At 70.8% G+C, this 57,671-nt stretch carries 52 protein-coding genes and 1 pseudogene (2 of these 53 cut by a window edge); 42 read left to right on the top strand and 11 right to left on the bottom strand.

Going from position 1 to position 57,671, the window contains the following annotated elements; genetic code table 11:
• The 19 genes from ACIBEA_RS14675 to ACIBEA_RS14765 form a co-directional block, all read left to right on the top strand.
• Positions 1-168, top strand: the final stretch of a protein-coding gene (locus ACIBEA_RS14675) for a hypothetical protein (protein ID WP_399260674.1). Its footprint begins 258 nt before the window's first position; only the last 168 of its 426 coding nucleotides appear in the window; its start codon lies off the left edge, out of view; the stop codon is at positions 166-168.
• Between the two features lie 62 nt (positions 169-230).
• A complete protein-coding gene (locus ACIBEA_RS14680; RefSeq protein WP_399260676.1) occupies positions 231-623 on the top strand; it encodes a hypothetical protein in 393 nt (130 codons plus the stop codon).
• 665 nt (positions 624-1,288) lie between these two features.
• Positions 1,289-2,554 carry an MFS transporter gene (locus tag ACIBEA_RS14685; protein ID WP_399260677.1) on the top strand — a complete coding sequence of 422 codons (1,266 nt, stop codon included), beginning with the start codon at positions 1,289-1,291 and terminating at the stop codon, positions 2,552-2,554.
• A gap of 30 nt (positions 2,555-2,584) precedes the next feature.
• Positions 2,585-3,082 (top strand): hypothetical protein, encoded by a 498-nt coding sequence (locus ACIBEA_RS14690; RefSeq protein WP_399260679.1) that lies wholly within the window; start codon positions 2,585-2,587, stop codon positions 3,080-3,082.
• A 114-nt stretch (positions 3,083-3,196) separates the two neighbouring features.
• On the top strand, positions 3,197-3,616 hold the full coding sequence (locus ACIBEA_RS14695; protein WP_399260681.1) for a hypothetical protein: 420 nt from the start codon (positions 3,197-3,199) through the stop codon (positions 3,614-3,616).
• 8 nt (positions 3,617-3,624) lie between these two features.
• Positions 3,625-3,945: a hypothetical protein gene (locus ACIBEA_RS14700; protein ID WP_399260683.1), complete on the top strand. Its 321-nt coding sequence runs from the start codon at positions 3,625-3,627 to the stop codon at positions 3,943-3,945.
• Positions 3,946-4,246: 301 nt separating this feature from the next.
• On the top strand, positions 4,247-4,753 hold the full coding sequence (locus ACIBEA_RS14705; RefSeq protein ID WP_399260685.1) for a helix-turn-helix domain-containing protein: 507 nt from the start codon (positions 4,247-4,249) through the stop codon (positions 4,751-4,753).
• A 63-nt stretch (positions 4,754-4,816) separates the two neighbouring features.
• Positions 4,817-5,578 (top strand): hypothetical protein, encoded by a 762-nt coding sequence (locus tag ACIBEA_RS14710; RefSeq protein ID WP_399260687.1) that lies wholly within the window; start codon positions 4,817-4,819, stop codon positions 5,576-5,578.
• A gap of 22 nt (positions 5,579-5,600) precedes the next feature.
• Complete coding sequence (locus ACIBEA_RS14715; protein ID WP_399260689.1) at positions 5,601-6,008, top strand: hypothetical protein; 408 nt, start codon at positions 5,601-5,603, stop codon at positions 6,006-6,008.
• Positions 6,009-6,280: 272 nt separating this feature from the next.
• Positions 6,281-6,652 carry a hypothetical protein gene (locus ACIBEA_RS14720; protein ID WP_399260691.1) on the top strand — a complete coding sequence of 124 codons (372 nt, stop codon included), beginning with the start codon at positions 6,281-6,283 and terminating at the stop codon, positions 6,650-6,652.
• Positions 6,649-7,458, top strand: coding sequence for a DUF317 domain-containing protein (locus ACIBEA_RS14725; protein WP_399260693.1), 810 nt, complete (start codon positions 6,649-6,651; stop codon positions 7,456-7,458). The genes ACIBEA_RS14720 and ACIBEA_RS14725 overlap by 4 nt, the downstream gene beginning before the upstream one ends.
• A 37-nt stretch (positions 7,459-7,495) precedes the next feature.
• Positions 7,496-7,873 carry a hypothetical protein gene (locus ACIBEA_RS14730; protein WP_399260695.1) on the top strand — a complete coding sequence of 126 codons (378 nt, stop codon included), beginning with the start codon at positions 7,496-7,498 and terminating at the stop codon, positions 7,871-7,873.
• Positions 7,870-8,688, top strand: coding sequence for a DUF317 domain-containing protein (locus ACIBEA_RS14735; RefSeq protein ID WP_399260697.1), 819 nt, complete (start codon positions 7,870-7,872; stop codon positions 8,686-8,688). The genes ACIBEA_RS14730 and ACIBEA_RS14735 overlap by 4 nt, the downstream gene beginning before the upstream one ends.
• A 44-nt stretch (positions 8,689-8,732) precedes the next feature.
• The gene (locus tag ACIBEA_RS14740) at positions 8,733-9,314 is read left to right on the top strand and encodes a hypothetical protein (RefSeq protein WP_399260699.1); all 582 of its coding nucleotides are present in this window, start codon (positions 8,733-8,735) and stop codon (positions 9,312-9,314) included.
• The gene (locus tag ACIBEA_RS14745) at positions 9,311-10,090 is read left to right on the top strand and encodes a DUF317 domain-containing protein (protein WP_399260701.1); all 780 of its coding nucleotides are present in this window, start codon (positions 9,311-9,313) and stop codon (positions 10,088-10,090) included. Before ACIBEA_RS14740 ends, ACIBEA_RS14745 begins: the two co-directional genes overlap by 4 nt.
• Positions 10,091-10,118: 28 nt before the next feature.
• On the top strand, positions 10,119-11,930 hold the full coding sequence (locus ACIBEA_RS14750) for a type IV secretory system conjugative DNA transfer family protein (protein WP_399260703.1): 1,812 nt from the start codon (positions 10,119-10,121) through the stop codon (positions 11,928-11,930).
• A 129-nt stretch (positions 11,931-12,059) separates the two neighbouring features.
• Complete coding sequence (locus ACIBEA_RS14755; RefSeq protein ID WP_399260705.1) at positions 12,060-12,992, top strand: alpha/beta fold hydrolase; 933 nt, start codon at positions 12,060-12,062, stop codon at positions 12,990-12,992.
• Positions 12,992-14,248, top strand: coding sequence for a DNA cytosine methyltransferase (locus tag ACIBEA_RS14760; protein WP_399260833.1), 1,257 nt, complete (start codon positions 12,992-12,994; stop codon positions 14,246-14,248). The genes ACIBEA_RS14755 and ACIBEA_RS14760 overlap by 1 nt, the downstream gene beginning before the upstream one ends.
• Positions 14,248-15,381, top strand: a complete 1,134-nt coding sequence (locus tag ACIBEA_RS14765) for a DnaB-like helicase N-terminal domain-containing protein (RefSeq protein WP_399260707.1) — start codon at positions 14,248-14,250, stop codon at positions 15,379-15,381. Before ACIBEA_RS14760 ends, ACIBEA_RS14765 begins: the two co-directional genes overlap by 1 nt.
• A gap of 461 nt (positions 15,382-15,842) precedes the next feature.
• On the opposite strand, the gene ACIBEA_RS14770 is transcribed toward ACIBEA_RS14765, so the two are convergent.
• Positions 15,843-16,721 carry a carbon-nitrogen hydrolase family protein gene (locus tag ACIBEA_RS14770; RefSeq protein WP_399260709.1) on the bottom strand — a complete coding sequence of 293 codons (879 nt, stop codon included), beginning with the start codon at positions 16,719-16,721 and terminating at the stop codon, positions 15,843-15,845.
• A 353-nt stretch (positions 16,722-17,074) separates the two neighbouring features.
• Between ACIBEA_RS14770 and ACIBEA_RS14775 the strand changes: the two genes are divergently transcribed.
• The 3 genes from ACIBEA_RS14775 to ACIBEA_RS14785 all read left to right on the top strand — a co-directional run bounded on the left by ACIBEA_RS14775 (position 17,075) and on the right by ACIBEA_RS14785 (position 19,326).
• The gene (locus ACIBEA_RS14775; RefSeq protein WP_399260835.1) at positions 17,075-17,710 is read left to right on the top strand and encodes a DUF317 domain-containing protein; all 636 of its coding nucleotides are present in this window, start codon (positions 17,075-17,077) and stop codon (positions 17,708-17,710) included.
• A gap of 201 nt (positions 17,711-17,911) precedes the next feature.
• Positions 17,912-18,724, top strand: a complete 813-nt coding sequence (locus tag ACIBEA_RS14780; RefSeq protein ID WP_399260711.1) for a class I SAM-dependent methyltransferase — start codon at positions 17,912-17,914, stop codon at positions 18,722-18,724.
• 8 nt (positions 18,725-18,732) lie between these two features.
• Positions 18,733-19,326: a GNAT family N-acetyltransferase gene (locus ACIBEA_RS14785; RefSeq protein ID WP_399260713.1), complete on the top strand. Its 594-nt coding sequence runs from the start codon at positions 18,733-18,735 to the stop codon at positions 19,324-19,326.
• On the opposite strand, the gene ACIBEA_RS14790 is transcribed toward ACIBEA_RS14785, so the two are convergent.
• The 3 genes from ACIBEA_RS14790 to ACIBEA_RS14800 all read right to left on the bottom strand — a co-directional run bounded on the left by ACIBEA_RS14790 (position 19,291) and on the right by ACIBEA_RS14800 (position 22,083).
• Positions 19,291-19,926 (bottom strand): hypothetical protein, encoded by a 636-nt coding sequence (locus ACIBEA_RS14790; protein WP_399260715.1) that lies wholly within the window; start codon positions 19,924-19,926, stop codon positions 19,291-19,293. The two genes, ACIBEA_RS14785 and ACIBEA_RS14790, sit on opposite strands and share 36 nt — an antisense overlap.
• Before the next feature lie 526 nt (positions 19,927-20,452).
• On the bottom strand, positions 20,453-21,364 hold the full coding sequence (locus ACIBEA_RS14795; RefSeq protein ID WP_399260717.1) for a DUF5655 domain-containing protein: 912 nt from the start codon (positions 21,362-21,364) through the stop codon (positions 20,453-20,455).
• 164 nt (positions 21,365-21,528) lie between these two features.
• Positions 21,529-22,083, bottom strand: coding sequence for a flavoprotein (locus ACIBEA_RS14800; protein WP_399260719.1), 555 nt, complete (start codon positions 22,081-22,083; stop codon positions 21,529-21,531).
• 342 nt (positions 22,084-22,425) lie between these two features.
• On the opposite strand from ACIBEA_RS14800, the pseudogene ACIBEA_RS14805 reads away from it, so the two are divergent.
• Positions 22,426-22,611: pseudogene (locus tag ACIBEA_RS14805) on the top strand (CorA family divalent cation transporter); the annotation flags it as partial.
• A 129-nt stretch (positions 22,612-22,740) separates the two neighbouring features.
• On the opposite strand, the gene ACIBEA_RS14810 reads toward ACIBEA_RS14805, so the two are convergent.
• The 5 genes from ACIBEA_RS14810 to ACIBEA_RS14830 form a co-directional block, all read right to left on the bottom strand.
• Positions 22,741-24,219 (bottom strand): non-reducing end alpha-L-arabinofuranosidase family hydrolase, encoded by a 1,479-nt coding sequence (locus ACIBEA_RS14810; protein ID WP_399260721.1) that lies wholly within the window; start codon positions 24,217-24,219, stop codon positions 22,741-22,743.
• Positions 24,219-24,959: a cupin domain-containing protein gene (locus ACIBEA_RS14815; RefSeq protein ID WP_399260837.1), complete on the bottom strand. Its 741-nt coding sequence runs from the start codon at positions 24,957-24,959 to the stop codon at positions 24,219-24,221. Before ACIBEA_RS14815 ends, ACIBEA_RS14810 begins: the two co-directional genes overlap by 1 nt.
• 188 nt (positions 24,960-25,147) lie before the next feature.
• Positions 25,148-25,984, bottom strand: a complete 837-nt coding sequence (locus ACIBEA_RS14820; protein ID WP_399260723.1) for a carbohydrate ABC transporter permease — start codon at positions 25,982-25,984, stop codon at positions 25,148-25,150.
• On the bottom strand, positions 25,981-26,970 hold the full coding sequence (locus tag ACIBEA_RS14825; protein ID WP_399260725.1) for a carbohydrate ABC transporter permease: 990 nt from the start codon (positions 26,968-26,970) through the stop codon (positions 25,981-25,983). The genes ACIBEA_RS14820 and ACIBEA_RS14825 overlap by 4 nt, the downstream gene beginning before the upstream one ends.
• A complete protein-coding gene (locus tag ACIBEA_RS14830; RefSeq protein ID WP_399260727.1) occupies positions 26,963-28,255 on the bottom strand; it encodes an extracellular solute-binding protein in 1,293 nt (430 codons plus the stop codon). The genes ACIBEA_RS14825 and ACIBEA_RS14830 overlap by 8 nt, the downstream gene beginning before the upstream one ends.
• 231 nt (positions 28,256-28,486) lie before the next feature.
• On the opposite strand from ACIBEA_RS14830, the gene ACIBEA_RS14835 reads away from it, so the two are divergent.
• From ACIBEA_RS14835 to ACIBEA_RS14860, 6 genes are all read left to right on the top strand, one after another.
• On the top strand, positions 28,487-29,500 hold the full coding sequence (locus ACIBEA_RS14835; RefSeq protein WP_399260729.1) for a LacI family DNA-binding transcriptional regulator: 1,014 nt from the start codon (positions 28,487-28,489) through the stop codon (positions 29,498-29,500).
• Positions 29,501-29,509: 9 nt separating this feature from the next.
• A complete protein-coding gene (locus ACIBEA_RS14840) occupies positions 29,510-31,735 on the top strand; it encodes a glycoside hydrolase family 3 N-terminal domain-containing protein (RefSeq protein ID WP_399260731.1) in 2,226 nt (741 codons plus the stop codon).
• Complete coding sequence (locus tag ACIBEA_RS14845; RefSeq protein WP_399260733.1) at positions 31,732-33,345, top strand: family 43 glycosylhydrolase; 1,614 nt, start codon at positions 31,732-31,734, stop codon at positions 33,343-33,345. The genes ACIBEA_RS14840 and ACIBEA_RS14845 overlap by 4 nt, the downstream gene beginning before the upstream one ends.
• 161 nt (positions 33,346-33,506) lie before the next feature.
• A complete protein-coding gene (locus ACIBEA_RS14850; RefSeq protein WP_399260735.1) occupies positions 33,507-36,230 on the top strand; it encodes a beta-L-arabinofuranosidase domain-containing protein in 2,724 nt (907 codons plus the stop codon).
• A gap of 108 nt (positions 36,231-36,338) precedes the next feature.
• Positions 36,339-37,310 (top strand): glycoside hydrolase family 6 protein, encoded by a 972-nt coding sequence (locus ACIBEA_RS14855; RefSeq protein ID WP_399260737.1) that lies wholly within the window; start codon positions 36,339-36,341, stop codon positions 37,308-37,310.
• Positions 37,311-37,666: 356 nt separating this feature from the next.
• A complete protein-coding gene (locus ACIBEA_RS14860) occupies positions 37,667-39,109 on the top strand; it encodes an endo-1,4-beta-xylanase (protein ID WP_399260739.1) in 1,443 nt (480 codons plus the stop codon).
• 274 nt (positions 39,110-39,383) lie between these two features.
• Here the strand turns inward: ACIBEA_RS14860 and ACIBEA_RS14865 are convergent, their stop codons facing one another.
• Positions 39,384-40,019, bottom strand: a complete 636-nt coding sequence (locus tag ACIBEA_RS14865) for a hypothetical protein (RefSeq protein ID WP_399260741.1) — start codon at positions 40,017-40,019, stop codon at positions 39,384-39,386.
• 820 nt (positions 40,020-40,839) lie between these two features.
• Between ACIBEA_RS14865 and ACIBEA_RS14870 the strand changes: the two genes are divergently transcribed.
• From ACIBEA_RS14870 to ACIBEA_RS14905, 8 genes are all read left to right on the top strand, one after another.
• Positions 40,840-42,030, top strand: a complete 1,191-nt coding sequence (locus ACIBEA_RS14870; RefSeq protein ID WP_399260743.1) for an ATP-binding protein — start codon at positions 40,840-40,842, stop codon at positions 42,028-42,030.
• Positions 42,027-42,869: a roadblock/LC7 domain-containing protein gene (locus ACIBEA_RS14875; RefSeq protein WP_399260745.1), complete on the top strand. Its 843-nt coding sequence runs from the start codon at positions 42,027-42,029 to the stop codon at positions 42,867-42,869. The genes ACIBEA_RS14870 and ACIBEA_RS14875 overlap by 4 nt, the downstream gene beginning before the upstream one ends.
• Entirely contained in the window at positions 42,862-43,257 is a 396-nt protein-coding gene (locus ACIBEA_RS14880) for a DUF742 domain-containing protein (protein WP_399260747.1), read from the top strand. Before ACIBEA_RS14875 ends, ACIBEA_RS14880 begins: the two co-directional genes overlap by 8 nt.
• Before the next feature lie 3 nt (positions 43,258-43,260).
• Positions 43,261-43,821, top strand: coding sequence for an ATP/GTP-binding protein (locus ACIBEA_RS14885; protein ID WP_354383823.1), 561 nt, complete (start codon positions 43,261-43,263; stop codon positions 43,819-43,821).
• A gap of 10 nt (positions 43,822-43,831) precedes the next feature.
• Positions 43,832-45,232 carry a cytochrome P450 gene (locus ACIBEA_RS14890; protein ID WP_399260749.1) on the top strand — a complete coding sequence of 467 codons (1,401 nt, stop codon included), beginning with the start codon at positions 43,832-43,834 and terminating at the stop codon, positions 45,230-45,232.
• Positions 45,233-45,344: 112 nt separating this feature from the next.
• Positions 45,345-46,592, top strand: coding sequence for a cytochrome P450 (locus ACIBEA_RS14895; RefSeq protein ID WP_399260751.1), 1,248 nt, complete (start codon positions 45,345-45,347; stop codon positions 46,590-46,592).
• The gene (locus ACIBEA_RS14900) at positions 46,589-47,428 is read left to right on the top strand and encodes an enoyl-CoA hydratase/isomerase family protein (RefSeq protein WP_399260753.1); all 840 of its coding nucleotides are present in this window, start codon (positions 46,589-46,591) and stop codon (positions 47,426-47,428) included. Before ACIBEA_RS14895 ends, ACIBEA_RS14900 begins: the two co-directional genes overlap by 4 nt.
• Before the next feature lie 72 nt (positions 47,429-47,500).
• Entirely contained in the window at positions 47,501-48,028 is a 528-nt protein-coding gene (locus ACIBEA_RS14905) for an SMI1/KNR4 family protein (RefSeq protein ID WP_399260755.1), read from the top strand.
• Positions 48,029-48,072: 44 nt separating this feature from the next.
• Here the strand turns inward: ACIBEA_RS14905 and ACIBEA_RS14910 are convergent, their stop codons facing one another.
• On the bottom strand, positions 48,073-50,367 hold the full coding sequence (locus tag ACIBEA_RS14910) for a helix-turn-helix domain-containing protein (RefSeq protein ID WP_399260757.1): 2,295 nt from the start codon (positions 50,365-50,367) through the stop codon (positions 48,073-48,075).
• Positions 50,368-50,745: 378 nt separating this feature from the next.
• Between ACIBEA_RS14910 and ACIBEA_RS14915 the strand changes: the two genes are divergently transcribed.
• The 5 genes from ACIBEA_RS14915 to ACIBEA_RS14935 form a co-directional block, all read left to right on the top strand.
• Positions 50,746-51,492, top strand: coding sequence for a MerR family transcriptional regulator (locus ACIBEA_RS14915; RefSeq protein WP_399260759.1), 747 nt, complete (start codon positions 50,746-50,748; stop codon positions 51,490-51,492).
• Positions 51,493-51,698: 206 nt separating this feature from the next.
• Entirely contained in the window at positions 51,699-53,204 is a 1,506-nt protein-coding gene (locus ACIBEA_RS14920; RefSeq protein ID WP_399260761.1) for a SagB family peptide dehydrogenase, read from the top strand.
• Positions 53,201-54,010 (top strand): HlyD family efflux transporter periplasmic adaptor subunit, encoded by an 810-nt coding sequence (locus ACIBEA_RS14925; protein ID WP_399260762.1) that lies wholly within the window; start codon positions 53,201-53,203, stop codon positions 54,008-54,010. The genes ACIBEA_RS14920 and ACIBEA_RS14925 overlap by 4 nt, the downstream gene beginning before the upstream one ends.
• Before the next feature lie 17 nt (positions 54,011-54,027).
• Positions 54,028-56,214, top strand: coding sequence for an NHLP family bacteriocin export ABC transporter peptidase/permease/ATPase subunit (locus ACIBEA_RS14930; protein ID WP_399260765.1), 2,187 nt, complete (start codon positions 54,028-54,030; stop codon positions 56,212-56,214).
• A protein-coding gene (locus ACIBEA_RS14935) for an ATP-binding cassette domain-containing protein (RefSeq protein ID WP_399260767.1) crosses the window boundary here: on the top strand, positions 56,211-57,671 show its 5' portion. The gene runs 1,608 nt beyond the window's last position; the window shows 1,461 of its 3,069 coding nt (coding positions 1-1,461); its start codon is at positions 56,211-56,213; its stop codon lies off the right edge, out of view. The genes ACIBEA_RS14930 and ACIBEA_RS14935 overlap by 4 nt, the downstream gene beginning before the upstream one ends.

Genomic DNA, 57,671 nt, shown 5'->3' on the forward strand with positions numbered 1-57,671 from the left:
GGGCCCCGCGGTCTCCTCGTCGGCTGGGACGTGGACCCGCTCACCCCGTTCAACGACGACCCCGAACGCTGGCGCCCCCGCCCTGCCAGTCGCAGCCAGACACCCACCACGACTGTCCGCAAAGCCGAACCCCTCGCGCCGGCGGCGAAGTCGGCGACCCGCCGGTGAGCACCCGACCTCTCCGAAAGGCACCCGACCCGGCCACCGGCGAAGACCCAGGGCCCGACGACGTGCAGGGGGAGCAGCCGCCGATGGCGGCCGTACCCGGCAGCAGCGACTTGCGGCGCACTGCCCGTCTGGAAGCGGCCGACTACCTGGCGACGCTGAACTTGCCGGAGCCGGGACAGAGCCTGCTGCCCTGGACCCAGGCGCTCGCAAAGGCCGAGACCGCCGCTCAGTTCCACGTCGTCACTGACACGGTCATCGGCTCCGAGGGCGGTGCGCTTCTGGCCCTGCGTGACTTCCTGCGCGCTGCCGGTGCGTGGTGCGACGGCCATGGTCAACGCGCCCTCGGAGACCGCTACCGCCGCACGAGCGAACTCCTCGACGTCGCCGACCGGCTCGCGTTCCAGCTGGGCGTCGACCACCTCGCCGCCGCGCACCCAGGACCGGCCCCGGCCTGACCTTCGCATGCCACAGCCCAGCTCGGACCTGCGACCGAGGACTTCACCCACACCTTGCACTGAAAGGACCGCCCCCTGCCTGCGGACCCGCCCCACCTGTACATCGGCTGGCACGAAGAGCACGGGTTCGTCGCCGCCTCCGGCCGACCCCTGACCGACCATCTCAAGAACTGGGTTCTGGACCGCGTCCAGTTCGAACCCGTTCCGGGAACCACCCTGCACCGGCTCACCGATCCGGGGCAGGACGGCCGCCGCCGCGCCCGGCAAGCCGTAGCAGCAATACGCACCTTGGGCCTGCGTGTGCAGGCCGACTTCACCCTCGACCCAGAACTCACACCGGACCCGCCGCACCAGCAGCGGACCGCCAACCTTCAAGAACACCGCTCGCGAATCGCGCAGGCAGCCAACTCCCGCTCCCCACAGCGCGGCACCCCGCACACCACGCTGCCGTACGCGCCCGCGGCATCGACACCCGCGGTCCCTCGGCCGGCCCCCGCCACGTCAGCGACCGGGCGCGGCAGGTAAGCGAGGCGCGCGAGCCCTTCGCCTTCGCTCCCGGCGAGCCCCACTCCGACTGACCCTCTGCGGCGCCGACAGGTCCGCCCAGCCTGCGGCGCCGCACCACCACCGTTCCCGTATGCCTCCGACGGAAAGCCCTTCCCCTGTTGTCCCTGACCGATCATCCGTCCGTCCCGCAGCCGCGCGCCACCTACGGTGCGGTACTGGGCAGTCGGCACGTTGCCCGTCTGCTCGGTGGCACCCTCATCGGGCGCCTGCCCAACGGCATGGTTCCCGTCGGACTTGCCCTGTGGATCACGGGCGTTGGCGGTTCCCTGGCCTTTGCCGGGATGCTCAGCGCCCTGTACGGACTGGCGTCCGGGCTGAGCCAGCCCGTCAAGGGCAGGCTGATGGACCGCTTCGGTCAGACCCGCGTCTCCGGACCGGCAGTGATCCTCAATTCCTCCAGCCTGCTGGCCCTTCCGGTGATCGGCGCGAGCGGGCATCCAGCAGTCGTCACCGCGGCAGTGAGTGTGGCCGGCCTGTGCACACCGCCGCTGGAAGCCGGTCTGCGTGCCCTGTGGGCGGCTGTCCTGGCCGATCCGGGCCGGCGGCGCATCGCTGTCAGCCTCGACACCGGCACCCAGGGGCTGCTCTACATCGTCGGCCCCCTGCTGGTGACCGCCCTCGCCGCCGCCCGCGGTCCCGGGCTCGCGCTCGTCACCACGGCCGTACTCGGGCTGCTGGGCACCGTGATCGTCCTCACCGCGCCGCCGTCCCGACGCTGGCGCCCCGCGACAACTGACGGCGGCGAAACGCGCGGACGCCTGCTGTCCCCCGGGCTGTTGATGCTGTACTTGGCCCTCGCCGGTACCGGCTGCGCCATCGGCTCCATGAACGTGTGGTCCGTCGCGATGGCGGCTAGCCACCACATGGAGCTGCTGTCCGGCGCGATCCCCGCCGCGTTCTCCACGGGCAGCTTCCTCGGCGGCCTGCTCTACGGGCGCCGTGTCTGGCCCGGCTCGAGTGCGGCGCAGCTCCTCGTCGGTGCCGCGTGCTTCCTCACCGGATGGCTGCCGCTGCTCACCCTGCCCGGCCCGCGCGCTGCCATCGCAGCCGTCGCCGTCCCGGGGCTGTTCCTCACGGTGGTCGTCAGCTGTGCCTTCATGACCGTGGACACGCTCGCCCCGCCGACGCGCACCACCGAGGCGTACGCGTGGCTGATCCTCTCCGTCGGCGTCGGCCAGGCCGCGGGCACTGCGCTCGCCGGCGCTCTCGCAGCGCACCCGCTCGCCGGCGCCGCGCTTCCTGCCGTCGGCGCCGCCGTGTCGCTGTCGTTCCTCACGGCTGCCCGCCGACGTCTCACCCCCGCCGGCGCGTCGCGCCAGCGGGGCCGGCACCGGCGCACCCGGGCCCGTGCCGCCCACAACTGACCTCATCCTCGCAAGGAGAAACACCTCTTCATGGCCGTACGCACTACTTGGACAGTCACCCACGCCTGCGGGCACGACGTCGATCACAATCTCTCCGACCGCCCCGCCGACCGGCGTGCGGGATTCGCCCGATGGCTTTCCGGCCGCGACTGCACCGACTGCTGGAGGGCGAGCCGCACCGGCGACAACCTCAGCCGCGAGGAGTGGCTCGCAGCCCGGCGGGCTGCAGAGCAGGCCGCCGCGAAGGAGTGGGCCGAGCAGTTCGACATGCCGCCGCTCGACGGTCCCGAGCGCGCCCTGGAATGGGGCGAGCGCAGTAGGCACCAGCTGGTCACCACCGCCTATACCGCTCTCGTTGTCGAAGGGTCCTGGGACGACGCCGCCTGGGCGGCCCTGGAGGAGAAGATCCGGTCCGTGACCCGGGCCGGCTGGTGGATCGACCAGCGTGACGCCGACGGTGTGGACGTTCCCGAACTCCTCGACGCCGCAGGTGACGACGACCGCGGTACCGAGAATCCGTTCCGGTGACGAATCGCGCGACAGCTATCACGGCATCCGTGAATTCGTAAATCCCGGATTCTGCGGACCATTGAAGTCATCCCCACCGCCGTCTCTGCCGCGTTCACGTGGAAGGAATCCTCCGTGCCCGAAGCCGCTCCCCGTCCCACTGCTCCGGCCGACACCCTCACCCCTGACCGGGACATCACCCACCGGCACTTCGCCCCGGGCGACCGCGTCGTGGTCCTCAAGGGGATCGCGGGCGACGAGCTCTGGGGGGACTCCATGACCGTCGTCACCCCGTCCTGGCACACCCCCACCAACGAGGACGGCTGGCGGCTACGTGACCCCAACGGCGGTCAGCACACGTTCGTCACCGCGCACCCCCGCTATCTCGTCCATCTCAACCGCCGCTGCGCCGACTGCCTCATCTACCTGCGTGCCCTGGAAAAGCTCATGGTGCGCAAGGCCAACACGGACAGCACCGCCGTCGACTGCGGCTGGTACACCCTGACCGCCCTCGACCAGCTCGTCCACGTTGCGGACACCTCTGGCCGCAGGTAGCCAGCGCCATGCCCCTGACCGCCCGCATCGTCCATATCAGCCGCGATCCGCACTCCGAGGAAGTCCTCGCCCGCGGAGGCGACGCCGAAGCCGAGTCCCTCCTTGAGCGCAGCGGCTTCATCCCCGTCCACCGAGGCCACGACTGGTACCACCGGCTTCCCCGGGAACTGGAGCAGGACAAACAAGTCCGCCGGGCCCGCCGCGCTGTCGCTGTCCTCAAGGCCGTCGGCTACGCCCCGCAGCACAACCCCGAGTTCGCCTCCGACGTCCGGCTCGTCTACGACCTATCGCTCGGCGCCCAGGTCGCAGGCCTCGCGGAGCACATCTGAGCTGCCCTGCACAGCCAGTGGGCCGCCGCAGTGATCACTGAGCTGGTGGCTCCCGCCGACGGGGTCCTGCCCGCCGTGAGCGAAGTCCTCCACTCCACAGCCGACTTCCTGCAAGGGCTCGGAGACGAAGCCGACCCGGCCCACGCCAACCAGATCCGCCACCTCGCCGATCAGCTCTCGGTCATCACCACCGAGGTGGGCGCCTACCGAAACCTGCTGGGGACCGGCACACCGACCACCCGCTTCGCCCCGCATGCACCGGAGTCGACGCCTCGGAGGCGGAAGCCTCCGTCACCTGCTCGTGCCCACCAGCACCGCCGACACCACCGACATCCGCCCGGCGCACCCGATGACCCCCACTGAAACGGAGCACTCGCAGATGGCCATCGACGTCAGCACAGACAGCACCCCCACGGGGCATGTCCTGGGCGAAGACCACGCCGCGGCACGGATCAACATCGAACGCAGACAACGCGGGTGGAGCACGACCAGTCTCTCCGACCGGCTCAACCACAGCGGATACCGAATGAACCCGTCGGCGGTGTGGCGGATCGAGAACGGCAAACGGCGTATCCACCTCGACGAGGCAATTGGATTCGCCCAGGTCCTCGGGGTCGCCCTCACCGACCTCATCAGCCCGCCAGAGCTGTCCACCGAGGCCGCAGAGCTGATCGAGGGTTTGGCTCGCGCCGAACGCGCCGTCCAGCAGGCCCAACACACCCACCGGCAGGCCGGTGATCACCTGGCCGCCTATCTCGCCAAACACCCTGACATCCACGAGTGGCCCAGCACCCCGAACAACGAGTAGGGCCCCCCAGCTCCAGCGCCTCTCCTGCACGAACCACCTTCCCTCCACCCTCCCGAGATCCCCATGCCTTCCAACCCGCCCCGCACCGACCTCGGCGCCTTCGCCCACGCCCTCGCCGCCCGGCTTCCCGGCGACACCTGGACCACCACCTACGCTCGCCACGGCGAATACCCCGACCAGATCCGAACCACCAAGGAACTTTGGGACATCGGGGCCGTCGGATACGCCGCGACGAACTTCGTCCTGGGCCACGAGGCGGTCCTCGCCCGCGGCGACGGAGCCCGCCTGCTGGTCTTCGATCGCCCCCTGCGCCGACGCCAGTTCATGGTGGGCGCCCTGCAGCCGGACGCCCACGACGACGCCTTCCACCTGGTGGCCGAACCCAACGGCCTCACCATCCCCGCCGACCCCGCCCGTGCCGCGGCCCAAATCGCCCGCAGACTGCTGCCCCGGTACGAGACGGCACTCCGGCAGGTCCGGCACAACACCGCCCACCCGGTACCCCGCCGACCCGCACCTGCGGTGATCGCCGGGAACGTCGGTATCGCCTGGTATCCGGACGGTGCCGTCGGCGCCGTCACCGGCAGTCCCAAAGCCACCGGCCTCCTCTACATCCACGGCTTCCAGTACCACCCCTACCACCGCATGTTCCTGCTGCCCGCGTCCTACGGCGACCAGCAACAGCTCGCCCGCATCCAGGCCGTCTCGCAACGGCTGGCCCAGATCGGCGTCGGTGTCACGGTCCGCCCCGCCCCCGCAGCGCCGAAGCCGACAGCGCGGCCCGCCCGCCCCCCGGCCCCAGCCGTCGCGTCCCCCAGCCGCTGACCCACCACCCGAAGGAGCCCCCGTGGGCAATGTCGCCGATGAATCCGGCACCGATGTTGAGATATACCGGCGGGCCTTCAACCCCGACACGATCCACGTCGTCAGCCGCACCGGAGCCCCCGAAGAACTGCTGGCCCTCCTCGACAGCGCCGGCCTCGAACGCAAGACCGAGAAGACCTCAGGCCCCGTCTACGTCTGGCACGAAACACCTCAGGGCCTGAGCGAAGAGGAGCAGAAGGGGCTGGTCACCCGCTCGATGCTCCCGGTGCTCATCGCCGACTACGACGTCAATATCGATCCGGACGTGTACGACGTGACCGCCTGGGCGAAGGCCATCTCCGAACACCGCTCGCGCCAGGCAAAGGCGTCGGGGCCTTCAGCTCTTCCCTCCACCGGACCTGCCAGTCCCACAGCCCCTCGGTCCCGCTGACCTTCCTCTTCACCTGGCTGTCCCCGGCGTTTGAAGCCGGGGACAGCCCCCTCCTCGACCAACCGGAGCACGACGATCCCGACGTCCCCGCCCACCCCGCCGCCGATCTCCGCCGCCCGCCGCCCGCGCCTTGCCGTCTTCCTGCTCCGCCGGTACCTGCGTGCCGTGACCGCCTCATCCTCCGGGCGCCACAACGTACTGGCCACCGGAGCCTTCGGCGTCCTGGACGAGTCCCACTGGCGCACCGCCGGACCCAACCGCACCGGAGGAACGTGACCCTCTACGACCCGCAGGCGCTCGTACGCCACATCACCCAGGAGATCGGTCGGCTGACCGCCCACCTGGCCTCCGCCGAACCGGCCGAAGCCGCCCAGGTCCTCGCACAGGTGCTGGCTCCCGAGGGCATCCTCGACGAGGTCACCGACCTGATGGCCGCTGGCTCACGGTTCGCCCGGGACTGTGCCACCGTCGGCGCGCTTCCCGCGGAGGTCTGGCTGGCGATCGGCCGAGCCGCGAACGAACTCGCCGCTGTGAGCAACGACCTCGCCGAGCACACCGAAGACCTTCATCGTCTCGCCCGTCCGCCGGTCGTCGTCGGCATCCCGCCGGTCGCCTCGCCGCTCGTCGCGCGGAGGCACCGGTGAAGAAGCAATGGACAGGCTGGGGCCCGACCGCCGACCAGCCCGAGCAGCACTACCTCGTCGAGCCGCGGCACCTGGCCGGCGGCGGCGACTTCCGGTACGTGGCCGAGTATCTCCGCGCCTCCGGCTGGAAGGACCTCTCCCGTGCCGGCGGGCCGATCGTCTTCGACAACCCCGACCGGACCGTACGGATCGGCTTCGATCCGCACAGCATTCCGGGTGGCTGGACCGTCTCTGGTCAGGCCATCGGTGACCAGGCCGCCTGGCACGCCACCCTCACCACCGCAGTGCCGGTGGAGGTCGTCGCCGGGTTCACCGACACCCTGACCAAGCCGCGCTCCGCCCATGCCCCCAACCCGTGGGCCCCGTTGGAGGAACACGGGTGGGAGACCGAACGCGGCCAGCACTTCACCGCGGTATCCCCGGACCGGAACTCTTGGCTCCAGTTCCACCAGAACGAACCTGGCCAGGCCCACTGGTGGGCCGGTGCCCGCACGGAACACGGCCGGACCTGGGACGCCGTGTTCACCCCGACCACCCCGATGCACCTCGTCGAAGGCTTCTCGGCCGCACTGGCCGACCCCACCCCGGTCATGCGTCCGCGCGGGAACATCCCCGCGACGAAGTGGGTCCGCACCACTTCCGTCTCCGTACGGCCCTCCCAGCTCGGGGCGTGGCAGCAGACACGGATCACCGCCGCCCGCGCCACTACCTGGGCCCGCAACTCCTGGGCCGCAGCCCGCCCGGGCAAGCACGCCCCGGCCGCCAGCCCCTATGCGTCGGCCGGCGGCACACACCAGAGGCGCTAGCCCCAGAACTACGGCTCCCCCTTCCGTAAGGACTTTCATGCCCGGATCCGACTACGCCGACCTCACCCCCGACGACGTCCAGGAGGCCACCCGCACCCTGGTCCGCCTCACCCGGTACATACGCAGCAACCCGGACGCCAGCAACTTGCTGCCCTATCTCGTACCGCTCGTTGACAAGTACGACGGCGCAGTGGCTCGCCTCTCCCAGGCGCTTGCCGAAGTCAACAGCTACTTCTACGGCAGGCCCGAACTCACCGGAGAAGCCGAGGACCTCGACCACCTGTGGGGCGTGTACAGCGATGCCTCCGAGTTCCTCCTGGAATACAACAAGCTCGACTGGCAGCTGGGCGCCATCCGTGCCGAGGTCGAACGGCAGGCCGCCGCACCTGGGCGGCAGGCAGGAAGCACGTCGTGACGGTGACCGACCGGCAATTCGCCGTCTTCGCCTCCGACCACGAACACAAGCTCGGCTCGGCAATCAGCCCCCGCTACCTGGCCGGGCCCGGCGACCCCCGGCACATCACTCACGCCCTGCGCGCCGCCGGGTGGACGAACACCTCCGACCCGCTCCACCCGTCGATCACGATGACCAGCCCCGACTACGCGCACAACCTCAGCCTCAACCCCGCAAGCCATCACTACGCCTGGAAGATCAGCACCGAGTTCCTCCTTGGCTACTGGTCCGCAACCTTCAGCATCACCACCCCCGCGGAGATCGTGGCCGGCCTGACCGACGCCCTGATCCGTCCCGCGCCTGACGAAGCCGCGCCCACGGTCGTGGAGATCCTGACCGCCCGCGGCTGGGCGCACAGCACCAACGACGCCGGCTCCCAGACGCTGGTCTCACCGGACGGCATCGTCCAGGCCGAGCTGCGTGTCTCCGCCTTCCTCTGCGGATGGGAATTCGAGGCCGCACGCCATCACGGCGAGCACGGCCCCGAGGGGACGCTGTGGCGGGCCTACTTCAACGAGGACACCCCCACCCACCTCCTGGCCTCCGTCGCCGACGCCGTCTCCACACCGACAGCCGTTCTGCGCAGCCGCTTCGAGATCGACGAAGGACCCCACCTTGCGGTCGGCCCCGAATTCGCAATCGGCAGCGAGGTGCTCGCCGCGCACAAGGTGCGTTTGGCCCAGGCCCGTCTAACCCGTCCCCGCCCTGCGTCCCCCGCGGCCCGTGCCGCTGTCCCGGCTGCCCCGGACCGGACAGGCGCCCGCCCCTCCCGCTGACCTCGCCAACGTACCCAATGCCAAAAGGACCTGCCCCGTTGCCCATGCCCCCCGACGAAGCCCACCAGCACGCGCTCCGGCGGCTCGGCGCATTCCTGCGGGAAGCCGAGGACACCCTCGACTCCTGGGACGAATACTCCGACCTGCACACCGACCCGGACGGATGGCCACACGACGAGACCGCCTACGGACGCCGGCAGAGCCACCGCGATGCCGACACCTGGCGGGCCTTCACCACCGTGCGCGACACCGCCGCGGCCATGCTCGATACCGCCGAAGCCCAGCTGAGCCGGATGCCCACCGGCAGTACTTCGCTGCGGCGGGGATGGCACCTGAAGGTCCTGCGCACCGCGCTCAAGGAGATCGACGCCCTTCAGTCCGAGTGGCTCGGCGTCCGCGACACCCTCCCGGTCAGTGCCCGCCCGGGCACCGAGCAGTACGACGAGCCGCTCGCCGAGCGAAACGCGGAGGCCTGGGCCTACCTCGACGCCTGGGCCCTCCACGGGCAATCCGTGATCGACATCGACACCGCCGCCCGAGCCAAGCCCTCCCGGAAACCCGCGCCCCCTGCTCTGACACCGGCCCCGCCCCCGACAGCGGACTCCACCGTCGGGCTGCGGCGGTGAGCCGGATACACGAGCCCTCCGTCGAGCAGGTCTTCATCAGGCCTCGCTATCTCGCAGGACCCGGCGACCCGACCTGGGTCACCACCGCGCTCCACCGAGCCAGTGGATGGAGTTACGGCCACGGCCCCCTCCTCGCCCGCGTCCTGCTGGCCAGCCCCGACCAGCAGGCCCTGCTCCACCTCGAACCCGAGCCGGACCAGCCGTGGTGGGTCATCCGCCACGCCCGGACCGCCAGCACCCCCGCCTGGCAGGCGAGCTTCGGCGCCCGCACACCGGCCGAGATCATCGCGGCGTTCACCGACGCCCTCACCGACCCGGCGACTCCCTCGGCCGGCGGCAGCCCGTACGAACCGCTGCGGGCCGCCGGATGGCAGCCGGCCCGCGACCACAGCGGGCTCACCTCCCCTGACGGCACCGTGCAGGTCGAGCACTTCACCGAGACCGGCTCCGGCACCTGGTTCATCGACGTGGCCATCAGCGGCGACCCTGAGGGGTTGATCTGGCGGGCACAGCTCGGGACCGGAACCCCGACGCACCTGATCCCGGCGGTCACCCGTGCCCTCGCCGATCCTTCACCGCTCCCCCGCGACCCCCAGCGCCTGCCCCCATTGGGACAGGACCGCATGCACACGAGCATCCGGCAGCTGCCCGCCGCGGACGTGGCCTTCGCCCTGGAGCTACGTATCGACGCCCTCATCTCCCGGAGCCCCTGCCCGCGCCATCCAGCGGCCCCACCCGGACTTGCCGTACAGCCCCGGACCCACCGCTCCCGCTGACCCAGCCCTCCCCCTTGGAACCGCCCTCTTGTCCAACTCCTCCAACTCCTCCAACTCCTCCAACTCCTCCAACAGTGACGGCTACGACATAGCCTTCAAGGCGCTCCTCGGCGCCATGGCCGTCATCGTCCCCCTGTCAACGCTGGCCTGGCTCGGCGGGAACACGCTCGCCTGGGTCAGCGGCACCGGAGCCTGGGTCCCCTATCAGCCGGCCAACGCCCTCCTCCACCCCGACCTCCTGTGGCCGGGCAGCGGCGAGACGGCGCTCTTAATCGCCACCCGGATCCTGCCCTCGGTGCTTCTCCTCGCGCTCGTCCTCTCGGTCTTCCTCTGGTGGAAACGCCACAACACGGGCGTGGGGAAGCGGAAGCGCGTCGCCGGTATGGCGAAGCGATCCGACATCGAGCCTCTTCTCGCCAAGGCGATCACCGCGAAGGCCCGCGCGCTGCGTCCGAGCCTGAAGGACGCAAAGGACATCGCTGCGAAGGACACCGGCATCCTGCTCGGCAACCTCCAGAGCACCCGGCATGAAGTCCGCATGGGCTATGAGGACGTTGCCGTGGCGATCATGGCGCCGCGCTCCGGCAAGACCACCTGCCTGGCGATCCCCGCGATCCTGGCCGCCCCCGGCCCCGTCCTGCTCACCTCGAACAAGGCGGCGGGCGACGCGTTTACCACGACGTGCGACGCCCGCGGCCAGGTCGGCCGGGTCTGGACCATGGACCCACAGCAGATCGCTCACACCGAGCGGGCCATGTGGTGGAACCCACTTGCGGGCGCCACGTCCCTTGAGGGCGCAGGCCGGTTGGCCGGACACTTCCTCGCCGCTTCCGTGGACGCGAGCCAGCAGGGCGACTTCTGGTCCAAGGCCGGCAGCAACATCCTGGCGCAGCTCCTCCTCGCCGCCGCCCTCGACGAGCGGCCGATCACCGACGTTATGCAGTGGCTCGCCTTCCCTGCAGACCGCACCCCGCTCGACATCCTGCGCGACCACCGCTTCACCGCGGTCGCCTCCCAGCTCAAGGGCACTGTGGAGGGCCCGCCGGAGACGAGAGACGGAATCTACGAGACCGCGAGACAGTACGCCGCCGCTCTCCTGAACAGCGAGATCGCGGCCTGGGTCACCCCACAGAAGGGCATCGCCGAGTTCCAGCCGGCAGACTTCGTCACCGGCACCGACACCCTGTTCCTCCTCTCGAAGGACGGCGGCGGCGGCGCGAGCGCGCTGATCGCGGCGTGCGCGGACTCCGTGATGAGGGCCGCAACGGCCCAGGCCGAGCGCGCCGGCGGACGCCTGGACCCGCCGATGCTCGCGATCCTCGACGAGGCCGCCAACGTGTGCAAGATCAGCGACCTCCCAGACCTGTATTCCCACCTGGGCAGCCGCGGGATCATCCCGATCACCATCCTGCAGTCCTACAGACAGGGCCAGAAAGTCTGGGGAGACGCAGGCATGGACGCCATGTGGAGCGCGAGCACGGTGAAGGTGATCGGCTCCGGCATCGACGACCCCGACTTCGCCGACAAACTGTCCCGGCTCATCGGCGACCACGACGTCGAGACGAAGTCCACCTCCGTTTCGGACTCCGGCAAGTCCACCAGCATCAGCATGCGGCAGGAACGGATCCTGCCCGCCGACGCCATCCGCGCCCTCCCCAAGGGCACCGCGCTCTGCTTCGCCACCGGCATGCGGGTGGCCATGCTCGACCTGCGCCCCTGGTACCTCGAACCCGGATCCGAGGTGCTGTCCGCCTCCTCTGCAGCCGCATCGAGGGCGATCACCGCCCGCGCGGTGGCCAAGCACGCACCGCGCCAGTCCGACTTCGGCACCGCCGCCTAACGTTCAGCCTCGGCCGCCCCACCGCGAGCCGCACCCCTGTCTCGGAGATCGATGACCTCCCCTGTCACCCACCCCCACACCAGCGGATCCTCTGGGCCGTTGGCCGTGCCGCTCCCGGACGGCGCCAGAGTGTCCGCGCACATCGACGGTCCGGACGACGGATCCGCAACCGTGGTCCTCGTCCACGGTCTCTCCGTCACCTCAGCGCTCTGGCGCCGCCATGTGCCCCTGCTGGCCCGGCAGAACCTGCGTGTCGTGCGCTACGACCAGCGCGGTCACGGCCACTCCACCCGCGGCAGCGCCCCGCTGACCCTGAACCAGCTCGCCGACGATCTCGCACACCTTCTCGACGCCGCCGCACCAAGCGGGCCCATCGCGCTCGCCGGGCACTCCATGGGAGCCATGACACTCATGCGGCTGACCGCCCGCCACCCCCATCTAGCACCACGGATCACAAGCCTCGTCCTGATCTCCCCGCCGCACGCCGGGCTGAGCACCCGCACCGGAACCGGCGCCGGACACGCTCTCCTCACCCGCAGCCGCAACCTGCTGGCGCGTGCGTGCACCCGGACCCCGCGGCTACTGGACGCGCTCCGGCGCCTGCTTCCCGCCACCAGCCGCTGGGCACTGCGCCCGCCGGCACCCACGGAAGTGCCGGCCCAGCCTCTGCCCTGCAGACGCGGGCTTCACACTCTGCCCACGGCCGATGTCGCCGCTCTGTGGCACGACCTCACCGAACAGCACCACGACCTCGCCCCCCTGCGGGCACTGGGACAACGCGTCCGGATCCTGGCCGGCGACCGGGACGCCCACATCCCCGCAGACCACACCCGCCGCCTCGCACAGCGCCTGCCCCAGGCCGAGCTCCAGGTCCTGCCGGAAGCGACCCATGCCCTGCCGCTGCGCCACCCGCTCCTCGTCACCGAGCACATCGCCGCCACCCTGGTCCGCGCCGCCGAGCTGGACGAGCTGGAGCACGGTGTGGTCAACGGCTGCTCGCCGTGGGCCTGCCGCGGCGGGGAGGTCGAGCCGGAGCAGGACGACTTCGGGCTTGCCTCGTGATGGACAGGATCGTGCTGGACCTCTTCGCCGGCCCTGGGGGCTGGAGCCACGCCCTGCACGTGCTCGGCGCGCGGGACGTCGGCCTGGAGTGGGACGAGTGGGCGTGCAAAACGCGCGCCCGTGCTGGGCAGTTGACGATCCGTACCGATGTAGCGATGTACCCGGTGTGGCCGCTGGTCGGCCGCATCCACGGGTTTCTGGCGAGCCCGCCTTGTCAGGCCTGGTCGATGGCGGGCAAAAGGCTCGGGCTGGTGGACCAGCCGCTCGTTCACCAGGCCGTTGCCGACCTCGCCGCGGGCCGGGACAGCCGGGCGAAGCTGCTGACCGCCTGCAAGGACCCCCGGAGCCTGCTGGCCGCCGAGCCGATGCGCTACCTCCACGCCCTGCACTCGGTGGGCGAGCCGGAGTGGATCGCCATGGAGGAGGTCCCGGACGTCCTGCCGCTATGGCGCCAGTACGCCGTGATCCTGCGCGGCTGGGGCTTCTCCGTCTGGACCGGGATCCTCAACGCCGCCGACTACGGCATACCGCAGACTAGGAAGCGGGCGATCCTGATCGCCTCCCGCACCCGCACAGCCGAGCCCCCGCCGCCCACCCACGCCCAAGGAGCTGAACCAGAAAGTCTGTTCGGACCGGGCCGCGCGAAGTGGGTGTCGATGGCCGAGGCCCTCGGCTGGGGCGCCACCGACCGGCCCACCCCGACCGTCTGCGCCGGCGGAGGACCGGGCGGCGGCCCCGAACCGTTCCCCTCCGGGGCCCGCAAAGCCCTGACGGACGCCCGCGACCGCGGCATTTGGAAGCCACCCGCCCCCAGGCCACGCTCCGGACGCAGCCCCCGCGGGACCCGTTCCGGACGCCTGCGCCCGCCGGACGCCGATGCCCCCGTCTGCACCTGCGGGAAGCACCGCTGGTCCTGGTCGCTGCGCAGCAGCAACCAGGCCAATGCCACCGTCCGGGATACGGACGAGCCCGCTGAGACGCTGTTCTTCGGGCACCGCGCGAACGAATGCGTGTGGGTCGCCGAACGGCACTCCCTCGAAGCCGAGGAGGAGAGTGCGGCGCCGGAGTCGATCCGGATCACCGCCACCGAAGCCGGCATCCTGCAGACCTTCCCCGCCGACTATCCCTGGGCCGGCAACAAGGGGCAGGCCTTCTCCCAGATCGGCAACGCCGTCCCGCCCCTGCTGGCGGCCCATCTGCTGGCCCCGCACCTCGGCAAGACCCTCACCCGCTCCGACTTCACCCTGGCAGCCTGATGCCCAACCTCGCCTCCAACCAAGGAGACTTGTCCCTGGACGACATGCCTGCGGACCCGCCTGTCCGGTATGCCGAGCAGGCCCTCCTCGGTGCCCTCATCCTCGAGCCTCTCCGTATCAAGACGCTCGGCTCGCTCGGCCCCGAACACTTCAGCGTCGCAATGCACGGCGCCCTGTTCGCGGCGATGACCGCCCTCACCCCGCCGGCCCCGGAAGTCCACGCCCGCGAACCGGTATGGATCACCGCACTCCTGGACCGTGCCCAGCCCCACGCCCGCGGGCTGACCGCCCCCTACCTGCACACCCTGGCCGACTCGTGCCCCGAACCCAGCCACGCCCCCGCCTACGCCCAGATGATCGTGGCCAACCGTGCCCGCCTCACCATCCGGGCTGCCGCCGAACGCCTCATCCAGGCGGCCACCGACCCGGTGCTGCCGGACCCCGCCGCGCACGTCCTGGACCGTACCGATGCCGTCACCGCCGTCCTCGACGACCTCGGTAGGCTCTTCCCCTCGCACCCGGGCTCACTCCCCCGCACCACGCTGCCACCCCCACCAACCAGGGACACCGGCGTCGGTTCCAATGCCGCCAGCGAGGAGCAGCTGCTCCTGTCGACGGCGGCCGCGCGCCCCGCCTGCCTGCCCGAGATGAGGTGGCTGCGGCCCGAGGACTTCACCGTCCCGCTTCACGGCGTCCTGTACCGGTGCATGGCCTCCCTGGCCTACCGAGGCGATCCGATCGACGCCGTGACGGTGCTCTGGGAAGCCCAGCACCACGGCCTCATCACCTCGGGGGCAACCGCCAGGGAAGTGCTGGATCTCTTCGCTACCCCGGCCGGATCCCCGGAGCACTGGGGCGAGCAGATCCTGCAGCGCTCCCTCCTCCACCACGCACACAGCACCGGCCTGCACATCCACGCCTTCACCAACGACCCCTCGAACACCCCGCACCAGCTGATCACCGGCAGCCGCCGCGCACTCGCCGACCTCGGCGCCCTCCGGGCCCGCTGGCACCACGCCACCCGCCCGCCAGCCGCCCGCCAGCCGAGGGCCCAGCCTGCACCAGCATCCCGGGCCGGTCCGCCCGCCCCGCGCCCTGCCACCCCAGCCGGATCACCGCGGGCCTCCCGATAACCCCTTCTCCATACCCCGACCGGGTCCGGCCGGCCACGCAGCCGGCCGGACCCGAGAACCGAGCCCCATGCTCCATGCCCCAGACCAGCCCCGCTGCCCCTCATGTCCGCCCCGCTCTTCATCCCGGCCACGGCGGCTCCAGGCGCTGTCCCAGCCCGACTCCTCGGTCCGGGCGCTGCCGACCCAGCCGCACCCGGACCGGACGCCCTGAAGCGCTGCCCGGCTCGCGGAGGATCTACGCGTGTGGGTTCAACACGTAGAACTTGGATTGACGTGTTGATGCGGATCGAGGGTCCGGCTGAAGGCCGATCTCGGGGCACTGGTGGGCGCTCGCACGTCGCCCGGCAGGTACGGGGTCAGCCACCGACAATGATCCGGCTGCCCCAACAACTCGGAATCCAAGGTGTTCGCGGCGCGGGAGCCATTCCGTACCCGCGAACCCCTCGGATTCTGCTTCTGCGCTAGAAGGCTGCAGTTCGGTCTTCACTGCGTGGATCGGTCACCTGGTACCCGGTGTAGACGCCCAAGCGCGCCTCTCGACGCCAGGGACGCGCGTAGGTCACTGATTCGGCGGCGGCCTCGGAACTGTTGTCGAGGTCCACGACCGCCACCGATGGTGATCCGTCTGCAGGGCACCGCTCAAGCCAGTCGCCGTTGGGGGCGATGACTCCGGACGGCGCGGTGGCGCTGTGCTGCGTCGGCACCGAGAAGCTGACCCAGTAGCTGTTGGCCGCGGCGTGGCCTTGGGCTTGGGCGGCGGCGTTCCCTGGGGAGACGCCGGTCGTGGAGAACAGGACGCAGTCGACGTCCAGGTTCTCGTACTCGGCGAACGGCTCCGGGTAGTGGATCTCCATGCCGAGGAGGCAGCCGAAGCGCACACCGTCGACGTCGAAGGTCACCGGCGAGATGCCCGGTGAGTACATGTACGAGACCTTCGTGCTCGACAGCAGGCGCTCGTCGTAGCGCGTGACAACCTCGCCGCGATCGGAGATGACGTAGAGGCTGTTGTGCGGGCGGTTCGGCTCGGTCAAGCGGTGCACCGAGGCGATCACCGTCCACAGCCGCAACTCCCGTGCCAACTCGACGATCGCAGCCAACTCTGCTTGCAGAACTGGCCACTGGCACCGGTCCCAGTCCGCCGGGCCGACCGCGTCCGGGCCGTTGACGGACATGACGAGCTTGTGGGGAAAGCAGATCGCGCCTTCCGGGAAGTGCACGATCCTCGCGCCCCGAGCACTCGCCTCGCGCATCAGAGCACGGACGCGGCGGCCGCCTTCGTGCAGTGCGTCAACATCTCGGGGGTCCTCGCGAACGGGGGTCTGCGCGACGGCGAGCCGCACGCTCTTGGGGTTCCTTGCTTCCGACATGACGTCTCCAAATGGAGTCGGACGGAAGTGCCGGAGAGCAGACGTATAGGACTCGCCGGTCTTGGCGGCGCGGGCGCGTACCTGGCGCTTGAAGTTCCTGCGGGCTGTCATCGCGGCCTTCCACGCCTTGAGCGACGGTTCCCCAGCAACCTCGCCCGAGGCGATCGGGCTGCGACAGCGACCTGAGACGCTAGTCCCTTTGCCTCCGATAGGAAACCGTGCTGGGGACGGTCGCGGGAGGTTCGGCGTAGGCCACGCAGTCCGTCATCATGCCGTCGCCCACAGGCTCCGTCAACCTCCTTCAACCCGTCCGGGCGCACCGTCGAATGGCCCGGCTGCTGGAGAGAAGCACCTCAGTTCAACACGCTGGACTTGACAGGGAACGCACCTGGTCCGACGAAATCACCGTCGCCGCCCACGAGAACCAGACGGTCCGTGTTCAGTTCGACCACGACGCCATGGGCGCGGACCCCGCGTGGACGGCCGCGTCCTACGCATCGCCCGTCGGCGAGTGGCTCTGGCATGCAACGGCCAGCCCGACCACACCCACCCTGCTGGTCCGTGCCCTCCTGGAGAGCCTGACCGTCAACGACCCTTGGGCCCAGACCCCCGCCCAGGACCTCGCGGAGGCCGGGTGGTCACAGACCACGTCCACCCGGCAGGTCTTCTGGCAAGCCCCCGATGGCAGCGTCAGGTTCGAACACGACCCCTACGCCGCCAAGCACCCGCACAGCTGCCTGCCTGCGTGGATAGCCTCCGGAGGCGCCGACCTCAACCGCCCGACCCGGGCCATCCACCTCTCGTCAGCGACTCCCCCCGACATCCTCGGCGCTCTCGCTTTCGAACTGGCTTCCGCCAGCCATCGGCCAACCGCCGCGACACTCCCCGCCTACCCTCAGGCCACGCTGGCGACACCTGCAGTGCCGACCGCTCCGGTGCACGCAGCCCATCGGAGATGGTAAGCGGCCGCCTGGCTTTGTGCCGAGCTCTCCTGAGCATCGACCCGCGGCCGATCAGCCCACCTTCCGGCGCCTGTCACCGGACACCTGCAAGTCTTTGGAGCCCAGGCACTTCCCCGGGGTCTGCCGTAATTCGCAGTGATCACTCCGTCATGTCCCCTACCCTGCCGGACACCAGCAGCGACTCATGACGAGGACTCCCCGATGACGAGCAACCACGCCGTACGCCCAGAGATCATCGACTTTTACACCCGCTCCGACGAGGCCGCGCGGCTGCACACGACCGCCACGGGCACTCTGGAACTCTCACGCACCCGCGAGTTACTCCGCCGCCACCTCCCACCCGCTCCGGCCCGCGTTCTTGACGTCGGTGGTGGTCCCGGAACACACGCCCGCTGGCTCGTCGAAGACGGCTACACCGTGCACGTCGTGGACCCCGTACCCAAGCACGTCGACCAGGCCGAAGCCCTCGACGGAGTGACAGCCGAACTGGGCGACGCCCGCCACCTCACCGCCGCAGCCGGCACGTACGACGCAGTACTGCTCCTCGGCCCCCTCTACCACCTTCACGACAAGACCGACCGGCTCTCCGCACTGACCGAAGCAGCCCGCGTGGTCCGGCCGGGAGGCCTCGTCGCCGCAGCCGCGATCTCCCGCTACTCCCCGCTCCTGGACTACATGGCCACCACCGGCATCACCGAGCCCGCCATCCAGGACGGAGTACGCGACACCCTCGACCAGGGCCGCTATGCCGGCCAGCGCGGCTTCACCGTCGCCTACTTCCAGACCTCGGCCGAGCTCCGCGCCGAGGTCACCGAGGCCGGACTCACCGACCCCACCCTCTACGGAATCGAAGGACCCGGCTGGGTCGCGGTCAAGGCCATCGAGAAGTACACCGACACCAACCTCTTGGGCACGGCGATGTACGACGCAGCCCTCGCCGCGGCCCGCCTCGCGGAACCGCACCCTGCGCTCACCGACGCCTCTGCCCACGTTCTTGCCGTCAGTCGCGCTTGACTGCCAGGATGAACATCAACTCGACGGAGGTAAGTCCGTCCGTGACCGTGCAGGTCAGGCGTTTCCGCAACGGCGATTCGGTGGAGCAGCTCACTCTCCTGCTCCACCGCGCCTACGCAGACCATGCCGCTGCCGGGCGGGTCTTCTTCGCCTCCTACCAAAGTCCGCAGGACACACAGCACCGCCTGAGCAAAGGCGAGTGCTGGGTCGCGATGAACGGAAACGCACTGGTCGGCACCGTCACCGTGTCGGCTCCACACACCACTCCGGCCGGATACCCAGCGCCAGCGGGAGGGGGCTCGTTCTGGCAACTGGCTGTCGACCCATCGCAAAGAGGCACCGGCCTCGGACAACGACTGCTGGCTCTGGCAGAGTCACGCATTGCTGCGCTCGGATCGGCACAAGTCGTCATCGATACCTCCTCGCAGGCAACAGACCTCGTCGACTGGTACCGCCGGCGAGGCTACGCGCCGATCGGCACTTGGCGGTGGGACGTCACCAATTACGACAGCATCGTCCTCATGAAGAGCCTGCCGCCGACAACTTCGTTTTCGCCCGGACAAGTCCTAGATGCAACGGATAGGACCGGGGTCACGGGGTAGGGCGGAAACGCGCTTCTCCGCAGCCATCCGCTGCTGGTCCCGCTGCAGAGCATCTGCTCGGGCCTCCGGGGTGACGGCCTCGCCAGCGGTGATCGCGGCTGTGCCGGTCACTGGGGCCAGCGAGTACCGGACGGGAGAGCGGCTGGACCGCGTCGGCAGGTACAGGCGGGCGACGCCGTCCGGGAGCTCGGCCCTCAGCGCTCCGTGCCAGCGAATCCACAGCGCAGGGTGCCCGCGGAGGGCCTCGTCGCGGAGCTTGTCTACGGCGGTGCTGTAGTCCGCGCGATCGATCTCCACCGCCACGGGAGGGCCGTCCTTGCGGCGCAGACGGAGATCCAGGTAGGCGATCCAGGACGGTGACCAGTACGACACGCAGCCTCCGTTCATCAGGCGAGGCGGGTCGATGTAGCGGACCGGCACCTCCGTTCTGGCCTGCCAGCCGGACGCATGCGCCCACTCGCATACCGCGCGGGTGATGCACAGGGTTGCCTCTTTGCCAGTCAGGCCAGAGAACGCGAAGCGCGTCTCGGACAGGTATGCGCGCAAGGCAGCAGCGAGCGTCTCGGACTCGCTGACTGCCGCTGTCGGTTCGAAGGCCATCCACCGATTCTCCGGCGGGCCACTGACAACGACCGGGGAAAAGCTGAACAACAGCGGGAGCGGAGCGCGTAAGCGTGGACGGTGACGACCATGGGCGGCTCCGTGGCCCAGGCTCGCTGGCTCCATCTCCAGGGCTATACCTCACCCCGATCTCCAGCGCTGCGTGTTGCAGTTCATGGCCGTAATCGACGACCACGAGACCTTGGAACGGTGATCGCAGACGGCTTCTGCAAGACCGCATCGATCGTGGCAAGCCCCCCACAGTCTGGCTTCCCGGCGCTCAGACGCCCCCCGGTCTGACTTCCGCTACCGCACGGCCGAGCCTTGCAAGCGCACCCTCCAGAGCGGCCGGCCGGCGCCCATTACCAAGCAATGCGGGACTTCCGAAATCACGGATTCCCCGCATCATGGAAAGACACCGCCAACTTCCCCTGACCATCCGACGTGAGGACGACACCTACTGACTGCATCACAAGCACATGCAAAGACTGCCGAATCGCACTCACCGCCAACCGAGAGCTCCGTGTCAAGCAGCGTCGTAGCTCATCCGGAGAAGTGGTTCAGCGCGACGCAGGTCCGCCTCCGTCCGAAGACGCACCTCGACATCGCCCGTACCGTGGTGGCCGATCTGGCTGACATCCCGGGTGAAGCCCGCGACAAGGTCGACATCCTTCGGGGCGAGGCGGAGCGTCGCCACGACCTCCTGCTGGTGGGCGTGGCTGACGCACGCGAAGTTTCGCAGGCGCCGGTACGCGCGGTACTGCTTGCGGTCGACGCTGCTGACGTCCTCTCCAAACCCACGCACCAACTCATCGAGCGCGCTGCGCAGGTGGGCCACGCCGCCCTGCCCTGAGCCTGCAGTTCCGGCCAGGGGCCGGCGGCCGTCGCTCCGGGCCGGTGTCGGCACCGCCGTCACCTTGGCCACCGGCTCAAGCGCGAGAAGGCCAGTGCCGAAGAAGCTGTAGCGGACCAGGTCGATGGTGCGGCGAATCTCGCGCACGGCGTGGACGTCATAGCGGGTGAAGTCTTCCGCGATGCAGATCAGCCGGGGGCTGCTCCAAAGCACCTGGGACGCGGCATCCGCCCCGAGCCGGTCGCGGACCAGCTGCTGGAACTCGGCCCGGTGGTCAGTCAGCCACGCCAGGTAGTAGAGGCCCTGAGTAATCACGCCGGCGTCGCGCCCACGCTTGTACTCGACCACGACGGGCGATCCGTTCTCGTCCAGGCCCAACGAGTCGATCCGGCCGCCGTGTACCGGCCCGGTGCTGTACTCGCGGGCCAGGTGCCGAACGCCCAGCATGGTCTCCATGTTCGCCTCGACCATGTCGTGCAGGTCGCGCTCTACCTCCGCCGGCCGCGCGGCTATTTCCACCGCGCTCCCCCCGGTCACGTCGAAAAGACGCACTCCGCAACTCCCCCTATAGCCCGCTTCTCCCATGCCAACCGCGAGGGTGACCGAACTATTTCCGGGTAACCCGCCTCCGACATCCTTGCGCCCGAGGCCACGCTCCCAACCAGGCACTAGACCGACCTGTCCTGACAGAGCCCAGCCCTGTGGGGCAAGACCGGACGGCTCTGCCCTCGAGGGTGGCCATGACGACGTCACCGCTGACGCGCCAAGTGCGGGAAGTTCGACGCAAGGAGGTCAACAGCCTCCTCCCAGAGGAAGCGGTCAGCACCGCCACCGGACTTCGGGCGATGCGGCATGTAGCTGCCGAACATCACGCCCATCTCACGCAGCTCATCAACGCTGCGCCGATATGCGCGGTGGGCAGCGAGGGCGGTGTTCACGTAGGGGAGCACCACCGTGGGGATGCCCATGCCGGGTGCCTCGCAGAGGATGCCGAGGGCGAGGTTGTCCGCGAAGCCGGCCGCCCACTTGTTAACCGTGTTGAACGTGGCTGGTGCGACTGCGATGGAGTCGGCCCGCGGGTACGACCGCGCATCACCCGGTGAGCGCCAGGCAGAGCGGATCGGGTGACCGGTCTGGTTCTCGATCACCTGGCTGTCGAGGAAGTCGAAGCCCTGTGGGGTGGCCACAACCACGACCTCCCAGCCCCGTTCCTGGGCGACGGTGATGAGTTTGCCGACATCGCCGGCGATCCCGGCCGCGCACACGATGACGTACAAGACAGACTTGCGCTGCGGCTCAGTCACGGGGCGCTCCCAGTCGACGGCTGAAGTGGCGGAACTCTGGGCAGCGTACGACGGTGGCCCCGAGCAACAGCAGACGCGCCGAACTCATCCAGCCCCGCCTTGCCACTCCCCTGAGTAACCTGTCGTGAGCGACGTTGGACGGCCCCCGACCTGCGGTGCTCCCCTTCGCAAGACAGTGTCCGCTGGGGGGAATCTGGGGGGAATGAGGCCGCGTGGGGGGCGGCTGGGGGGAATCGGCTGCATATACGGGCAGCAGGGTGAAAGACTCGGAAAGGTCGATCGCCGCAGGTCAGACCGTCCGTTCGGGCATTTTCCGCAGGTCAGCGGTGTGAGGGTGACGACTTCAAGAAGATCTCCTCGTGGGCAGCCATCCTCTTCGCCCCCACCCTGGTCGGCACCATCTACGGCATGAACTTCGAGTCGATGCCAGAGCTCCAGTGGGCGGCCGGCTACCCCTTCGCCATCCTGCTGATGGCGGTGGTCTGCGTGAGCCTGTACGTCATCTTCAAGCGGCGGGACTGGCTCTGAGTGTTGCCCGGGTCTGCGCTGCGTCGTCGTCGTACGTGCGTCGGTCGTTTCGGGTGGGCCGGGCGGGCTCGGCCCTTTGCCGGGCCCGCTGCCCCGGCTCCGGTGTGGAGTCGGGGCCGGGTCGCGTCGTCAGCGCTGCCGTGTCAGCAGACCTGGCCGGTAGGGCCATTGGCCGTAGTCGCCGCCGGAGTTGGGGTCGCGGCCCTGGTAGAGGAACTGCAGGTTGCAGGGGTCGACGGTGAAGGTCTGATCGGCGGTGGTGCGGATCAGTTCGCCATGGCTGATGTCGTTGGTCCAGGTGGCCCCGCTGTTGGCCTTGCCGGCGAAGGGGTTGCTCTCGGTCGCGGCCTGGGGTGTCCATGAGCCGTTCAGGCTGGTGGCCGTGAACGAGCGGAAGTAGCGGCCCTGCGAGCCGATCGCCTCGACGATCATGAGGTAGCGGTCCTGGCCCTGGAGTTTGTAGACCTGCGGGGCTTCGAACAGGTTGTTCGTCGTATCGCTCATGACCACGGTCGAGGTCGTGCCGAAGCTGCCCGGGAAGTTCCCGATCGGCATGCCGGCCCGGTAGATCTTGCCGTTGTCTCCGGCGAAGAACAGGTACATGTTCGTGCCGTCACCGATGAGCGTCTGGTCGATGGGGCCCGTTCCGGGCTCCGCGATGCCGCCGGAGAAGAGGACCTGCTGTGATGACCAGCCGTTGGGGTTGGAGGGGTCGCTCGACGTCCGGTAGGAGAAGGCGCTTCCACCCCACTGGTAGGCGAGGACCCAGATGTTCTTCGGCGCGAAGTAGAAGAGCGTGGGCGCGACGGCGGAGTTCGACATCGCGTTCTGGCCGGCCGAGGCCATCTCCGACCAGTTTCCGAACAGGCCGAAGTTCATCGAACCCCAGCCCGTTCCCGATCCCGCGCCGTGCGTCGTCGCATAGACGAGCTGCTTGCCGTTGTAGGGAGCGACGGTGAAGTCCTTGAGCGAGGCCCACCCGGCCTTGGGCTGTGCCAGCGCGCCCGTCGAGGTCCAGCGGTACGTCGCCGGAAGATCGCACGTCCCGGGGTTGCCGGCACCGACCTTGACCAGCTGCCACTGCTGGTTGGTGCCGCCCCAGTCGTCGTACTGGACGATGTTCGCGTTGTCGGCGGTGGAGCCGCCTTGCACTTCGAGGGCCTTGTTGCTGTGGCGCGCGATGAGCCTCACGTAGCCGTCCGAGCTGTCGGCCAGCCGCCACTGCTGGTTGGTGCCGTTCGCGTCGGCCCACTGGACGATCGCGGCGCCGTTCGCGGTGGACCCGTTCTGGACGTCCAGCACCTTGCCGGAGTGGCGGGACGTGATGCGGTAGTAGCCGGCGCCGGAGTCGACGAACTGCCACTGCTGCTGGTTCTGATCGTTCCTGGTCCACTGGGTGATGCGGGCCCCGTCGTCGGTCGCCCGGTTGTAGACGTCCAGGGCCTTGGCACTGTTGCGGTTGACCAGCACGTACGAGGCGTTGGGGTCGATGGCCGTCGCCGCGCCGGCGGGTTGCACACCGAGGAAGGCGACCAGGAGCAGCAAGGGTGCCAGGACGGCGAGTAGGCGTCGTCCCAGGTCGACCCGGGATGGATGGCGAGACCGCATCAGAAGTTCTCCTTCGGGGGGTGGGGGCGGGGTGACCCCGACGGGCCGCGGGGCGGACGCGTCGAGGGGTCGGGGACGGGATGGGTGTGGAGGCGGCCGCACGTGCCGAAGCGTGGGCGCTCCGGGCACTCCAGCCGTGACACTCGGCCGTGGTCGAGGTGGGAGAGGTCTCCGGCCTTCAGCCGTTCCAGCTGCCGGCCGGTCGTGACGGCTGCGGCGAGGGCGCCGTCACGCCAGCGGATCCGCCAGGCGTCCAGGAGGTCGGTCTTCAGGCGGTGGGCCGCGATGTGGAACTCCCGCAGCCCACCTTCGCGCAAGGCCAGGAAACCCTCCAGCGCCAGGTCGCGGCGGCGGGCCGCCGCGGAACGCTCCCCGCTCAGGCCGGCCGCCCGGCGGTAGGCGTGGGGATCGGCCAGCACCGGAGCGGGGAAGGTGAAGACGGCGTCGCCCGCCTCGGGGAGTCCGCCGTTCTGCATGAGCACCACGAGGCGCAGACCTCCGTCGTTGACGAGGCGGTGGATCGTGCCGGGGGTGAACCGGACGACGTCGCCGGGGAGCAGTGGGGTCTCGTCGAAACCGGAGGTGGTGAGGGTCTGCATGCTGCCCGCGCCGCCGATGACGACGTAGGCCTCGGAGCAGACGAGGTGCATGTGGGGCGCGCCGCCGCACAGCCCGTCGGCGGCCTCCCAGTCGTAGACGGTCAACCCGGAGACCCCCACACCCCCGGGGAGCGGGGTCACCACGGGCGTTCCGCGAGGTGGCGGGACAGGCGCCCGGCGGTCCACGCGTTCCCTGCCCTGCGCGGCGGGACGGGAGTGGGGGCGGGGGTGGTCACGGTCTGCGATGTTAGCGCTAACAAAATAGGGGGTGCGAGGGTCATCAGGTGATTCACTACGTCTCCTGGGGGGTGGAGGTCGCGCGGGAGGGGTCAACCCTTGGTGGCGCCCGCCGTGAGGCCGCCGATCAACTGCCGCTCGGCGACGGCGTAGAAGGCGAGGGCGGGGACCATGGCGAGCACGATGTAGGCGAGGACGAGCGCGTAGTCGGTCGAGTACTGGCCCTGGAACTGCTGGACTCCGACCGGGATCGTCCGCCATTTCGGGTCGTTGAACACCAGCAGCGGCAGGAAGAAGTTGTTCCAGCTCGCCACGATCGCCAGCACCGAGACCGTGCCGAGCGCCGGACGCGCCATCGGCAGCAGGATCTTCCAGAAGAAGCGGAACTTGCCGCAGCCGTCCATGATGGCCGCCTCCTCCACCTCCGCCGGGATCGTCCGGAAGAAGCCGCGCAGAATGATGATCGTCATGGGCAGCCCGAAGGCCGCCTGCGGGAGGATCACACCGAGCGGGTTGTCGAGCAGGTCGAAGGTGCGCAGCAGCAGGAACAACGGCAGGACGGCCACCGCGAACGGGAACATGAGCCCGATCGTGAACAGCGTGTAGAACAGCTCCCTGCCCCGGAAGGCGTAGCGGGCCAGCACGAACGCCGCCATCGCGGCGACCGCCACCGTGCAGCATGTCGTACCGATCGCGATGCCCGCGCTGTTGGCGATCTGCCGCCAGAACATCGCGTCGCCGAGAATGCCGCTGTAGTTGGAGGTCTTCCAGTGGTCCGGCAGCCCGAACGGGTCGGTCGTCAGCTCACCGGTGCTCTTGAAGCCGGAGATCACCGCGTAGACCAGCGGCACGACGACGAACGCGGCGATCAGCCAGACCACGACGTGCAGCGACAGGCCGCGCGCCGTCCCGCGGGCGCGGGCGTTCATCGGCCACCTCCCGAGGTGACGGCCCCGCTCAGGTCACGGCGGAGCACGTAACGCTGGTAGAAGAGGGAGAAGACCAGGCTGATCATGAACAGCACCACGCTGATCGCACTGGCGTAGCCGACCTGGTAGCGCTTGAACCCGAACTGGAACATCGAGATCGCCATCGTCTCGGAGGAGTGGTTGGGCCCGCCCGCGGTCATGACCCACACGAGGTCGAAGAGCTGGATGGCCCCGATGACCGAAAGGAACGCGCTGATCCGGACCGTCGGGCCGAGCAGCGGCAGCGTCACGTGCCGGAAGCGCTGCCACGCGCCCGCGCCGTCGATGCGGGCCGCCTCCAGGATCTCGCTCGGGATGCTCTGCAGTCCGGCGAGGAAGAGCATCATGTGGAAGCCGAAGTACTTCCAGGTCATGACCACGAACAGGGTCGGCATGACCGTCGAGGGATCGGCGAGCCACTTGCCCTGCAACCCCTCCAGGCCGAGGGCGCCGGCGAGATGGTCGGCCATGCCCGCACCGGGAAGGAAGATCATCGTGAACAGGACCGCCGTGACCACCTCGGACAGGATGTACGGCGCGAAGAACAGCATCCGGTAGACGGCGCGGCCGCGCAGCCGCTGGTTGAGCAGGACCGCGGTGAACAGCGCGAACGGCAACTGCACCGTGATCGACAGGACGATCAGGTAAAGTCCGCGCCCCAGATCGCCGAGGAAGACCGGGTCACGGAAGATCGCGGCGTAGTTCGCGAAGCCGATGAAGTCGTCCAGGGGGCCGATCCCGCCCCATTTGAAGAAGCCGGTGTAGACGGCGATGACGATCGGGGCGAGGACGAAGACGAGGAAGAGGACCAGGGCCGGGACGAGGAACCAGGCGACCGACGCCCAGCGTCCCCACCCGCGCAGGAGAGACCGTTCCGGGGCGGGCGGGCGCGCCGGGACGGCGTCCTTCGTCCGCTCCTCGGGCAGGGTGGACACGGAGCTAGGCACCCTTCGCAGCCTCGGTGATCGACGTGGTGACCTGCTCGGGCGTCTTCTTGCCCGCGATGAGGTCGGCGACGCTGTCGTTGACCTCCTGGCCGACCGCCGGCGGGTAGGCCTGGTCGAGGAAGAGCTGGAAGCCCGTCGCCTTCACCAGACTGTCGGCCACCACCTTTCTGTTGGGCTCGGTGAGCCCGCTCTCCGCGCCCTTGACCACCGGCAGGTAGCCGTTGGAGGCCAGCAGCTCGGACTCGTTCTCCAGGACGAAGAACTTCAGGAAATCCAGCGCCTCCTTCGGGGCGCCCTTGCGCAGCGCGAAGCCGCCGCCACCGCCGAACACCTCGGTGGCCCTGCCGACGCCGCCGTCGACCGTCGGGAAGGGGAAGAAGCCCAGGTCCGCTCCGAGGTCCGCGCCCGCGTCCTTCTGCACCGACGGCGCCCACTGCCCCATCAGCTCCATGGCGGCCTTGCCGTTGCCCATGGTCGCGGCCTGGCCGCCGGGGGTGGCGTAGCCGGCGCCGAGGAAGCCCGTCTGGAACGGCTGGAGGTCGACCAGCTCCTTGAGGTGGGTGCCCGCCCGGACGAAACCGGCGTCGGTGAAGTCCTTGGTGGCGGCGGCCTGCTGTAGCGCAGGGAGGCCCGCGACGCGCATCGCGAGGTAGGCCCAGTAGTAGTGGCCCGGCCATTTCTCCTTGCCCGCGAGGGCGATCGGAGTGACGCCCGCCGCCTTGAGCTTCTTGACGTCTTCGAGGAACTCGGCCCAGGTGGCCGGCGGAGCGGTGATCCCGGCCTCGGTGAAGAGCTTCTTGTTGTACCAGAAGCCCACCATGCCGACGTCGTAGGGCACCCCGTAGGTCCGGCCCTCGAACCGATAGGCCTGCAGCGAGACCGGGGTGAGGTCGGACGACCAGCCGAACGCCTCGGTGAGGTCCTCGACCAGCCCCGCGTCGATCTGCTGCCGCAGCACGCCGCCGCCCCAGGTCTGGAAGACGTCGGGGAGCCTGCCCGATGAAGTCGTGGCCGTCAGCTTGGACTTGAACGCCTCGTTCTCCAACGAGGTCGTCTTGATGGTGATGTTCGGGTGAGCGGTCGTGAACGCCGAGGAGATCCGCGGGAACAGGGACTTGCCCGGTTCCGTCGTGGCGATGTTCCACCACGCGATGGTCACCTTGCCGTCGGCCGCCGATCCCGAGCCGGAGCCCCCGCCGCCGCAGGCCGCGGTGAGCGGGACGGACAGAGCGGTCAGACCCGAGAGCGCGAGGAAGCTTCGTCGACTCGGGGGTGTGCTGGCCATGTGACCTCCGGGGTGAGGAATGCCGGTTCGAGTTCGAAAATGTTTCGTAACATTCTCGAATTCGTGCTGCCACAAACTAGGAACGCGTAGCCCTCCGGTCAAGCCTTCTCACCGAATTCCCTTTGGGAGAAGCCCTCTTGCGGCTTGACAACCAAGTCGGGCCGACCGGAAACTCTTCGAAAGTTTGCGATACCTGTCGCCGACCCGAGATGTCAGCATGGAGGAGAGAAGTTGAGCGAGCCGCGCCCGACCCTGGCCGTCATCGCCGCCGAGGCGGGGGTCTCCCAGGCCACCGTGTCCAAGGTGGTCAACGGCCGCTCCGACGTCGCACCCGCGACACGCGAACGGATCGAGAGCCTGCTGCGCTCGCACCACTACCTCCACCCCGGCGCGCAGGCCAGGGCCCGCAGGTCCGGCCTGGTCGACCTGATCATCGGCGGTCTGGACAGCGCCTGGGCGGTGGAGATACTGCGCGGCGTCGAGGCCGAGTGCGCCCAGCGGAGCGTCGGCACCGTCGTATCGCTCGTCCCGCCGGGCGAGGCCACTCCTTCGAGTTGGGCCGCGCTGCCGGTCCTGCACCACAGCGACGGCGTCATCCTCGTCACCGCCTCGGTCACCCGGGCCCAGCGCGCCCAGGTCGAACAGGCCGGGGTGGCACTCGTCGTCATCGACCCGATCGACCTGCCGGGCTACGGCGTGCCGAGCATCGGCGCGACCAACTGGGCGGGCGGCCTCGCCGCCACGGAACACCTGCTGGAGCTGGGGCACCGTCGGATCGCCGCGATCGGCGGGCGCAAGGAGATGCTCTGCAGCCAGGCCCGCATCGACGGGTACCGCGCCGCGCTGGAGCGGGCCGGGATCGAGGTCGACCGTGAGCTGATCCGGTTCGGCGACTTCCAACACGAGGGCGGGTTCCGACGCGCCCGGGAACTGCTCGCCCTCCCCGAGCCGCCGACCGCCGTCTTCGCCGGCAGCGACCAGCAGGCGATGGGCGTCTACGAAGCCGCGCGGCAGAGCGGGCTGAGCATCCCGCGGGACCTCAGCGTGGTCGGCTTCGACGACCTGCCGATGTGCGAATGGCTGTCCCCGCCGCTGACGACGGTGCGTCAGCCGCTGGAGGAAATGGGCCGGTTGGCCGCCCGTACGCTCTTCCAGCTCCTGGACGGACAGCCCCTGGTCAGCCCCCGGATGGAGCTCTCGACCGAGCTCAAGGTCCGGCTCTCCACCGCCCCGCCCCGTTCCTAGGAGAACTCCTTGACCGAGCCCTGGCGTGACCCCCTCGTTCCCGTGTCCGTACGCGTAGCCGATCTGCTGAAGCGGATGACGCTGGAGGAGAAGGTGGGTCAGCTCGCCGGCTTCTGGGCGCTGCCCTCGGATCCGGGCGCACCCGTCGCGCCGATGGAGGACGATTCCGGCGAGTCCGCGCCGGGCCTCGACGACATCGTCGCCCACGGCCTCGGCCAGCTCACCCGGGTGTACGGAACCGCGCCGATCACCGCGGAAGCCGGGATGGAGCGGCTCGCCTCGCTCCAGCGGCAGGTCACCGGATCCGGCCGGTTCGGGATACCGGCGGTCGCTCACGAGGAGTGCCTGACCGGGTTCATGACGTTCGGAGCGACGGTCTTCCCCGGGCCACTGTGCTGGGGCGCCTCCTTCGATCCCGGGCTCGTGCGCCGGATGGCTGCCGCCATCGGCGCGGGGATGCGGCGGGTCGGCGTCCACCAGGGGCTGGCTCCGGTGCTCGACGTGGTCCGCGACTACCGGTGGGGCAGGACCGAGGAGTGCATCGGCGAGGACCCCTACCTCGTCGGAGCGATCGGCACCGCCTACGTGCAGGGCTTGGAGGGCGCCGGGATCGTGGCGACGCTCAAGCACTTCGCCGGGTACTCGGCCTCGCGCGGCGGCCGGAACATGGCCCCCGTCGCCTCGGGACCGCGCGAGTTCGCCGACGTACTGGTCGAGCCCTTCGTACGGGCACTGCGCGAGGGGGGCGCCCGGTCGGTGATGAACAGCTACACCGACGTGGACGGCGTTCCGGTGGCCGCCGACGAACGGCTGCTGACCGAACTGCTCAGGGGCGAGCTGGGGTTCAGCGGTGTGGTCGTCGCCGACTACTACGCCGTCTCCTTCCTGGAGACCCGCCACGGTGTCACCGGATCGCGGGGCGCGGCCGGCGCGTTGGCGCTGACCGCCGGCATCGACGTCGAGCTGCCCACGGCGCGGTGCTACGGCGAGCCGCTGACCGAACTCGTGCGGGCGGGAAGCGTGTCCGAGGAGCTCATCGACCGCGCCGCGGAACGGGTCCTGCTCCAGAAGGCCGAGCTCGGCCTGCTGGACCCCGACTGGGAACCCGTCGAGCCCGAGCCGGTCGACCTCGACCCGCCGGAGAACCGGGCACTGGCCCGGCTCCTGGCCGAACGGTCCACGGTGTTGCTCGCCAACGACGGCATCCTGCCGCTGCGGCCGTGCCGGGTCACGATCAGCGGGCCCTACGCCGAGGACCCCCAGTCCTTCCTCGGCTGCTACTCCTTCCCCAACCACGTCGCGCTGCCCGGCGACCTCGGGTTGGAGATCCCGACGCTCGGCGAGGCGCTCACCGCTGCCGGGTTCACGGTCACCACGGACGATCCGGACGTGAACCTGCTCCTGCTCGGGGACCGGGCCGGCATGTTCGGCCGGGGCACCTCAGGAGAGGGCTGCGACGCCGAGACCCTCGACCTGCCCGGCGACCAGGCCGCACTCGCCCGCGCCGTGCTGGACTCGCAGGTGCCGACCGTCCTGATCCTCGTCTCCGGACGGCCCTACGCGCTCGGCACGCTCGCCGAGCGCGCATCGGCCGTGGTGCAGGCCTTCTTCCCCGGTGAGGAGGGCGGAACAGCGCTGGCCCGGATCATCAGCGGCGCCGCGGAACCGTCCGGACGGCTGCCCGTTTCCATCCCCCGCCGGGTCGGCGGCCAGCCCGGCACCTACCTGCACGCCAGGCTCGGCGGGCACACCGACTGGAGCTCGGTGGACCCGACCCCGCTGTTCCCGTTCGGACACGGGCTGAGCTGGACCAGCTTCGCCTTCTCGGAGCTCTCCGTGGACCCCGTCGCCGCGACGGACGGGGGCGTCGCCGTCTCGGTCACCGTACGCAACGTCGGCGAGGTGGCCGGGACCGAAGTGGTCCAGCTGTACCTCTCCGACCCCGTGGCGTCCGTCGTCCGGCCGCAGCGGTGGCTCGCCGGATTCGCCAGGGTCGAACTGCGGCCGGGCGCGGCCTCCCGGATCACCTTCTCGGTCCACGCCGACCGGACCTCCTTCACCGGGCTCGACCTGCGCAGAAGAGTGGAGCCCGGGGAGATCGGCGTGTCCGTCGGACGGTCCAGCGGCGATCTTCCGCTCCAGGGCTGCTTCACTCTGGAAGGCCCCGTACGTCACCCGGCGGCCGACCGGGTGCTGTCGGTGCCGGTCGAGATCGTCCCGGTCCCGGCTCCATGATCAGGTCTTTCGGCGATCCCGTGCTGCCCGGGTTCCGGCCCGATCCGTCCGTCTGCCGGGTGGGAGCGGACTACTACCTGGTGACGTCCAGCTTCGAATGGTTCCCGGGCCTGCCCGTCTTCCACAGCCGCGACCTCGTGAACTGGCGGCGCATCGGCTCCGCGCTCGACCGGGCGTCCCAGCTCGACCTCGACGGCTGCGAGCCCTCCCGGGGTCTGTTCGCGCCGACGATCCGGCACCACGACGGGGTCTTCCACCTCGTCTGCACGCTGATGGACGGCCCGGGTCATTTCGTCGTCACCGCGACCGACCCGGCGGGGCCGTGGTCCGAGCCCCACTGGTTGGAGGGCGAGGGCTTCGACCCGTCGCTGTTCTTCGACGACGGGCCGGACGACGGCGATGGGCACGGGGGCGGAGACGGGGCGGACGGGGGCGGGGACGGGGCGGACGGCAACGGCGACTGCAACGGCAACGGCAACGGCAACGGCAACGGCGACGGCGGCGACGGCGACGGCGACGGCGACGGCGGCGACGGCGACGGCGACGGCGACGGCCGGGCCTGGTTCACGGCCGCACGCGTCGTGGACGAAGCCGCGGGCCGCACCGAGATCTGGATGCGCGAATACCTTCCCCGGGAACGACGGCTGAGGGGCCCCGAGCACGTCCTGTGGTCGGGGAGCCACCCCGGCGCCCGATGGTCGGAAGCCCCGCACCTCTACAGGACCGGCGGCACCTACCTCCTGGTCACCGCCGAGGGCGGCACCGACGTGGACCACAGCGTGGTGGCCGCCCGCGCGGACCGCGTGACCGGCCCCTACGAGGGTGCCCCCGGCAATCCGGTACTCCCGCCCGCCGAGGGTCCGGTCACCTGCACCGGGCACGCCGACCTCGTCCGCACCCCGGACGGCGACTGGCGGGCCGTCCTGCTGGGCGTCCGCCCCGGCTCCGCCCTCGGCCGCGAGACCTTCCTCAGCCGGATCACCTGGGACGCGGGCTGGCCGGTCTTCTCCCCCGTCGCCCACACCGACCTCCGCCGCCCCGTCCACGACGACTTCGCCACGCTCGGCGCGGACTGGAGCAGCCTGCGCACACCGCCGGAGCAGTTCTGGAGCACCGGCGACGGGCTCCGCCTCCGACTCCGCCCCGAACGCCTCGGCGAACGCGCCACCCCGTCCCTCCTGGTCCGCCCTCAGGAACAGCCCGACTGCGACGTCTCCACCGAGCTGCACTTCACGCCCACGGCACCGGACGAGCAGGCGGGCCTCGCCGTGGTCCTCGACGACGACACCCACCTCCTCCTCCTGCGCACCGCGGAAGGACTCGGCCTCCGCCGCGGGGCCGAGGTCCTGGCCGGCGTTCCCGTGCCCCCGGGCCCCCTTCGCCTGGGGGTCCGCATCCGCGGCTTCAGCCACACCTTCGCCCACGCGGCGCCCGGCGGAGCGTGGCAGGACCTGGCCACCGTCGAAGCCACCTTCCTCACCCCGCTGTTCACCAGCGTCCAGCTCGGCCTCTACGCCACCTCCAACGGCCACCCCTCCACCCACCAGGCCCACTTCACGCGGTTCGACATCACCTACCCGGGCCCACAGGAACATCCCAGCAGGGCCTGACGTCGTGTCTCCGCCGCCCGTCGAAAGGATTGACACGTCAATTGTGAGCGTTAACACTCGTGCGCAGCAGGCGTCCGACACACCGGCCTCGCAGCCGCGGATCGAAGTCCGACAGCCCTGGTGCGCGGCACCCCCATCCCTCACGGACCATGGAGTTCGCCATGCCGGCTCATCCTCTCAGCCGCCGCGCCGTCATCAAGGCGGCCGGCGTCGCGGCCGTGGCGGCCGCCGCCGGACCTGTACTCGACACCGTCTCCGCCGCGGCGCGGACGTCCCCGATCAGGTCCGACGTCGGCGTGTCGACGCTGCCGTTCGAGCTGGGTCAGGTCCGGCTCACCAGCAGCCGATGGCTCGACAACCAGAACCGCACGCTGGCCTATCTCCGCTTCGTCGACGTCGACCGCCTGCTCTACAACTTCCGCTCCAACCACCGGCTCTCCACCAACGCCGCGGCCCCGACCGGCGGGTGGGACGACCCGGCGTTCCCCTTCCGGACCCACGTGCAGGGTCACTTCCTCACGGCGTGGGCCCAGGCCTACGCCGCGCTCGGCGACACCACCTGCCGCGACAAGGCGGACCACATGGTGGCCGAACTCGCCAAGTGCCAGGCCAACAACTCCACCGCGGGGTACTCCGCCGGCTACCTCTCGGGCTTTCCCGAGAGCGACTTCGCCCGGCTCGAAGCAGGGACGCTGAACAACGGCAACGTCCCGTACTACTGCGTCCACAAGACCCTGGCGGGTCTGCTCGACGTGTGGCGCCTGACCGGCAGCGCACAGGCCCGCGACGTCCTCCTCGCGCTCGCCGGCTGGGTCGACCGGCGCACCGCCGCGCTCAGCCGCGACGCGATGCAGTCGCTGATGGGCATCGAGTTCGGCGGGATGAACGAGGTGCTGGCCGACATTCACCTGCAGACCGGCGACGCCCGCTGGCTGACCGCCGCCCAGCGGTTCGACCACGCCGCGGTCTTCGACCCCCTCGCGGCAAACCTGGACCGGCTCGACGGCCTGCACGCCAACACGCAGGTGCCCAAATGGATCGGAGCCGCCCGCGCGTACCAGGCCACCGGGACCACCCGCTACCGCGACATCGCCGCCAACGCGTGGACGTTCTGCACCACTTCACACACCTACGCCATCGGCGGCAACAGCCAGGCGGAGCACTTCCGGGCCCCCGACGCGATCGCCGGCTTCCTCGCCCGCGACACCTGCGAGCTCTGCAACTCCTACAACATGCTCAAGCTGACCCGGGAGTTGTGGCAGCTCGACCCCGATCGTGCGTCGTACTTCGACTTCTACGAGAAGACGCTGCTGAACCATGTCCTCGGCGCCCAGAACCCGGCCGACCCGCACGGGCACGTCACCTACTTCACCCCGCTCGACCCGGGCGGCCGCCGCGGCGTGGGCCCGGCGTGGGGCGGCGGCACCTGGAGCACCGACTACGGCACCTTCTGGTGCTGCCAGGGAACGGGCATCGAGTCCCACACCAAGCTGATGGACTCCGTCTACTTCCACGACGGCGCCACCCTCACCGTGAACCTGTTCCTCCCCTCCGTCCTGAACTGGACCGAGCGGGGCATCACGGTCACCCAGAGCACCTCCTACCCGGCAGACGACACCACGACGCTCAAGGTCACCGGCGGCGTCGGTGGGACCTGGTCGATGCGCGTGCGCATCCCCGCGTGGACCTCGGGCGCCACCGTCAGCGTCAACGGCGTCGCCCAGACCGTCACGGCCACGCCGGGCACCTACGCCACCCTCACCCGGGCCTGGGCCGCCGACGACACCGTCACCGTGAAGCTCCCCATGCGCGTGCACCTCCAGGAGGCCAACGACGACCCCGGCATCGCGGCGATCACCTACGGCCCCGCCGTCCTCGCCGGCAACTACGGCAGCACCACGCTGTCCTCCCTGCCGACCCTGGACCCCTCCTCGATCACCCGGACCAGCACCACCGCCCTCGCCTTCACGGCCACCGCCAACGGAGCGACGGTCGAACTCGCGCCGTTCCACGACGCCCAGGGGTTCAACTACACCGTCTACTGGCGGACCGACAGCCCCGGCTTCCGGCTCGTGAACGCGGCCAGCGGACTCGTCCTCGGCATCCGGGACATGTCCACCGCCGACGGGGGCGCCGCCCTGCAGTGGACCGACTCCGGCACCGCCGACCACGACTGGCTCCTCCTCGTCGACGGCGCCGCACTGCGGCTGCGCAACCGCAACAGCGGCAAGGTCCTCGGCGTGAAGGACATGTCGACCGCCGACGACGCCACGATCCTCCAGTGGTCCGACACCGGCACCGCCGACCACCAGTGGACCGTCGTCGACGCGGGCAACGGCTACCACGCGCTGCGGAACGTACACTCCGGCAAGCTGCTCGGCATCGCGGGCGGCTCCACCGCCAACGGCGCCGCGGCCGTACAGGTCCCCGACACCGGTGCCCCCGCCGGCCAGTGGCAGTTCGTCCCCACCGGTGCCCGGCGCATCCAGAACGTCGCCAGCGGGCGGGTCCTGGGCGTGCGGGACATGTCCACCGCCGACGGCGGCCTCGCCGTCCAGTGGGACGACAACGGCACCGCCGACCACCTCTGGACGGCCGTCGTCGACGCCGGCGGCCACCTGCGCCTGCGCAACTCCCACAGCGGCAAGGTCCTCGCCGTCGAGAACGGCGGCACGACCAACGGCTCCCGGATCGTCCAGTGGGCGGACAACGGCGCCGCCGACCACCGGTGGCGCCTGCGCCACCGCGCCGGAGACACCTTCCGGATCCAGTGCGCCACCAGCGGCCGGGTCCTCGGCGTCTCCGGCGCCTCCACCGCCCAGGGCGCCCAGACCGTCCTGTGGGACGACAACGGCACCGCCGACCACCTGTGGCGCTTCATCTGACCCCCGCGCCGCGTCCCCCGATCGCCACGGGCCGCCCACGGCGAGGTGGGACCGTCGATGCCCCCCCTTCCTCACCCCCCTCCCCCACCCCCCACCGGAGGAAGAACCATGAGCAAGTCCGTCCGCGCCGCATCCGCCCTGCTGGCCGGTGCCCTCACCGCCGCTCTCGCCCTGGTCGACGCCGGCCCGGCGTACGCCGCCGACCCGACCACCATGACCAGCGGCTTCTACACCGACCCCGACAACTCCGCCCTGCGGTGGACCAACGCGAACCCCGGCGACGGACGGGCGGCGGCGATCCGGACATCCATCGCCAACACCCCGGCCGCCCGCTGGTTCGGCAACTGGAGCGGCGACATCGCCTCCGCCACCGGCGCCTACGTCGGCCGCGCGGACGCCTCGGACAAGTTGCCGGTCCTGGTCGCGTACAACATCCCCGACCGGGACATCTGCGCCGGTCAGTCCGGCGGCGGCGCCGGGAGCCGGGCCGCGTACGACGCCTGGATCGCCGCCTTCGCCGGTGGCATCGGCAACCGCCCGGCCGTCGTCGTCCTCGAACCCGACGCGCTCGGCCACGAGAGCTGCATGACAGCCACTCAGATCGCCGAGCGCAACGCCATGCTGAAGAACGCGATCGCCCAGTTCAATGCCAAGGCACCCCACACCTGGGTGTACCTCGACGCCGGGAACTCCGGCTGGATCGGCGCCTCGACCATGGCGCAGCAGCTCGCCGCAGCCGGGGTCGGCGGGGCACGCGGCTTCGTGCTGAACGTCTCCAACTACTTCACCACCGACCAGAACACCTCCTACGGCAACGCGGTCAACTCCGCCCTGAGCTCCTACGGCTACACCAAGCCGTTCGTCGTCGACAGCAGCCGCAACGGCAACGGCTCCAATGGCCAGTGGTGCAACCCGGCCGGCCGCCGGATCGGTGCTCCCACCCAGCGCGGCGGCGGCGCCGAAATGCTGCTGTGGATCAAGATCCCCGGCGAGTCCGACGGCAACTGCGGCGTCGGGGCCGGCTCCTCGGCCGGACAGTTCCTGCCGGAGGTCGCCTACAAGATGATCTACGGCTACTGATCCACCCTCCCCCCCACCCTCACCCCCCTTCCCCCGCCGAAGGCCGGGCCCCGGCGCCACCCGAGCGATCCTCATCGAAATAGTTTCGATGAGGATCGCTTTATGGATAGCGGCTATCCGGCTATTCATAGGGGCGGATTATCGAAATGCTTTCGAAACTCTTGACATGTTTCGGCGGTGTTTCCAGACTGAGGGTCGAGGCGATATCCCCGCCTGTTTCCGGGTGCCGAGTGCCGGCCTCGGATCTCTGCGCCCCGACGGTGAGCGCCCTTTGTCCATGGACACGGGCGTCGTTCACGCGGATGCATCCCGCCTCGCTCCGATCCTTCCGTGATTTCTGTCCTGGAGGCTCTTTCATGGGCTCACATGCCATTCCCCCGTCCACCGTTCGCCGAAGGGTCGGTGTGCTCGGTACGGCGCTGGTCGCCGGCGTCCTCGGTTCGGCCGCCCTGCTGGTGGCCCCGCCGGCCTCACACGCCGCCGAGAGCACTCCCGGTGGCGCGGCGGCGCAGAGCGGCCGTTACTTCGGTACCGCCATCGCCTCGGGCAGGCTGGGCGACTCGGCGTACACGACGATCGCGGGCCGCGAGTTCAACATGGTGACGCCCGAGAACGAGATGAAGATCGACGCCACCGAACCCCAGCAGGGCCAGTTCAACTTCGCCGCCGGTGACCGCGTCTACAACTGGGCCGTGCAGAACGGCAAGCAGGTACGGGGCCACACCCTGGCCTGGCACTCGCAGCAGCCCGGCTGGATGCAGAACCTCAGCGGCAGCACGTTGCGCCAGGCGATGACCCACCACATCAACGGCGTGATGGCCCACTACAAGGGCAAGCTCGTCCAGTGGGACGTAGTGAACGAGGCCTTCGCCGACGGCAGTTCGGGGGCCCGGCGCGACTCCAACCTGCAGCGCACCGGCAATGACTGGATCGAGGTCGCCTTCCGCACCGCGCGGGCCGCCGACCCGGCCGCCAAGCTCTGCTACAACGACTACAACGTCGAGAACTGGACCTGGGCCAAGACCCAGGCCATGTACGCCATGGTCCGGGACTTCAAGCAGCGCGGAGTGCCGATCGACTGCGTCGGCTTCCAGTCCCACTTCAACAACGACAGCGCGTACAACAGCAACTTCCGCACCACCCTGCAGAGCTTCGCCGCCCTCGGCGTCGACGTGGCCGTCACCGAACTCGACATCCAGGGCGCCTCGGCCGCGACCTACGCCAACGTGACCAACGACTGCCTGGCCGTCGCGCGCTGCCTCGGCATCACCGTCTGGGGCGTGCGCGACACCGACTCCTGGCGGTCGGAGCAATCGCCGCTGCTGTTCGACGGCAACGGCAACAAGAAGCCCGCCTACACCTCCGTGCTCAACGCGCTCAACGCCGGCTCCTCCGACCCCACACCGAACCCCACGCCCGGTCCCGGACAGGTCAAGGGCGTCGGTTCGGGCCGCTGCCTGGACGTGCCCGGTGCCGGTACCACCGACGGCACCCAGCTCAACCTGTGGGACTGCAACAACCGCACCAACCAGCAGTGGTCGTACACCGCCGAGGGCGAGCTCAGGGTCTACGGCGACAAGTGCCTGGACGCCGCCGGCACCGGCAACGGCACCAAGGTCCAGATCTACAGCTGTTGGGGCGGCGACAACCAGAAGTGGCGCCTCGGCTCCGACGGATCCATCGCCGGAGTCCAGTCCGGCCTCTGCCTGGACGCCGCCGGCACCGGCACCGCCAACGGCACCCTGATCCAGCTCTACTCCTGCTCGGGCGGCAGCAACCAGCGCTGGACCCGCACCTGACGACCCGCCACGGCGTAGGGGTGAACCGTGGAGCCGGGATCATCCTGGCTCCACTCCTACGCGTGCGTGCTCGGCGGGATGTTTCGATGGTCGTCGGGGCCGATCAGTTCGCCGGCGAACGACGAGGCGAGCGCGGCCAGGCTGCTCGTGCTCAGGGTGGTACTCCCAGGCACTCCCCCTGCGCGGGAACCCGGCGACCTTTCCCTTCACCCCTTTGCAGTATCCGCCCGCGCCCACACCCGTGCCACCTGTGGCAGGCCCCGAAGGAATTTCGTCACGGGGTCAAATGGCGCCAGGCCGTGACGCCCAAGCCGGACATGTGACCAATGGCCGCGGCGGCCGAGGAGAACGTGAGCGATGAGGCCGTGCCGAGGTCCGAGAAGTCGGTGGTCGTGTAGACCGTCTTCTCGTACGGCACCTTTTCCGTGACGTACTCGTCGTGACACTTCCAGACGTCCTTCCTCTTGTAGTAGTCGTACTCGTAGCCGCACTTCTCGCGACGGACCTGCTTGTCCCTGTAGGCCGTCTCCGTCGACTGCCTCGCAAACCCTTCGAGCCCCTTGGTCCCGTACCGACCCGCGACGGAGAGCCCGGAACTGAGCATGTCGACCGCCTGTTGGCGGTTGAGGGGGTACGGCAGCGGTAGCGGGGACGACCCGACGAGCTGTCGGGTCGTTTCGTCGGGCGGCGTCGCAGCGAGGGCGTGCCCGTAACCTCCGCTGACGCTCAACAGCGCGACCGCGGCCGCGGCCGCGACACACGTGCGCTTCCAAAGCAATGCGGCCATGGCTGGCCACCTCCGTGTCCTGAGGATCTCGGTCCCCGAGTGGAGGCTCCTGTGACCATGGAACGCCGCGGTGGTGAACCTTGCATCCTGGGTGCGCGCGGTGGCGCGCAGGATGACGCGCATTCCGTACCCGCTGCGCCGCAGCGTGCTCGCCGAGATCGAACCGGCGGAGCTCCGCTGCCCCCACCTGCACCTCGCACGACCTCGCACGCCGTCCGGCTCGACGAGCTCCTCCGTGCCCGGGCCCCGAGACCGACCGCGGTCACCCACCGCGTTGATCGACTTAGCTCGTGCGAACGTCTCGTAGGGGCCCACCGACACCCTGTGCGGGGTCGAGGCGGCGGCCGAGGGCGATCACCACCTCGGGGCCCCCGGGCGCCGCGTCGCCGCGCCGGCGGCTTCGGCCGCGCCGTCGGCCGGCGCCGCCGGGACGCGGCCACGGAGGGTGACGAAGACGCGGGGAGTCGGCGGGCCCGGTCGCCGTCGTACCGGCCGCTCCACGCGTCGATATCAGGCCAATAAGTGGCCGCTCACCCCCGAACTGAGCGGCCGCGCCTGCCGATGGAGGGCGTCACCGGTGTGGTTGACGGGGCCTCAGATAGATGTGAGAGATTGTCACTCCTCGCGTGAAGAACTGCTTAACAGATCGACGCCGAGGGAGGTCCGCGGAGGCCGAAAGCCAGGTCCGCAGGCCCTGTCAGCCCGCTCCCGCGACCGCTGAGCTGGGCGTTTGTAGCGCCCTGCGGGGCGTCGAGGGGCCGAAGATCCGGGTGATAGCATCCCGGCATCTGTGATCTTGATCTACTTTGACGCAGATGCAGATTTGCGATCGGCGCCATGTTCTCCGCGTAACAGCAGGTGGACGGTGCCGATCAGCTGCGTTGCGGGGCCTCTCGAGGTGCATCTGCAGCCGTCCGCACGCCATGCGCCGGGAAAGGTTTCCATGAATCGAGACGCACTTGTGTGGTGCTTGGTTGCGGTGGCGGCGATAGCCGTGGTCGCGGTCGCAGCACTCATCGCCCGCAACAGGGCGCTGGAGGCGAAGAAGGAGCAGGCGGAGGCCGAGCTGCGGCAGCAACTGCTCACCGCCGACGGCCACCTGCACGCGTCGCGCGCCGAGCTACAGCGGTTCCGCAGCGGGCAGGAGGCCACGCTCCGCGAGGCCAAGGAAGCGGCGGAGGAGAACACCAAGACCGTCCTCAAGGGCGCCGCCAGCCTCCTACAGAGCCTCGCGGCCGAGCAGACGACGCTCCTGGACGGCATCCAGCGCACGTACGGCGGGCACGCCGTCCTCAGCGACCTGCTGGACGTCAACCACGCCAACGCCCAGATGGCGCGCAAGGCCCAGGGCATCGCCGTCATGTGCGGTGCGCCGCTCGGCCGGCGCAACAGGCCCGCCAGCGTCTACGACGTGGTGCGCAGCGCCCAGAGCCAGATCCGCAACTTCCACCGGGTCGCCATCATGCAGCAGACCGGTCTCGCCCTGAAGGCGTCCGCGGTCGCGCCCGTCGCCCTCGCCGTGGCGGAGCTGCTCGACAACGCCGCCAGCTTCTCGCAGCACGACGCCCCGATCGAAGTGACGTTCCAGCGGGTCCAGAACAACCTGTGCATCGTCATCGACGACGCCGGTGTGAGCATGAACGACGAAGACCGGCAGCGGGCGACCGCGCTGCTCTCCGGCGAGGTCGCGCCCCGGCTGTCGCAGCTCGGGACGCAGCCCAAGTTCGGCTTCCCGGTCATCGGCCTGATCGCACGCCAGCACGGCTTCAGGGTGGACGTCACCGGTGTCTCCCGGTACGGCGGCGTCAGGGCCGTCGTCCTCTTGCCCGAGGAGCTGTGGACCATGGAGGAGATACCGACCGCCCCCGAGGCCCTGGTCAGCAACATCCGGCGCGCCCCCGAGAGCCGGCCGCAGGTCGCGCCCTCGCGCACGATGCACGGTCTGCCCAAGCGCGGCGCGCGCCAGGCGCCCATCGCGAGCGTGCCCGATCCCGGCGACGCGGCGCCGCCGGCGGCGCGGACCCCGCAGGAGTCGGGCCGCCCTTCCGGGCGCGGCCTGGGGGCCTTCCAGCGCGGCACGCTCTCCGGTCGCAACCTTGACGTCACCTCGTTCGAAGGGCCCGAAGAGGCATGACCGCAGACCTTTCGTGGATGCTCCAGGACATCGTGCACAACGTGCCCCGGGCCCGGCACGCCGTCCTGCTGTCCGCGGACGGCCTTCCGCGCGGCGCGACGGAGGGGCTGTCCGAGACGGACGTGCGCACCATCTCCGCCGCCATGGCCGGGATGCAGTCGCTCAGTCGGGCGGCGGCCCACTTCGCCGGTCCGGAGGAGGACCGGCAGTGGAACCAGACCATCATCGAGTTCTCGCACGGCTGGAGCTTCCTGATCGGGGCGGGGCAGGGCTCGTACCTCGCCGCCGCGGCCGAGCCCGACGTGGACATGCAGCAGATCTCCTTCCGCATGCACCGTCTCGTCGCCCGGCTGGGCACCAACCTCACCTCGCCGCCCCGGGTGAGCGCCGAGGAGGTCGCGGGCCGGCGCAGGGGCGCAGGGGAGCAGCAGGACGCCGCCCACCCCGGATTCGTCCTCGGTGAGCTCGACCAGGTGGTGTCCGAGGTCGAGGGCGCCCGCCACGCGGTGCTGCTGGGCTCGGACGGGCTCCCCCGCGGGGCGACGGCCGGGGTGAGCCGCGACCTCGCGGACACGATCTCGGCGGCGATGACGGGCATCCACGCCTACAGCCGGGTCACCTCCCGCTTCGCGGGGGCGGCCGAGGACGCGCGGTGGCGCCAGACGGTCATCGAGTTCCAACACGGCTGGATCTTCCTCATGGCTGCCGGCCCCGACGCCTTCCTGGCCGCTGCCGCCGAACACGACTGCGACATCGAGAAGTTCGCCACGCGGCTGCACGAGGTGGTTCCCCGACTGACCGCGGCGGCGACACCGGAGAAGGGGACAGGCCATGCCTGACGGGCCCGAGCAGGACGAGGAGTTGGAGCTGACGTCCCCGTTAGTCCCCCTCTTCGTGATCACGAACGGACGGGCGTTGCCGCCGGACCACGAGTACGAGCACACCACGCTCGTGACGGCCGCGGTGGCGCAGGACGCGCCGGTCTCCGCGCGCACGCTCTCCCCGGAAGCGGGGCAGGTCATGGACCTGGTCGCGAACGGCTTCCTGTCCGTGGCCGAGGTGGCGGGACACACCCACCTGCCCCTGGGCGTCGTCCGGATCCTGCTGGCGCAGTTGGAGGAGGACAGTCTCATTCTCGCCAGGACACCGATCCCGCGCGCCGAACGGGTTGACAGGGAACTGGTCAGCGCGGTGCTCGAAGGCCTGAAGAATCGATTCGGAGCGTAACGCGTGTACCTGGATCCAGATGTCTCCCACGCGGTGAAGATCCTCATAGTGGGGCACTTCGGGGTCGGCAAGACCACCTGCATCGGCAGTCTCTCCGAGATCGAGCCGCTGCGGACCGAGGAGGAGATCACCGAGGCCAGCGTGGGCTTCGACGACCTGTCGGGCACCCCCGACAAGACGACCACGACCGTCGCGATGGACTTCGGCCGGCTCACGCTGAGCGACACCCTGGTGCTCTACCTCTTCGGAACGCCCGGCCAGGAGCGTTTCAAGGAGATGTGGGAGGAGCTCTCCCGGGGGGCGCTGGGCGCACTGGTCCTGGTCGACCCGGAGCGGCTGCACGAGTCCTTCCCCGTCCTGGACCTGGTCGAGCGCTTCGGCTTGACCTACGCCATCGCCGTGAACCACTTCGCGGGCACCACGCACTACCCGCTCGACGAGGTGCGCGAGGCTCTCAACCTCACCGCCGAGACCCCCGTCGTGGAGTGCGACGTACGGGACGAGAACTCCTCGGCGCAGGCCCTCATCACCCTCGTGAAACACCTCATGTCCCAACTCGGCTAGGAGCGCAGGAATGCAACAGCCCCGTGATCCCCAGGAGATACCCCCCGGCTGCCCCGCGCACGGGAACGTCCAGCTGTACGGCGCCGCCTTCGGAGCCGACCCCGACAGCCACTACGCGCAGCTGCGTTCCTTCGGGCACAGCGCGCCCGTGGACATCGCCCCCGGCGTCCAGGCCGAGCTCGTCACCACCTACGACGCGGCCCTCTACGTCCTGCAGAACCCCGCCTCCTTCGTGCGCGACTCCCGCCGCTGGAACGCCCTGGCCGAAGGGCGCGTTCCGGCCGACAGCCCGGCGCTGCCCATGATGGGTTACCGCCCCAACGCGCTCTTCAGCGACGGCGCCGCACACGCCCGACTGCGGCGGGCGGTCACCGACAGTCTCGCCACGGTCAACGAGCACCAGCTCATCCGGCAGACGCAGCAGTCCGCCCAGTACTTGATCAGCCAGTTCAGCACCGACGTGCTCGGGCAGGCGGAGCTGATGGCCGAGTACGCCCAGCCGCTGCCCCTGCTGGTCTTCAGCGACCTGTTCGGCTGCCCGCCCGAGATCGGCGACCGCGTGATCGCCGGGATCAGCGGCATCTTCGAGGGGACCCCCGGGGCCGACGAGGTCCTGGGCGGGGCGCTCACCGAGCTGATCGCCCTCAAGCGGCGGCGACCGACGGGCGACCTGACGACCCGCCTGATGGAGCACCCGGCGCAGCTCAGCGACGAGGAGGTGCTGCACCAGCTGGTCACCCTGCTCTCCGGCGGTACGGCCCCGCTCGCCGCTGCCATCGGCACCAGCAGCGCCCTGTACCTCGGCGAGGACTGGCAGGTCGGCCTCCCGGTCGAGGACGCGGTCTCGCAGACCCTCTGGAACTACGCGCCGATCGCCAACTACGCCGCCCACTACCCGACGCACGACATCGAGCTCGGCAACCGGGTGGTCCGGGCGAACGACCCGGTGCTGATCTCCTTCGCAGCGGCCAACACCGACCCGAAACTGACCGCGCACCGCGAACAGCTCAACACCAAGGCGCACTTGGCCTTCGGCGCGGGTCCGCACGCCTGCCCCGCCAAGGACCCGGCCTTCATGATCACGGTGACGGCCGTGGAGGCGCTGCTGAACCAGCTGCTGGACGTGGAGATGCGCGTCCCGTTCAAGTCGCTCACCTGGCAGCCGAGCCCGTGGAGCCGCACGCTGGTCACCCTCCCGATCCGCTTCACGCCGCGGTCCGCTCCCCAGGCGGCCGAGGCGGCGGGCTCGACCGCGGGTCAGCCGCACCAGCAGCAGCCGGTCGCCCCCTCGCCCGCCGGCGCCGGCGCCCCGCCGTCCCACGCCGGACCGGCGCGCGCGAAGGCCGGTGGTGCGTCGCAGGCCAAGGGCGGCCTGTTCAGTCGATTTTTGGCCTGGACCCGGGGCGAATGAGGCGAATGTGATCCCAGCAGTCCCACGAACCTCCTGAGTAGCTGCCGCCATGGATGCTTTAACGATCATGTGGGTATGCATGGCGGCTGGTCTTCAGAAAGGAGCCGCCATCATGGGGGTTGCCACAACTCCGTCGTACGACCGCAGGGCGTCCGCCTCCCTCTTCTCCCGTCTGCGGACGGCCGGAGGGCAGGCCGACCCCTTCCCCATCTACGCGGAGCTGCTGGCCCGGGGTGAAGTCGTACCCGCCCCCTGGGGCGGCTCGGTCGTGACGGGCTTCGCCGCCTGCGACCAGGTCCTGCGCAGCCGCGCGTGGCTGGAGCCCGACCGGGCCTGGCGCGCGCGCCAGGAGTCGGGGACGCGCTGGAACGCCTCCTCCTCCCGCGAGATGAGCAACACCCTGGCCGCCCTCAACACCCCGGACCACACCAAGGTGCGGCGGGCGGCCGGCACCTTCGACCGGTCCACGATGGAGTGCATCGGCCGCCACGTGGACCGGACCACCGATCGCCTCCTCGACGCCTTCACCGAGCGAATACGAACCGGCGAGGCCGACTTCTCCGCGCTCGTCTGCGAGGAGCTGCCGGTGGCCACCATAGGCGGCTGGCTCGGGCTGCCACAGGCGGACTGGGCCAGACTGCGGGAGTTGACGCACGACCAGGTCTTCGCCCAGGAACTGCTCCCGTCGGCCAGCCAACTGGCACTGTCCGACGCGGCCACGGCCGAACTACGCTCCTACTTCACGGAGTTGGTGCGTGAACGACGCTCCCGCCCCGGTGACGACCCCATCACCCGGTGGATCCGGACCTGGGACGGGATCGAGCCCGACCGGGACAAGGCCGACGAGGCCGTCTACTTCCTGGTGCTGTTCATCCTGCTGGCCGCGCTGGAGACCACCTCGACGCTCCTGTCAACGACGGCGCTGCGCCTCGTCGAGAGCCCTGAGCGCTGGGACGCGGTCGCCGACGACCCCGACCTCGTATCCGGGTTCGTCGAGGAATCGCTGCGCTACGACCCGCCCACCCATGTGATCAGCCGGGTCGCCTCGCAGGACTGCGTGCTGGGGGGCATCGAGATCCACCGGGACGAGATGGTCCACCTCCTGGTCGGAGCGGCGCACCGGGACCCGGCCCGGCACCACGACGCGGACCGCTTCGACCCCCGGCGCGCACCCGGCCACCTCGCCTTCAGCGGCGGCATCCACTACTGCCTCGGCGCGCCGCTGGCCCGCCTCGAAGCGACGACCCTCCTCCACCAGTTGATCCGGCGCCTGCCGCGCCTCACCCTCGTACGCCCCCCGTCGATGGCGCCCCGCGTGGCGTTCCGACGCCTGCTGAACCTGGACGTGGCCGTCGCATGATCGAATCACCCCACCCCGCCGCCCCGGCCCACTCCCCCGCGCCCACCCACGCCCCCACCCCCGGCCCGGCTCCCAGCCGCGCCCGGACCGCCCCCAAGGCGGTGCTCGTCGACGAGGACGGCCCCGTACTGCACGTGCGCCTCAACCCCTGGGGGCAGGACGACACCTTGGACGCCGCGGTCCTCGACGACCTCATCAACCTCCTGGACGACCTGCACGAGAGACCCGACGTCCGGATCCTGACGCTCTCGTCACTGGGTACGGACTTCTGCCTCGGCGCCGACCGGGGCGAGTACCAGGAGGCGCTGGCCGCCGATCCGTCCGGGGTCGGTCTGCGGCGCATCGCCGACAAGGCGCACCGCCTGTGCCAGGCGCTGGAGAACACCCACGCGGTCACGATCGCCCGGCTGCACGGACGGGTCATCGGCGCGGGTCTGGCCCTCGCCTCCTTCTGCGACCTGCGCGCCGGTGCGGACACCAGCCGCTTCCGCATGCCGGAGGTCGGCGTGGGGCTGCCGCCGGCGTGGGGCGGCGCGATGGGACGCCTGGTCGGCGAGGTCGGCGCCTCCCGGATCCGCGAGCTCATGCTCACCTGCGACGTCTTCGACGCCGGGACGGCCCACCGCCTCGGCCTGCTCCACCGGACCGCCCCGCTCGACCAGTTGGACAAGGTGGTCGCCTCCTGGACCGGGCCCCTCGTGCGGCGCTCGCCCGAGGCGCTCGTCCTGACCAAGCGGATGCTGGCGGGCTACGCGCGGGCGGACCGCACGGCGGACGCCTCGCTGCTCGACTCGCACCTCCTGGCCGCTTCCCTGCACCAGCACGCGAGGGGCTGATCCTCGGACGCGGAACACCGGGGGCCACCACCCCCGGCCACCGCTGTCGGAGCCGCTGGCTAGCCTGTTGCGGTGACGTACGACGATGACCTCCCGTTCCCTGCCGCGCTCGCCGCCGCGATGGCCGCTCCGTTCGACTACGCCGACGGCCACGGCGTCGACTTCGAGCCCTTCCCCGCCTTCCTGTCCGTCGCCGAGACGACCGACTGGTTCCAGGCCTGGACCGGGAACCACGAGATCGACGGCAGCGACTTCCACGTCTTCGGACAGGACGGTACGGGCGGGTACGCGGCGTTCTGGTCGGTGCGCCCGGGCCGGCCGCTGGCCGAGCAGCCCGTCGTCTTCCTCGGGTCCGAGGGGGAGACCGGCGTCGTCGCGCGCGACCTGGGCGACTTCCTGTGGCTGCTGGCCGACGGCTGCGGGCCGCTGGAGGCCGTCACCTCGTACGAGCCCGGAGGAACGGCGCCCGCCCCGCCGGAGTTCGCGGCGATCGCCGAGCGGTTCGCGCCGGACCGGCGCCGCTCGGCCACCGCCGTGGTCGCGTCGGCGACCGCCGAGTTCCCGGACTTCGAGGAGACCCTCATGGACTTCTGCCGCTGACCTGCACCGTGACGACGCCGACGCCTGGGCCGCCCGGGCCCGGCTCAGCCGGTGGCGCCGGGGAGCCCGTCCAGGAGGGCGGCGGCTTCGGCGTGGCGGGGGTGGTTGAGCTCCGTCAGGGCGCGGTGGGCCGTGGCCACGGCGGTACGGGCCTCCTCGCCGCGGCCGAGGTGGTGCAGGGCGATGCCCAGGTCGAGTCGGGCCGGTTCGCTCCAGGCCGGCATGTCCGCGGCCTCGAAGGCGGTGAGCGCCCCGCTCAGGACGGCTTCCGCCTCGGACCAGCGGGCGAGTGCGGCCAGGTCGCCCCCGAGGTGGTGGAGGGTGGCGGCGTGGTAGACGGCGAGCAGGTCGGGTGACTGGCCGGGGATTCCCGCGCGGCAGATCGCCTCGCTGCTGCGGTGGATGGCGAGTGCCTGGCCCGCGTGGCCGGTTTCGCGCAGGACGACGCCGAGGGTGTTGAGGGTGGTCAGTTCGGCGAGACGGCCCTGGGGGGTGGCGTTGTCGCGGTGGCAGGCGGCGGAATCGCGCAGCCAGGCGATGGCCTCGCCGGTGCGACCGAGGCGTTTGAGCGCACCCGCCCCGTAGCCCAGGGCCCAGCCCATCTGGAGCGCGTCGCCGCCCTCGCGGGCCGCGGCGAAGGCCGCGTCGGCGGTCTCCAGGGCGGCGTGGTGGTCGTAGGTGCACATGTTGTAAGCCCAGGCCAGGTAGTTGAGGTGGACGGTCTCCTCCGTCCGGCTGCCCAGCGCGCGGGCCGCGGTGACGGCGAGGCGGAAGACCTCGACCCACTGCTCCCAGTGTTGGGTGCGGTCGGAGAACCAGTGCATGGCCTCGGCGGTGTCGATGACCTCGCGGTGCCATCCGGCCGCCTGGGCGTGGTGGAGCGCCCAGAGCCACTGGGTGCGTTCGGCCTCCAACCAGGCCCGGGCCGCTTCGCTGCCGGTGGGAGCGGTCGCGGGGTCCGGATCGCCGTCCCCGGTGCGATGGTGGTCCGCGTCGAAGTGGAGCGCCGCCGCCGTGGCCCGGCTCAGCATCCAGCGGGCGGTGCGCCGACGGGCGACCACGAGGGCGGCGGGGTCGTCGTCGGCGGCGAGCTGCTCGGTGGCGAAGAGTTTCAGCAGGTCGTGGAAGCGGTAGCGCTCGGCTTCCGGGTGGGGTTGCAGGAGGCCGCGGTCGGCGAGGTCCTCGATGCACAGCCGGGCCCGGCGCAGTGTGGTGCCCGCGAGCAGCGCCACGGTCTCCGGGCTGAAATCGGGTCCGGCGGCGAGGGCCGCGCGCCGCAGCACGGTGCGGGCGGCCGGGGGGAGCTGCCGGTAGGACAGTGCGAAGGCGGCCCGCATCTCCAGGCTTCCGGCCTTCAGCGCGTCCAGACGGCTCTCCTCCCGCGCGAGTTGGGTCGCCAACTTGCCCAAACGCTCCTGGGGCCGGACCGCCAGCCGCTGTCCGGCGATCCGGACGGCCAGCGGCAGATGGCCGCACAGGTCGGCGAGCTCGCGGGCGGCCCGGGCCTCTCGGGCCACGCGCGGTGCGCCGATGATGCGGGTGATCAGCTCGACGGATTCCTCGCGGTGCAGCAGGGTCAGGTCGACCCGGTGGGCGCATTCCAGACCGGCCAGGGCGTGCCGGCTGGTGACGACGGTCAGCGAGTCGCCGCGGCCCGGGAGCAGCGGGCGGAGCTGGTCCTCGTCCGCGGCGTTGTCGAACAGCAGGAGCAGCCGGCGGGTGGCGGTGAGGGAGCGGAGCAGGCCCGTGCGGTCCGGGGTCTCGTGGGGGACACCGCGCTCGCTCACGCCGAGGGCTCGCAGCAGCCGGGAGAGCACCTCGCGCGGGTCGGCGGGCCGCTCGTCCATGCCGAGCAGATCGACGGCGAACTGACCGTCGGGGTAGTGCGGGGCGAGGCGGTGCGCGGCGTGGACGGCGAAGGCGGTCTTGCCGAGGCCCGGTTGTCCGGCGACGATCGCGACGGGGGCCCAGTCTCCCGGGGGGCGTTGGGCCAGGGCGTGGAGGTGGGCCAGGGCCTGGGTGCGGGCGGTGAAGTCGCTGAGGTCGCGCGGGAGCGGCAGGATGCCCGACGGCGCGGCCGCCTGTCGCGAGCGGGGGCGGCCGACGGCGGCGACCCGTTCCAGGTGGCCGCGGTCCGCGGTGTCCAGTGCGAGTGCGCGGGCCAGGGCCTGGACCGTACGGCGCTGCGGTCCGCGCGTCCGGCCGCGTTCCAGGTCGGCGAGGGTGCGGACGCTCACTCCCGCGGTGTGGGCGAGTCGCTCCTGGGTGTGGCCGGCGCGCAGGCGCAGGCTGCGGAGCAGTTCCCCGAACCCGTCGGGCGCGGATCCGCCGCCGCTCATGACGGACCGGCCGCTGGTGGACGCCCGTTGACAGGGACTCGGCAGGGCTGCCGCACGTGGAACGCTCCTCGTGGTGCTGCGCTCCCCCGGGCGCGGCGCGAGCTGTACGGCAGAAGTATGCCGGACCCAGTCCTGCGGGCTGAACCGCCTGGTCCGCATCGGCGGGCGCGTGCTCGACTGGGTCCGGCCGCACCTGCCGGGCACGACGTGCCCGGCACGGCACGGCGGGCCTCCGGCCCACCCCCCACACCGCACGCCCCTCTCGCGATGCGGTGCGCCCACCTCACCCGAGATCACCACGGCGGCACCACCTCATGGCCATGACCACCGCCATGGGCATCGCCTCGACCACGGTGCCGGTCCGTGGAAGGACACCCCATGACATCGAGCCCCCTGTCCCTGACGAGCCCGGACCGTCCGGCCGCCCGCTACACCGTGGAGGAACTCTCCCGGATCGTCGGCATGTCGCCGCGGAACGTCCGCGCGCACCAATCGCGCAAGCTGCTGCAACCGCCGGTCCGCAGCGGGCGGGTCGGTTACTACGACGACACGCACGTGCGGCGGCTGGAGCACATCGTTTCGCTCCAGCGCCAGGGCTTCAACCTGGTGTCCATCGGCGCCATCCTCGGCGCGGAGGGCCGCGACGACGACCGGGACGAGCTCACGGCCGCCCTCCAGCGCGCGATCCGGGAGAGGCCCGGCGTCTTCCACTCCTTGAACCGGCACGGCGTGGTCGGCTGGGACGAGGAGGGCGCCGTGCGCATCGCCCGGCCGGGCGTCCTGCGCGCCGCCCTCGACCTCGTCCGGGCCGGGATCCCCGCGGCGGTCACCCTGCACTGCCTGGCGCGGTTGCTGGACCGGATCGACGGCGCCGCCGCCGATCTCGTCAAGGTCGTCGGCTCCGACATCCTCTCGCTCGACCTTCCCGGCCACCCGCGGAACGCGGCCGCCGGGCTGGACGACCACAGCACCGGCACCTTCACCCAGGGGTTGGTGGAGCTGCTGGCGAGCGCCTTCCGCGCGGCTGCCGAGAACCACGGCCGCGAACTGGCCGCGGACCTCCTGACGAGCGGTTACGGAGCTGCGCCCTGGGTCGAGGAATCCGTCGTCGTCGAGAACGGATGAGCGGGCCGATGACACGGTTCCGTGCCGCGGTCGCGGCGGTGTCGGGCACGGGATCGATCCGTTCGCCGCGGACCGGCCGCATCCGCCCTACGGTCGGAATCGGCTGGTCCCGGCACAAGCGCCGCAGGACGTACGGCCGCTCCCCGACCCCCCTCGACCCGCCCTCCCCTCGCACGACCGTCCCCGTATCAGGATCGTGAAATCCCATGAAACGCACGTCCCCGTTTCCGGGCGCCACCAAGGTCGAGAGCTATCGGCTGCGCGTCGACGCACGATTGACCCACGAACCGGGCGGGTCACTGGTGTTGGAGCAGTCCCGGTACCGGCTGCGCCTGCCGGACCCGGAGGCGGGCCGGCGCGCGCTGCTCCTGCGCATGGCCGAGGACTGGATGAGCGACCTCCAGATAGCCCAGCTCGTCTCCGGCCTGGAGGGTGAAACCCGCATCCTGGCGGCCCAACTCCTGGTGCGGCGCCTGTTGTCGCACTGCTGGCTGGAACGTCGCGTCTCCGCCGGGGCACGGGCCCTGCTGGACGTGGTGCCCCGCGGGATCGGCGCGCAGAGCGGACCCGTCCGGCGGCGGCACGGCGCCGGGGTGCTCTACCGGCTGTCCCGCTTCGCGGTGCTGCGCACCGATCGGGGGCGGATGCTGGCCCATTCCCCGCTGAGCACCGTCGCGATCGCCTGCACGCACGCCCAGTTGGGCGCCGTCCTGGTGGGCGCCGCCACGGGTGGGGTCGGCCGGCTCGACGTGGCCAAGGCGCTGGAGGTGGACGAGCCCACCGCCGGGCACGTGCTCGACGAACTGCTCTCCGCCCAGGTGTTGGTGACGTGCGAGGAGGCCGAGGCCGAGGTCGGCACCGCGCCGATGGGCCTGTGGTCCCCGGAGGAACTGTGGCTGCACGACCGGACCCGGCCGCAGCGCCACGCGGCGCCGATCGGCGCCACCCACCGCTTCCGCGGCGTCCTGGAGCCGGAGCCCGAGCCGGGCCCCGAGCCGGAGGCGGAGCCCGAGCCGGGTCGGCCCGGCGGCCCCGCCGCGCGTCGTACGATCGCGCTGCCGGGGCCCGCCCCGCACCCGGCCGGAGCGGGATCGGACTCGTTGGCCGCCGTCATGTCACGCCGCCGCAGCATCCGTCGCCAGGACGACGAGCGGCCCATCAGCGCGTCCCAACTGGCCGAGTTCCTGCACCGGGTCCAGCGGCTCGGCCCCGCCACCACCAGTGGCGCGGCGGGGCAGGAAGGCGGCAGGCGCCCCTACCCGGGGGCGGGTGGGATCGGCGAGCTGGAGATCTATCCGCTGGTCTCGCGCTGCGCCGGCCTGGAGAGCGGGCTCTACCACTACGACTCGGCGCGGCACCGGCTGGCGGCCGTCGCCGCCACGGGCCCCGAGACCGCGCGGATGCTGTCGTTCGCGCGCGCCACGGCCACCATGCCGGCCCCGCCCCAGGTGCTGTTCGTGATCACCGCGCGGATCGGCCGCCTGATGTGGAAGTACGAAGGCATTCCGTACGCCCTGGCGCTCAAGGACGCCGGAATCCTGACCGCGTGGATGTATCTGGTCGCCACCGACATGGGCCTGGCCCCCTGCGCGCTGGGGGCGGGGGACGTCGCCTCGTTCGCCGCGCTGTCGGGACTGGACACGCTGGTCGAACCCGCCATAGCCGAGTTCACTCTCGGCTCCCGCCCATCCGACTGCGAGGAGCAGCCTTGAGATTCCGCAAACAAGCCCTTCGAAAGCTCGAATCGCCCGAGCAACTCGACGAGATCGCCCGACTGGCCTCGATACCGAGCTGGTTGACGACGTTGGCGCTCCTGGTCGTGGTGCTCTCCATCGGCACCTGGTCGGCCTTCGCCACCGTGCCGAAGACCGTGGACGCGCCCGGGGTGCTCACCCACGCGGCGGGGGCCGTCACCCTGGACGCCACCCGGCAGGGGCAGGTGACCTCGGTCCTGGTGGCCCCGAACCAACGGGTCGGCAAGGAGCAGCCCCTCTACACCCTGGTCGGTCAGAACGGCGTGACCGAGACGGTCACCGCGCCGTGGACCGCTCACGTGGTCAGCGTGCGGATCTCCGAGGGAGAGATGCTGCTGCCCGGGAGCAAGGTCGCCGTGCTGGAGCGTTTGGACACGCCCGGCGACCGGTTGGAGGCGATGGTCTACGTCCCGGCGGCGCACGCCCCGCTGCTGCGCGTCGGCATGCCCGTTCGGCTGTCTACGGCGGTGGCGCCGGTGAGCGTCTTCGGCACGCTGTCCGGAACGGTCTCGGCCGTCGGCTCCCTGCCGGAGACCGAGGAGTCCCTGCACGCCTTCCTCGGCGCCGGCCGTGACGTGACGCCCTTCCTCACCACCGGTTCCGTGGTCGCGGTGACCGTGCGCCTCACGCCCGACACCGAGTCCGCCAGCGGTCTGAAGTGGTCTCGCTCCTCCCCGTCCTTCGCGTTGAACTCGCAGAGCGCGGTCACGGCGACCCTGACCGTGGCCCAGGAGCGCCCGCTGAACTGGCTGGTGAAGCGATGAGCCCGACCCTGCCCAGGATGACCTTGCCCAGACGCGCCGCCGACCGGCCGACCTCCAAGCGGGTGCGGACCCCCACCGTGATCCAGATGGAGGCCACCGAGTGCGGGGCTGCCTCACTGGGGATCGTGCTGGCCCACTACGGGCGCCACGTCCCGCTCGAAGAACTCAGGCAGGCCTGCGGGGTGAGCCGCGACGGGTCCACCGCGGCCAGCGTCGCCAAGGCGGCGCGCCGCTACGGGCTGACCGCGCGCGGGCGCCAGAGTCCCGTGGCGGATCTCGGCTCGGTGCAGCTGCCGGCCATCCTCTATTGGAACTTCGAACACTTCCTGGTGCTGGAGGGCCTGGGGCGCAAGGTCAGGCTCAACGACCCGGCCACGGGGCCCCGTACGGTGAGTTGGGAGGAGTTCGACGACGCGTACACGGGCATCCTGATCGCGGTCGAGCCGGGCCCGGAGTTCGAGCGCGGGGGGCACCCGTTCAGCTTGGTCCGCACGCTGCGCGAGCGGTGGCGCAACCTCGGCTCGGTCGTGCCGCAGACCGCCATCCTCGGCCTCCTCGTCGCCCTGGTCGGGATCGCGGTGCCCGCGCTCACCCGGGTCTTCGTCGACCGCGTGCTGCTCGGCTCGCAATCGGCGACCTCCGTCGCCCTGGTCGCGGCGATGGCCGTGGCCACCGTGATCACCCTCGTGGCGGGGTGGCTCCAGCAGCGGCTGCTCGTGCGCGCCGAGACGGCGGTGGCGCTCGGCAGTGCGGCCCGCCTGATGCGGCACATGCTGCGGCTGCCGTTGGGCTTCTTCAACCAGCGCATGGCGGCCGATCTGGCGCGCCGGGTCCGCACCAACGACGTGGTGGCCGACATCTTCACCCGGCGTCTGGCGTCCACCGCGGTGGACATGGCGCTGGCCCTGTCCTACGCCGCGCTGCTGTGCCAGTACGACCTCGTCCTGGGGTTGTGCGCGCTGGTCTTCTCCGGGCTCAACGTGGTCGTGCTGCGCTGGTTGTCGACCATCCGCGCGACCGCCATCGCGGGGCTCCAGGCCGAGCGCGGGCGGCTCTTCGCCGCCGTCTACACCACCATTTCGATGATCGAGACCGTGAAGGCGAGCGGGCAGGAGGAGTTGAGCTACCAGCAGTTCGCCGCGCGCCAGGCGGCGGTGACCACGGGCCAACAGAAGGCGGGCGTGCCCGCCGCGGTCGTGGCGGCGGTGCCCGCGCTGCTCGCCGCGCTGAACACCGCCGTACTGATCGCGCTCGGCAGTCACCTCGTGCTGACGGGCACCCTGACCGTCGGGGTGCTCGTCGCCATGCAGGGACTGGCCGTCGCGATGAACCGGCCCGTCACCAGCCTCACCACGGTCAGCGCGCAGGTCGAGGAGATCGGCGCGGACCTCCAGCGACTCCAGGACGTGGAGCGCTATCCCCTGCCGCCCGCACCCGCCGCCTGTGCCGCACCCGTGCCGTTGGAGGGCCACGTCGTGCTCGACCGGGTCACCTTCGGCTACAACCCGCTGGTCCCGCCCCTCCTCCAGGACTTCTCGCTCGAACTGCCCCCCGGGGCGCGGATCGCGCTCGTCGGCGGCTCGGGCAGCGGCAAGTCCACCGTCGGTCGGTTGCTCGCCGGCCTGCACCAGCCCTGGAGCGGGCGGATCACCATCGACGGGCGCGAGCCGCACGCGCTCGACCCCGGGCTGTGGGCCGCCACCATGGCGATGGTCGATCAGGACAAGATCATGTTCGAGGGCACGGTCCGGGACAACATCACCCTGTGGGACCCGACCGTCCCCGACGAGGACGTCGTACAGGCCCTCAAGGACGCCTGCATCCATCAGGAAGTGGCGGCCCGCCCCGGCGGTCTCGCCAGTCCGGTGCACGAGGGCGGACGCAACTTCTCCGGCGGCCAGCGCCAACGCCTGGAGATCGCCCGCGCCCTGGTCCGCAACCCCCGACTGCTCATCCTGGACGAGGCCACCAGCGCCCTGGACACCGAAACGGAGCGACTGATCGATTCCAACCTGCGCCGCCGCGGCGCCACCTGCCTCATCGTGGCCCACCGCTTGTCCACCATCCGCGACTGCGACCGGATCATCGTGCTCCAGCACGGCCGGGAGGTCGAACGCGGCACGCACGACGCCCTGATGGAACGCGACGGTTCCTACGCGGCGCTCATCCGGCACCAGGCGAAGGCAGCGGAGGAAACCACATGAGCGCCACCATCGTCCCGCCCCAGGACTGGGACCTGCTCGCCGGACTGGCGGCGCCCGCCTCCACCACGACCCGGCGCCTCGACGGGCGGCACACCGTCTACCTCGTCGAAGGCGGGCCGGCCGACATCTTCGCGAGCCGCCTCGTACCGGACGGCGACAGCTCCCGGCAGCACTTCGTGGCGCGCTGCCCCGCCCACAGTGCGATCCCTTCCTCGACCGCGACCGGCGAATGGCAGCTCACCGTGGTGCCGCTGCCCGGCGGGCGGCTGCGCGACGTGGATCACGAGCAGCTCTCCCGGCTGGTCCGCCGGGTCCAGCCCGAGGAGCCGGACGGCGGGCGGCCGCCCGGCCGTGACGAGCGGACGGCCGACGTGATCAGCGACGCGCTCGACCGGGCGCTCCAGGCCGTCTCGGACGCGGTGCGCTCCACCGGTGCCCCGCGGGACGCCGAGGTGCTGCGTTCCCGGCAGATCGTCTCGCTCGCGCGCGGCCGTACGGTCGTGGGCAGCGGGCGGCCGTGCTGGATCCGCTTGGCGGACGGCCGCATGAGCAAGAACGGCCTGGCCGACCACCTCGTGTCGGCCGGACGCGAGGCGCTCTTCCTCGGTCTCCAGGACTGGACCCGTGCGGAGTCGGACTGTCTGGTCGAGCTCCTGAACACCCCGGACCTGCTGCGCTCCGGGGCCCTCTTCGAAGCCGTCGACCAGCAGATGGCCCATCTGGTGCGGTCGCTCGGTGACCGCGCCCTGGCGACCGACAGCGCGTTCCTGCACGCGCTCGACGTCCGCAAGCGCGCCGCCGAACAAATGGTGGCGGCGAGTGCCCGGCGCGCCCTGGGCGTGCTCGGGGCGAACAGCGCCCGTGGCGGCCGGCTCGCCACGGGCGGCGCCCAGGACGCCCGGGCCTGGGCGGTGGAGACCTTGCAGGTGGTCACCGAGGGCGCGGACGTCACCGTGAGCGAACCACCCACCCACACGCCGGGAACCAGCAACCACGGCGACGAGCTCCGGGCGGTCGCGCAGAGCTCGGGGCTCCACCTGCGTCAGGTCCGGCTGTCCACGAAGTGGTGGCGCAACAACGTGGGACCGCTCATCGGTTGGCGCCCGGCCCACTCGACGGGCCCGGCGTCCGCGGCCGGGCGGTCCGACGACGACGCGGCCACCGGGCAGGACCACCTGGTCCCGGTGCCGCTGCTGTTCGCCCGCGGCCGGTACTGGATGGTGAACCCGCACACCCGGGCGCGCACCCCGGTGGACCGCAGGCGCGCGGGCACCTTCGGCCAGAACGCCACCTTGGCCCAGTTGCCCCTGCCCGCCGACACCAGCCTGCGACAGCTGCTGCGCCGAGGGGCCTTCGGCACCGCGGCGGAACTGCGTTCCATGCTGGTCACCGGAGTCGCCGTCGCCTCGCTGAGCCTGGCCACCCCCCTCCTGATCGGCCGGGTGCTCAGCTCCCTG

Source organism: Streptomyces sp. NPDC051555 (assembly GCF_044454405.1).
GTDB lineage: Bacteria > Actinomycetota > Actinomycetes > Streptomycetales > Streptomycetaceae > Streptomyces.

Excerpts from the sequence above, each read along its gene's own strand:
- ACIBEA_RS14690 (WP_399260679.1), top strand. The coding sequence starts at position 2,585 with ATGGCCGTACGCACTACTTGGACAGTCACCCACGCCTGCGGGCACGAC.
- ACIBEA_RS14700 (WP_399260683.1), top strand. The coding sequence starts at position 3,625 with ATGCCCCTGACCGCCCGCATCGTCCATATCAGCCGCGATCCGCACTCC.
- ACIBEA_RS14710 (WP_399260687.1), top strand. The coding sequence starts at position 4,817 with ATGCCTTCCAACCCGCCCCGCACCGACCTCGGCGCCTTCGCCCACGCC.
- ACIBEA_RS14730 (WP_399260695.1), top strand. The coding sequence starts at position 7,496 with ATGCCCGGATCCGACTACGCCGACCTCACCCCCGACGACGTCCAGGAG.
- ACIBEA_RS14740 (WP_399260699.1), top strand. The coding sequence starts at position 8,733 with ATGCCCCCCGACGAAGCCCACCAGCACGCGCTCCGGCGGCTCGGCGCA.
- ACIBEA_RS14760 (WP_399260833.1), top strand. The coding sequence starts at position 12,992 with ATGGACAGGATCGTGCTGGACCTCTTCGCCGGCCCTGGGGGCTGGAGC.
- ACIBEA_RS14765 (WP_399260707.1), top strand. The coding sequence starts at position 14,248 with ATGCCCAACCTCGCCTCCAACCAAGGAGACTTGTCCCTGGACGACATG.
- ACIBEA_RS14775 (WP_399260835.1), top strand. The coding sequence starts at position 17,075 with ATGGCCCGGCTGCTGGAGAGAAGCACCTCAGTTCAACACGCTGGACTT.
- ACIBEA_RS14780 (WP_399260711.1), top strand. The coding sequence starts at position 17,912 with ATGACGAGCAACCACGCCGTACGCCCAGAGATCATCGACTTTTACACC.
- ACIBEA_RS14785 (WP_399260713.1), top strand. The coding sequence starts at position 18,733 with ATGAACATCAACTCGACGGAGGTAAGTCCGTCCGTGACCGTGCAGGTC.
- ACIBEA_RS14790 (WP_399260715.1), bottom strand. The coding sequence starts at position 19,926 with ATGGCCTTCGAACCGACAGCGGCAGTCAGCGAGTCCGAGACGCTCGCT.
- ACIBEA_RS14795 (WP_399260717.1), bottom strand. The coding sequence starts at position 21,364 with ATGGGAGAAGCGGGCTATAGGGGGAGTTGCGGAGTGCGTCTTTTCGAC.
- ACIBEA_RS14810 (WP_399260721.1), bottom strand. The coding sequence starts at position 24,219 with ATGCGGTCTCGCCATCCATCCCGGGTCGACCTGGGACGACGCCTACTC.
- ACIBEA_RS14820 (WP_399260723.1), bottom strand. The coding sequence starts at position 25,984 with ATGAACGCCCGCGCCCGCGGGACGGCGCGCGGCCTGTCGCTGCACGTC.
- ACIBEA_RS14830 (WP_399260727.1), bottom strand. The coding sequence starts at position 28,255 with ATGGCCAGCACACCCCCGAGTCGACGAAGCTTCCTCGCGCTCTCGGGT.
- ACIBEA_RS14845 (WP_399260733.1), top strand. The coding sequence starts at position 31,732 with ATGATCAGGTCTTTCGGCGATCCCGTGCTGCCCGGGTTCCGGCCCGAT.
- ACIBEA_RS14850 (WP_399260735.1), top strand. The coding sequence starts at position 33,507 with ATGCCGGCTCATCCTCTCAGCCGCCGCGCCGTCATCAAGGCGGCCGGC.
- ACIBEA_RS14855 (WP_399260737.1), top strand. The coding sequence starts at position 36,339 with ATGAGCAAGTCCGTCCGCGCCGCATCCGCCCTGCTGGCCGGTGCCCTC.
- ACIBEA_RS14860 (WP_399260739.1), top strand. The coding sequence starts at position 37,667 with ATGGGCTCACATGCCATTCCCCCGTCCACCGTTCGCCGAAGGGTCGGT.
- ACIBEA_RS14865 (WP_399260741.1), bottom strand. The coding sequence starts at position 40,019 with ATGCGCGTCATCCTGCGCGCCACCGCGCGCACCCAGGATGCAAGGTTC.
- ACIBEA_RS14870 (WP_399260743.1), top strand. The coding sequence starts at position 40,840 with ATGAATCGAGACGCACTTGTGTGGTGCTTGGTTGCGGTGGCGGCGATA.
- ACIBEA_RS14875 (WP_399260745.1), top strand. The coding sequence starts at position 42,027 with ATGACCGCAGACCTTTCGTGGATGCTCCAGGACATCGTGCACAACGTG.
- ACIBEA_RS14880 (WP_399260747.1), top strand. The coding sequence starts at position 42,862 with ATGCCTGACGGGCCCGAGCAGGACGAGGAGTTGGAGCTGACGTCCCCG.
- ACIBEA_RS14890 (WP_399260749.1), top strand. The coding sequence starts at position 43,832 with ATGCAACAGCCCCGTGATCCCCAGGAGATACCCCCCGGCTGCCCCGCG.
- ACIBEA_RS14895 (WP_399260751.1), top strand. The coding sequence starts at position 45,345 with ATGGGGGTTGCCACAACTCCGTCGTACGACCGCAGGGCGTCCGCCTCC.
- ACIBEA_RS14900 (WP_399260753.1), top strand. The coding sequence starts at position 46,589 with ATGATCGAATCACCCCACCCCGCCGCCCCGGCCCACTCCCCCGCGCCC.
- ACIBEA_RS14910 (WP_399260757.1), bottom strand. The coding sequence starts at position 50,367 with ATGAGCGGCGGCGGATCCGCGCCCGACGGGTTCGGGGAACTGCTCCGC.
- ACIBEA_RS14915 (WP_399260759.1), top strand. The coding sequence starts at position 50,746 with ATGACATCGAGCCCCCTGTCCCTGACGAGCCCGGACCGTCCGGCCGCC.
- ACIBEA_RS14920 (WP_399260761.1), top strand. The coding sequence starts at position 51,699 with ATGAAACGCACGTCCCCGTTTCCGGGCGCCACCAAGGTCGAGAGCTAT.
- ACIBEA_RS14930 (WP_399260765.1), top strand. The coding sequence starts at position 54,028 with ATGACCTTGCCCAGACGCGCCGCCGACCGGCCGACCTCCAAGCGGGTG.